A 57,671-nucleotide genomic window follows, 5' to 3' on the forward strand; every position below is an offset into this window, starting at 1 on the left:
GAATAAAATTTGTTGCGTCCCATTCGTCTAGTGGCCTAGGACACCGCCCTTTCACGGCGGTAACAGGGGTTCGAACCCCCTATGGGACGCCATTCCTATCTAACGTTCTGTTTCCCAATATTTTTCCTGATTCCTTGATCCAGGCGAAGCCTTTTTCAAAATTCTGAATTAAACTTAAACATGTCCTTTCGTGTTGTGGTTGCATCCGCAACAGGGCGCTTGTTCCTTTCCTTTAACCATCAGGGTGGATGTGCCGACTACAACAGTGGAAGTGTTTGGGTCATGAAATTTCTTCGCGTTCCGTTTCTCCTTTCGATCATGTTGCTGGCCAGTGTTTATGTGCACGCAGGCAGCGTGGTCGTGAACACCGGTGTGAACGAGATCTCCATCAGTCGTCAATTTTTGCTGTCCGCTTTTGCTATGCGTACAAAGCGCTGGTCTGATGGCACGCCGATTCAGGTGTTTGTTTTGCCGGATGAGAATCCTCACCACGTCCGGTTCGTTAAATCGTCTTTGCATATTTTTCCCTATCAGCTGAGAAATATCTGGGATCGGGCGGTGTTTTCCGGTTCTGGTCAGTCGCCACATGTCGTGCAAAGTGAAGAGGAGATGCTGGAGCGTATACGGACAGTGAAAGGAGCGGTAGGGTATACCTCAAAGGAATTGGAGGGTGAGCACGGTGTTAAACAGCTCAAAGTTTATTAAGTGGTTTGCGTTCCCGATGCTGTGGTTGCCGCATTGGGCTTCTGCGTCCGGGGCCGATAGCTGGGAAGTGAATGGATTTGCGACTCAGGGTTTCTTTTATTCTGACCACAACAATATTTATGGCCAGAGTGAAGATGGCAGTCTGGATTTCAGGGAGCTGGCGGTCAATGGCGTATGGCAAACAGATAATCTGTTTTTTGCCAGTCAGTTGATGTCACGCCGTGCAGGCGAAGCGCAGGATGGTAGCCCACAGGTAGACTATGCACTTTTTGATTATCGCTTTGCCGAAAGCATAGATGGCCGTGCGGGAATCCGGGTGGGTAGAATTAAAAATCCATTCGGCTTCTATAATGAAACTCGTGACGTTGCGTTCACGCGACCAAGTATTTTGTTGGCGCAAGCAGTTTATTTCGACAACGCACGTGATCTGCTGCTCTCTTCTGACGGTGTATCCCTCTACGGTTCCCGTTATATGGAGCATGGATGGCTGGATATGGATCTGTTGTTTGGTAAACCCAACACAGAAACTACCGTTGAATACGCTTATCTGAGCCGCGATTGGCCAGGAGAATTTAACGACAGTAATGGCTTCATGTGGCGTACTGTCTACAATACAAGTGATCAACGCTGGCGTTTGGGGTTCACAATGGGACGTTTCAATCTCGAGTACAACGCTGATGAAGCCGCATTGGCTGCGTTGCCACTGCCTACGCAGATGATTGCGCCGCAGGATGGGCATATTGATATCGATGCCTATTTGCTATCTGCGCAATTCAACCTTGAGCATTGGAGTTTTACTGCTGAACTGTCGCGCCAGAAAGTGAATTGGGGAACATTGGACGGTATTTTTGCCACCGATCCGGAAAACCGGTTTGAGTCCGGGTATCTGCAGGCAGAGTACCGCATCAGTCCGAACTGGACTCTGATGGCACGTTACGAAGAGCTGTATCTGGATATTGAAGATCGTGACGGCCGCCAGGCAGAAGCCATACTGGGCAAGCCTGCCCATACTCAATTTGCAAAAGATCTGATCCTGGGAGTGGGGTGGCAACCCGACCCGCAGTGGTCATTTCGCGCTGAATGGCACAAGGTACGTGGTACCGCATGGTTACCAGAGCAAGACAACCCTGATCAGAATGCATTGCGCAAAAACTGGAATTTATTCGCGTTACAGGCAACCTATAGGTTCTGAGGCAAATGGAAGATCAAGTCGGAAGTCTCGACAAGCAGAAACGGTTTTTCAGCTTACGCTGGAAGACCTTTCTCATGCTTGTGCTTGTGCTCTTCGTGGTGCACTGCACTTACTCTTTTATTGCCTACCAGCAGCAAGAACAGCAGTTCCAAATGGAGAGAGACCGACTTAATACGCGCGATGTGGCTGTGTTGGAAGGACTGGTTTCTTCTTCCTATCAGCGACTGCTGGAGCTTGGGGAGGTACTTTCCCTAATGGCGATTGATCAGTACTCTGAAGATGCTGATCCGTTGGTCGCGCTTAGCCAGACAATCAACCTCAATTTTGACCGTTTCTCGCTGAACGGCTCTATCGATTCTATCTACTTGTACGATGATCAGGCTCGCCTCATAGAGGGACGGGGTATGACGCTGGCGCTGCCCAAGTCTGTCGTACAGGAAGTCATCATCACTGAAAAACCCATTCGTAACATGTATTGCTCGGTGGACTGTTTGCGCTATGTGGCGCTGCCGATTCAGTTCCGCGGCGATAATATGGGGGTCATGGTGGTCGGCCGTACCCTGATTGATGTGGTTTTATCCTTTAACCGCCAGCGCGGGCGGGATATCGGCCTTGCGTTCCGTATGCCACGGCATAGCAGTGAACTGCCCGAGTGGGGCCTGAGTTTTAAGTATCTTACCCAGAAGGGGCTGAATATTCAGGTGTTACAGGCCTTGGTGGCCCAGTACCCATACTCCACCGCGGGAGGTATGTATCAGGTTGAACTGAACGACCGCACCTATGAAGTGGTGCTCAGGGTGCCTGAAGGGGTGGCCAATGATGTTGCCTTCTGGGTATTGGTGGAAGACCTGACCGACGACCGGCAAGTGCTGTATCGACAGTTCTTCTCCAGCCTGCTATTGGCTGCGGCAGGCTTGCTGGTGGCTGCGGTATTGCAACTGACCGTGTTGCGTAACCCGATGAATCACCTGTCGCGTATCGCCAAACAGTTGCCAAAACTGGCGGAAAGCTCCTACGACGAGGTTCGTGAAGAGCTGAAGGACACCACCCCGGCAAAAAGGCATTACTACGACGAGTTGGATGTGTTGTGTGACAGTACGCTGGATCTGACCAATCAACTGCAGCGACTGGAAGTGTCGATCCTCGAGCGCACCCAAAAATTGCAGGATCGATCCGATGCCCTGGAACGGGAACGTGATTTCGTTAATAACCTGCTGGATACGGCTCAGGCGATCATTCTGACACAGGATGTGGACGGGCGGATCATGACCCTTAACAGCTGTGGCCAGGATCTGTTGGGCATTACCGAAGAGCAGTTGGGCCAGATACGTTTTTCTGAGCTGGGGCATACCAAAGAGACCTGGCAGGAACACCAGCAGCAACTGGAGCGTATCGAGAAAGGGCATTGCTCCCAGGTGCAGGGTGAGACCCAGGTGCTGGATAAGTTTTCTGAGCGACGCGAAGTGGCCTGGATGCATTCCCGCCTCACTACGCTGTCGGAGAATGCGCCGGCCCTACTGACAGTCGGAATCGATATTACCGAACGTAAATTTGCCGAGCGTCAGCTTTACTGGCTGGCTAACCACGACGTTTTGACATCATTGCCGAACCGACTGCTGTTTAAGAGCCAGTTGGAAGAAAATATCCGTACAGCGCATCGCAACGGTAATTCTATCGCCGTGATGATTTGTGACATCGACGGCTTTAAAGATGTTAACGATTCCATGGGACATGTTGTGGGTGACGACCTGTTGCGCCAAGCAGCTGAACGCCTGAAGTTTCATGTTGGTGACAAAGACATGCTGTCCCGTTTGGGAGGGGATGAATTTGTCATCGTTAAGAGCGACATGATTGCAGACGAAAACGTTCAGCAGTTTGCAGAGCCGCTCTTACAGGCGTTCCGTGAGCCGTTTTATGTGGACGGGTTTGAGATTTATACCACTTTGAGTGTGGGCATCAGTATGTATCCGGAGCACGGTACGGACTTCACAGCGTTAACCAAAAACGCGGATGTTGCCCTGTTTCATGCCAAGGACTCGGGTAAAAACTGTTGCCGAATGTTCAGTGAGATGATGGGGGTAGCCCGTGATGAACGCTTCTCGCTGGTGAACGACCTACACAAAGCATTGGATCGCAACGAACTGCACCTGCACTATCAGCCACAGGTAGACGCAGCCACCGGTCGCCTGGTAGGTGTCGAGGCACTGATCCGTTGGGAACACCCCGTTGCAGGCACGATCTCTCCGGTTCGCTTTATACCGCTGGCTGAGGAACAGGGATTGATTGTGGAGATCGGTGAATGGGTATTGTACGAAGCCTGTCGTCAGATGAAGCACTGGCAGTCTCAGGGATTGCACGACGTGAAAGTTGGGGTCAACCTCGCCGGTCAACAGATGATGCACGAGAACTTGCTGGCGACCATCGATAATGCTCTGAGTATCAGTGGCCTTGATCCGCACTACCTGGATCTAGAGGTTACCGAGAACTTCCTGATCAAGCAGCCGGAATTGTTGGTGCCGAAACTGTTCAAGTTGCGTGAGAAGGGGATCTCTATCTCGATGGATGACTTCGGTACCGGTTTCTCTTCCCTGAGTTATCTGAAGAAACTACCGATCGATACGCTCAAGATCGACCGCAGCTTTATCCGCGATATCGGTAGCGATAAAGACGATGAGTCGATCGTTAAGGCGATCATTGTGATGTGCCACAGTCTTGGCATTGAGGTGCTGGCGGAAGGTGTGGAAACCGATCCGCAGTTGCAGTTCCTGCAGGATCACAATTGTACTCTGATTCAGGGCTATTACTTTAGTAAACCGCTGCCGCCGCAGGAGTTGCTGGCCTTTGCTCTGGACCGACAAAGCCAGCTTGAACAAGCGTAAGCACCTGTTTCAGCAAATTATAGAGCCTCCAATAGAGAGGCTTTTTTGTGGAGGTTGTCCCGTCCTGAATAACGCTGACACTTTTCGAACAGCAAACCGGACGGTGTCAGGAAGTCAGGAACGAAACCACCCGGCAGGGATATTCCGTCGCGTTTAAATTGTTGGCTGTCGTCCCGATAGAGGTGTGTGATCTAACGTATAAGCAAGCTCAGGACCGTTATGGTATTCAAGAGCGTAGCTCCATGATGTAACCCGCTCCCCGTACCGTATGCAACAAGGGAGGATGCCCACCCAAATCGACTTTTTTGCGCAGGCGGCTGATGTGCACATCGATCACGTTGGTTTGTGGATCAAAGTGGTGGCTCCAAACCCGCTCCAGCAGCATTGCACGGGTTATCATGCACCCAGGGTTGCTGATGAAATACTCCAGCATCTGAAACTCGCGGCCATTGAGTTCAATGGCTTCGTCGCCGCGGCTGGCTTTGCCCGACAGCAGGTCCAAGGTCAGGGTGTCGAGCTGACGCAGATGATCGCTATCGTTGGCTTGTAGCGGTGTTCGGCGTGCCAGTATCTCGGCACGGGCAAGCAGTTCGCTGAACGCAAACGGTTTGACGAGGTAATCGTCGCCGCCACTGCGCAAGCCTCGAACGCGTTCATCCATGTTGTCCAGAGCACTGACGATCATCACGGGCGTGCTATTGCCTGCAGCCCGCAGAACTTGGATGAATTGCATCCCATCCATACGGGGCATCATATGGTCGGTAATTATCAGGTCGTATTCGGTTTGCTGGGCGCAGAGCAGGCCTGCTTGTGTATCGCTAGCGATGTTGGTCTGGTGACCGGCGGCGTTGAGGCTCTGGCGGATAAACTCAGCCTGATCGGTGGTGTCCTCGATAATCAGTGCCTTCATGGCATCCCTTCTGTGTACTCGATGATGGGACAGCGTGCGGATAAATCTCGAGTCGCGTGCTGCACCGATATTAGTAATCGGCAGATTCTGAATAATCTGAGTACTCGATGGCGGCACGTGCCTCATTATCCATCTATTCGTCCAGGGTTTCCGTCGCGATAACGCATAGGGAATCGCTATCGAACCGGCTATGCAGGTAGCAGTCCGCGCTTCTCAACAATGACCGAATAAACCCCTTCATCGTCGGGTTCGCAGTCCAGCTAGGCTTCGATAACCTGACCTGCAAAGCGGTCTTCGACTGTGTTTACCGCATCGCTCAGTCTGTTTCGGGGGATGGATTCGGAGGGGGCGCCCTGGCCGGTTCTTGCGTTCAGGATGATGAAATGTTAGAGGCCTCCGATAAATGACCTAGACGTTGTCTGCTTTGCCCGTCTGCAACTCAATGTTGTTGTGGATTGCCAGCGCAATTTCGGAGGCAATACGCAAAGCTTCTTTTCTGTTGAAAAAGAATCGCAGCCGACGGCTGCGATTCTTAGGGGATGTAGTAAAGGAAAAGGGTCTCAGTTCGTGCCAAAGACATTGGAGCGAGCAGCGAGGTAATCGAAGTCTTTTCCTTCCTCTTCGGCTTCGAAACTCATCTCATCCAGACGCTGGAATTTTTCGATCTCCTCATCCGGCATGTTGTGCAGGCAACTGCCACCGAAGTACCACAATAGGTCTCGGGCGATCAGGTGTGCCAGGTCTGGATACATGCGGAATGCACGGTCAATCACCTCCTGACCTTCTGAACGAATGTCGCCAGTACCGGCTTCAAAGTCCTCGATCAGGTTCTTCAGGTCGTGGATGAACTGTTCATCATCGGTAGCCAGATCTTCACGCGTAAAAGGATCATTCTTAATGAAGTTGTTATAGGCAATTTTCAGGAAATTCAGGTGGTGAATTTGATAGGGGGTCATGCATTTCTCCGTGGATAATCAACTTCACTGTGTTGCTACAGGTAGAGATGGGGGCAAAAATCCCAATTACAACGGTGATGAAAAAAGCGGGCTTTATGCGCAAAAGTGTCACCCTGAAAGGTATAATGTGCGCCTCCTGCTGGTAGTGGTCAACCACTTCTAGAACGAGGGAAGGTGCGAACAAGTCCCGTAGGCGCTCTGGCTTTCGGGAAGGTTCACAATTAAGGAAGCGCTTTGCAGTAATGTCCAGACCTTGCAAAAAGTGCTGACGCTGAGTGTGGATCTTCCCGAAAGCCCCGAAGGGCGAGCCCTTAAGCCTGTATCTGCGGTGTTGTAGTTTTTGTTAAGGGCTACGGCCATTAGCTGCAAACTACGCCTTGCATCTACAGGCTTAAGGACTTGCAGAGCACTCACGGGACTTATTTGCATCTTCCCAGGCAACGCCAAATGGAAAACAGTGTTGCAGCCGTTGAATGAGGACCGTGTTGCCCACACTATGCTGACACCAGCCAATCAGGACCAATTCATGACCACTGCGTTATCAATAAACAATCTGCGAAAAGTATACGGCAACGGCTTTGAGGCGCTTAAAGGGATCTCATTGCAGGTTGAAGAGGGGGATTTCTTTGCCCTGCTCGGACCCAACGGAGCAGGTAAATCCACCACCCTAGGTATCGTATCCTCTCTGGTGAACAAAACCGAAGGTTCGGTTTCCGTATTCGGCCACGACCTTGAACGAGAACTTTCCAAGGCCAAGATGTGTCTGGGCGTTGTTCCCCAGGAGTTTAACTTCAACATGTTCGAGAAGGTGATCGATATCGTACTGACCCAAGCGGGTTACTACGGTATTCCACTGAAAGTGGCTCGCGAACGTGCCGAGTTTTACCTGCGTAAGTTGGGCCTGTGGGAGAAGCGGAACGAACGCGCCCGCATGCTCTCCGGGGGGATGAAGCGCCGTTTGATGATCGCCCGTGCGCTGATTCATAACCCGCGCTTGCTGATACTTGATGAGCCGACCGCCGGTGTGGATATCGAACTGCGTCGCTCCATGTGGGATTTCCTGCAGGAGATCAACGCTGCGGGCACCACAATTATCCTGACTACCCACTACCTGGAAGAGGCGGAAAGCCTCTGCCGCAATATCGCCATCATCGATCATGGCACCATCGTGCAGGATACCAGCATGCGTGAATTGCTGGCGCAACTGAACACCGAGACCTTCATCCTGGACATCACGCCAGCCCAGCAGCAGGCTCCGCAGCTGAAAGGATACCGCTCTGAATTGGTAGACGATCACACCCTGGTGGTGGAAGTGGAGCGTGAGCAGGGCATGAATGCGATCTTCCAGGCACTGGAAGCGCAGGATATTCAGGTATCCAGTATGCGCAACAAGGCGAACCGCCTGGAAGAACTGTTCGTTTCTCTGGTGGAACAAAATCTGGAGCAGGAAAAAGCATGACCTCATCACAACTGTTTGTAGCTTTCTGGACGATCGTCACAAAAGAGGTGCGTCGCTTTACCCGTATCTGGGGGCAAACCCTGCTGCCGCCAGCGATCACGATGACCCTCTATTTCATCATTTTCGGTAACCTGATCGGTTCCCGCATCGGTGAGATGGGCGGGTTCAATTACATGGAATACATCGTGCCGGGTCTGATCATGATGTCGGTGATCACCAACTCCTACGGTAACGTGGTGTCGTCGTTCTACAGCACCAAGTTCCAGCGCAATATCGAAGAGCTACTGGTATCACCGATTCCACACTGGGTCATTCTGTGTGGTTACGTGATCGGTGGGGTTTCCCGTGGTTTGGCGGTAGGGTTCATCGTAACGTTGTTGTCGCTGTTCTTTACCGATCTACAGATCAGCAACATTGCGATTACCGTGAGCATTGTGTTCCTGACGGCGGTACTGTTCTCGCTGGGTGGTTTTATCAACGCGGTATTTGCCAACTCGTTTGACGACATCTCCATCGTGCCGACCTTTATTCTGACACCGCTGACCTATCTGGGTGGGGTGTTCTACTCGATCTCACTGCTGCCTGATTTCTGGCAGGGGGTGTCGATGCTGAACCCGATCCTCTATATGGTGAACACCTTCAGATACGGTATTCTGGGGGTAAGCGACATCAACGTCGGTTTTGCGTACAGCATGATTTTACTGTTTATCGTGATACTGTTTAGCGTATCACTGCACCTGCTGAAAAGCGGAAAAGGTATTAGAAGTTAACAATGAAGCAAGATGAATTACTAACCAGTTCCCCGCTGGGTCAGGACACTCAGTATGTGAACAGCTACGATCCATTGTTGCTGTTTCCGATTCAACGTGACCTCAAGTGGGCAGAGCGTGACATTAACCGGGCTGATCTGCCCTTCAAGGGCGTGGATATCTGGAATGCCTACGAGATCTCCTGGTTGAACACCAAGGGCAGACCTAACGTTCGCCTGGCTGAGATCCGTATTCCGGCAGATTCCAAATGCATCATCGAATCCAAGTCGTTCAAGTTGTACCTGAATTCCTTCAACCTCAGCCGCTTTGAGGCTGAGTCGGAAGTGGTTGAACGTATGGAAGCGGACTTGAGTGAGGCTGCCGGTGGTCAGGTGCAGGTGATCCTGTATCACCCGGACAAGGCACCCGCGTTCGGTCAGTTCACCGGTTTCTGCCTGGACAATCAGGACGTTGAAATCGACAGCTACAGCCCGGATGCCAGCCTGCTGAGCAGCGACTACGATGTGGTGGAAGAGGTGCTGTACAGCCACCTGCTGAAATCCAACTGCCCGGTGACCGGTCAGCCGGACTGGGCCACCATTGGTATCAGCTATAGGGGTCAGGAGATCGACCGTGAAGGTCTGCTGAAATACCTGATCTCCTACCGTGAACATGGCGACTTCCACGAGCAGTGTGTTGAGAATATCTTTATGGATATCTGGCAACATTGTCAGCCGGAGAGTCTGAGTGTTTACGCACGCTATGTACGCCGCGGCGGACTGGATATCAACCCGTTCCGCAGCAGCGAGAGCGATGATATCGATAACCTGCGCCTTAGCCGTCAATAATAAGAATCTACTTCATCGGAGTTTTAACCGCCCATGGATGCTCTTGAGTTACTGCACAACCGTGTTTCCTGTCCGCTTTTGCTGGAACCTGCGCCTACTGCCGAGCAGATGGATAACCTCTTTAAAGCTGCATTGCGTGCACCGGATCATGCCGTCCTGCGTCCAAGCCGTTTTCTGGTGGTAGAGGGTGAGCAGCGTGAGGCACTGGGCGAACTCTACCTGAAAGCTGGCCTGGAGGATGATCCGGCGCTGAGCGACGCCAAGCAGACCAAACTGCGTAATGCGCCGTTACGTGCGCCAGTTGTTGTGGTGGCGGTTGCCCATAAAACAGAGCATCCGAAAGTGCCTTACAGCGAGCAACTGATTACCGTGGGGTGTGCCACCCATGCCATGTTGTATGCGGCGCACGCTCAGGGTGTAGGGGCTATGTGGCGTACCGGGCCAATGGCGTACCATCCGACTGTGATGGCAGGCCTGGGTCTGGCTGAGAATGAAGAGATTGTTGGCTTCCTGTATCTGGGTACGCCGAAGGTTGTGCGTCAGGCGCCGGAAGTGGATACCGCGCCGTATGTAACTCGCTGGGAGGCGTGAGATGAGTGACTATCAACAGACCGCCGATGAGTTTCTGGCCTGGCTGAAGGGGCAGATACCGTTGATCAACCATATGGGGTTTAAGCCGCTTAAATACGACGGTCAAAGCCTGGAGATGGGGGCGGAACTGGCACCCAACGTCAATGATAAAGGCACCGGATTTGGTGGCTCACTGGCGACGGTCGCCACCCTGTGTGGCTGGAGCATGGTGACCCTGCACCTGCGCGAGAACGGTCGTGATGATGATGTGGTCATTCGCGATAGCCATCTGGAATATCTGTTGCCAGTCACCGATGATTTTACGGCCCGTACAGCGTTGCCGGATGCAGAAACCGTTGCTGGCTTTGATGCCCGGATGGAAGAGAAGGGGCGTGCCCGCATGGATCTGGTGATCGAGATCTGTCAGGGCGACAAGGTAGCGATGCGTCTGTCTGGTAGTTATACCGCGCTGGAAAAGAAGCGTTAAACAGGGCGTTCTAAGAGTTGTGAATAAAGCGTAGGTTGGCCATCGCGGAGCGATGCCCAACACGTTGACGATGAAAAAAGCCGCTGCGGAATCAGATTCTGCAGCGGCTTTTTCTTGTCTGGAGCGGACGAAGTGTTTAGTGAGCCACGCGGTATGCCTTAATGATGATTACCGGCTTCTTAGGTACATCCTGATACATGCCCTGAGACGTGGTTGGCAGGCGGCTGATTTTCATCACCACATCCATGCCCTCTATAACTTTGCCAAACACCGCGTATCCGGCACCGCGGGCACCGTGGTTGAGAAAGCGGTTGTTCACCGTGTTGATAAAAAACTGTGCAGTGGCGCTGTCTGGATGCTGGGTGCGTGCCATAGCAATGGTGCCTGCTTCATTTTTTAATCCATTGTCGGCTTCATTCTTAATCGCTTCGTTGGTTGTTTTCTTATCCATCGATTCGTTGAAACCACCGCCCTGAATCATGAAACCGGCGATTACACGGTGGAAGATCGTGCCGTTGTAGAAACCGTCGTCCACATAGCTCAGAAAGTTATCAACGGTGATTGGCGCTTTGTCGCCATCCAGCTCCAGCAGGATTTCGCCCTGGTTGGTTTCCAGCATAACCTGGGTTGTAGCAGCCTGAAGCAGGCCTGAAAAAGAAAGTAGAAATGCACAGCAGAGGCTATAGAAAGTGCGGATGTGCATGATGTTCTCCTGAAAAGTGACGGATATTGATCTAAGCTGATTCAGAGCTAATCGCCAATAGGTTAGCTGCTCTTGGTGCATATTCCCAGCCGTTATTGAGTTGTACGTTTTCGGTAGTAAAGATTCGGCCAGGCAGGCCGTTAACTATCAATGTTTGTAGTGCAGTTTAGGCATAAATGAGGGGATGACCTTATGCCACAAGTTCCTTTTGAGTTTGTTGCACTCGATCATGTAGTACTGCGTGTGCAAGACATGGACAGCGCGTTGCATTTCTACTCGGAGATTTTGGGTTGTTCCGAAGAGCGTCGTGTCCCTTCCATTGGATTAGTGCAGCTTCGAGCCGGAAGCGCACTGATCGACCTCCTTCCGTCGGATAGTCCCGATCACCGTTCGCAGAATATGGATCATTTTTGCCTGAGAATCAGGCCCTTTGATCCAGCTCGTATTAAAAAATTCCTTCAGGCGTATGCTGTAGGGGATGTAGAGCAACGTTATGGCGCCCAGGGTATGGGACGTTCGCTCTACATTTCAGACCCCGACGGCAATGTCGTGGAACTGAAGGAAGAGCTGCAGGACTAGCAGCCGAAGACTACCAATTACTATTATTAAAAATGGCTACCGTACCTACGGTGGTCGGAGTGCAAGCATGGGTAAATTGACGCTGAGAAACAAGATCCTCCTGTTAACGCTGGTGCCGTTAATTTTGATCATCATCGTGGTGATGCTGGTCACGCGGATGCAGTTGCAAGACCTGGGAGCAAAGGAAATTGCCCAGACACGTGATCACATGCTGGAGAGTAAGCGTGTTGCATTGCGTGAATACATGGACCTGGCGGTGACGTCCGTGGAAGAGATCTATAACAAGGCGGGTCCGAATGATGCGGCGGCAAAAGAGGAAGCGCTGAATACGTTGCGCAGTCTGGCGTACGGTGAAAACAAGGACGGCTATGTCTTTGTGTATGACTATGATGGGACCGCATTAGCAATGCGTGCGAAGCGTTCCCTGGAAGGGAAGAATCTGATAGGCCTGAAAGACGCAAACGGTGTGACGCTGATCGCAGACCTTATTGGAGCGGCCAAAAACGGTGGCGGATATGTGTCTTACATCTGGGAGAAACCGTCCAAAAAGATGAAGGTGCCTAAGCTATCCTATGCGGTGGGTCTGCCGAAGTGGAACTGGATGTTGGGTACAGGGTTCTACATCGACGACATCGAGGATCGTCTTCTGGAGATGGAACGTCAGGTAGATGACGAGATTCAGACCACATTGCTCTTCATTGTTGGTAGTGGCGGTGTGTTGGTGCTGATCTTCGGTGTGGTTGCGTCTGTGTTTGCCACCAGTCTGACCCGTCCGCTGAGCCAGGTGAGCGAAGCCTTGCAGGACATGAGCAAAGGTGATGGTGACCTGACCCAGCGTCTTGAGGTGAAAACCAGCGATGAGGTGGGGGTTCTGGCCGCTGGCTTTAACGGTTTCCTGGACAAGATTCACAATCTGGTAGGTGATGTGAAGCAAGCAGTGAACGAACTTTCTGCGGCTGCTACGCATATGTCAGATGTGGTCGCCAGCACCCAGAAAGGTGTAAATGATCAGCATGCAGAAACTGAACAGGTTGCGGCGGCGATCCACGAAATGGCAACAGCGGTTCAGCAGGTTGCGCAAAGTGCAGGCAGTGCTGCCAGCTCGGCGGGCGAAGCGGATGCCGCGGCCAATGACGGCCTTAAACTGGTCTCCTCTACCATTGAGTCGATCTCTGAATTGTCGGACGGTGTGAACTCTTCTGCCGACGTCATTGAGAAACTGCACGCTGATGCTGATCAGATTGGTACCGTAGTCAATGTGATCAAGGACATTGCTGATCAGACCAACCTGTTGGCACTGAACGCCGCGATTGAAGCGGCGCGAGCAGGGGAGCAGGGGCGTGGTTTCTCCGTGGTGGCAGACGAAGTACGCTCTCTGGCAAACAGAACCCAGCAGAGCACCGAAGAGATTCAGTCGATGATTGAAAAACTTCAGGTGGGGGCACGCCAGGCGGTAAGCGTGATGAATACCAGCCGTGACAGCACCAACGAAACCATCCGTCGAGCACAGAGTGCGAGTGAATCCCTGGAATCGATCACCTACTCGGTAGGTACGATCAGTGAGATGAACACGCAGATCGCAACGGCGGCTGAGCAGCAAACGGGTGTGGCGGACGAGATCAGCCGCAGCGTGCACCACATCTCGGATATCGCCGAGAAGTCCAGTGGTGATGCCGATCAACTGGCGGTGACCAGTCGTGAACTGAGCGCCATTGAACAACGCTTGATGGGGCTGGTGCAGCAGTTCCGCATCTGATGCACAGCCTGGCCTAGTGAGTGGCCGGTATCTGCAACACCAGCTTTTCGGGTGGTAGGCAGATCCGGTCGCTGCAGGCCTGGAAAGCCACGCTCAACCGGGGCGGCAGCAGGCTATTCATCTCCTGCTGCCGTCCTCTTATTTTTATCTCACCGGAATACACCGCGATAGGGTGCGTGCTGAACTCAACACTCAGCGGATGGCTCTCGGGGTACCGAATCTCGTACAACCCGTCCCCGCTCACCGCTGTTGCGATCAGTCGCTGGTCTCCCGGATCATGGGCATTGATATGCCAGCCTTCTCGCAGAGTGATCTGCAACTCAAATCCTTCCTCTTTCGCTTTGACCTCAGCTCTGAGCGCACCCTGGGCGCCGAACTGAATGGCCTCCAGCGGCTGGTCTAAGGTTTGTCCGTAGTGGGCCAACAGGTAACTGAAGCTGGCGGGGTATTTGTTTATCCGTTTCGCCAGTTGCTGCATCAGTTCAGTCGCACGAGTTTGATAGAGGAGGTCGCCGGTCCGTTGGGCGAGCGCCTGCAGAAGGGCGTATCCTTGAGAGGTGGCAGAGGGCAGGGCACCGTCATCCAGCGCGCGACTGCGCAGAGGTGTCAGCGTGTTGGTTGTGGTGAGGAAGAAGCCACCGTGCTCATTGTCCCAGAACTGCTCCTGCATGCGATCGGTCAGCTGCTGTGCTCGTTCAAGCCAGAGTGTGTCGCCGCTGATGTCATAGAGCGCCAGCAGCGCACGGCCAAAGGCCGCATAATCTTCCTGGGTGGCCGCGGCGCCCGGCTGGCCGTTACGGGTATCACGCCACAGGTGACCGTTGCGGTCCCGATGCTGTTGCCAGAGGTACTCGGCGCTTTGCCAGGCGGCAGCCAGGTAACGGGGATTACGCAAGGCATGTCCCGCCAGAGCCAAGGATCGGATCATCAGACCGTTCCAGGCAGTGATCTTTTTATCGTCCAGCGCGGGGGCGATCCGGGTTTTGCGAACGTTGTAGAGTTGCTCGCGGATTCGGTCGGTCTGTGCGAGCAGGTCTGTGTATGGCATCCCCTGCTGGTCGGCAAAGTCTGGCAGGGATAGCTCCAGGTACAGGATGTTGCGTCCTTCGAAGTTGCCGGTTGCACTGGTGTTGAACAGTGCGTGTGCCAGAGCTTGGTCTTCATCGGCGAGAACAGTGTTGAGCTCCTCTTCGTCCCAGATAAAAAAGCGGCCCTCTTCGCCTTCGCTGTCGGCGTCGGTGGCGGAATAGAAACCACCGCCGTCGGCGTACAGCTCGCGCAGCACATAATCCAGTGTTTGTTCCAGAGTGCGCCGATAGAGAGGATTGTTGGTCAGTTGCCAGGCATGGAAGTAGACGTCGCTCAGCAGGGCCTGGTTATAGAGCATCTTTTCGAAGTGGGGGATCAGCCAGTCGGGATCGGTTGCGTAGCGGTGAAAGCCGCCACCGATCTGATCGTAGATGCCCCCCTGCTGCATGGCATCGAGGGTGTGAATCGTGGTTCCAAGCAGCTGTTCATCGCGTTGCTGTACTGCTTGTTCCAACAGCAGCAACAGCACGGTTTCCTGAGGAAACTTCGGTGCGTTGGAAAATCCGCCGTTGAACTCATCGTACTGTCCCAGAAAGTAGTCCAGGGCTGCCTGAATCTGCTCATGCCCTGGCAGTGTGCCTCGGCTATCCGGCGACAGGGTCGTCTCAATAGTGGTGTGAATCCGTGTGGCCTGTGACACAACTTTGGCGTGATCCTGTTGCCAGACCTGCCGGACTTCATCCATCAATATCAGGAAACGGTCGGCAGGGAAGTAGGTCGCCGCAAAGAAGGGTTTACCATCGGGTGTCAGAAAGGCATTCAAGGGCCAGCCGCCCTGACCGCTGATCAGCTGTGCTGCGATCATGTAGATATCGTCCAGATCGGGGCGCTGTTCCCGGTCGACTTTGATACTGATGAAGTGGTCATTAAGGAACTCGGCAATTGCGATGTTCTCAAAACTCTCCCGCTCCATGACATGGCACCAATGGCAGGTGGAGTAACCAATGGAGATGAAGATCGGCTTAGTATTGTCTTGGGCGGTGGCGAGCGCTTCCTCACCCCAGGGGTACCAGTTTACGGGATTATGGGCGTGTTGCAGCAGGTAGGGGGAGGATTCGAGAATCAGACGGTTGGTGAACAGAGGTTGCTTCTGTTTATCGAGATGATGTGTGCGTGGTTTATAGGCCTCGCCTTGCGCTTGCAACGCGGTGTTCAATGTTTGCTTCAGGGCATCATCAATCGGCAGGCTGTAGCGGGTCATGGGTTGTACCTCGCTGTGGTTTTGGCAGCTGCGTAATTTAAGTCGTGTATGACCGTCTGCAGAAGCATCGTGGCGATAAAACGACTGACGTCGCGTCCATATTATGAACGCCCTTTACTGCTGTATGCGTGCCTGTCCCTGTTATCTATCGCAGCGTGCATTCATCACAGCACTTACTTATCACCACACTTAGTCATCACAACAAGGCGCAGCGGCCTGTACCGGAGGACATGGCATCGTTGCATAGGAACAGTAGACGCAGCAATCTCCCTTTTTGGGTGTCACTAATGCCTGGCACCGCGGGCATTGCCAGTACCAGATGCACGCGTTGGTTGGCATCGTTTCCTGCAGCTGAACCCCGCAATGGGGGCAACGTATCTCGGTCTGGAGTGTTACCTCTGTAGCCATCGGGGTATCAGGCGTCCTTCAGCGTGAAATAATCCAGCCAGTGTTTCTGTACCAATATCGGCAGGTACCGTTGTACGTCGAGGTCCAGCTGGCACAGCTGCTCAAGCGTGTAGCCTTTCAGAATAGCGCCCAATAATTGGGCCAACGAGTCGTTCAGCGTTTCAACGGTTACTTTATCCTGTTGATTGAGATGTTCCTGGTAGATGCAGAGCCACTCTTCGCCACCCTCGCGTGACAGATGGCTCATATCGCCTTGCTGAAACGCTTGCCAGATAGCATGCAGGGGCCAGCGGCTGTACATCAACCGGATGCTGGGGCAGGCGTGGAAGCAGATCTGCGGCTGGGCTTCCACAGGCACCGTATCCAGTTGGGCGGCGTTCAACACATAAAGATCTTCCGACATCTCGGAGTCATGCATCAACCACTCCAGGCGAGCGACCTCTGGTAGGACCGCCAACTTGTCCAGCTCGGGATGTTCCATATAGTGCTTCAGCAATAGAAGGCCGAAACGATCGCCAAACTGTTCGGGTGAACTGTCTTCGTTGTAATGGTTAGCGTAGGTCTCGCTGAGGAGGTGAAAGTAGGTATCACCCACCAGTTCATGCACCATTGGATACAACGCTAGTAGCTGAGCTTCGTTGTTTGAACCAGGGAGTGGCTGGGATGAGTAATGATCCATAATCAGGCCTCACTTGGTTTGGCCGACCAGGATTCCTTTCTGCTGGTGGATTCTTGATTACAGGCATGCCGCTTCGCATGCCCTTGTGGTTATCTATAGTTCAGCATAGCCACGGTGGTTTTACTTGCAATGTCGCTACGGTGGTTGAAGAATGACCAGAGGGCGTTTGACGCAGGACTGTCACGCACGCGCAATAGTATGAAACGTATGGAAACACCCGGTGCAACACCAGGGCCGGCAGGAGTTCAGGAGAATCAGCATGTCCATGCAGTGGGATCGTTTGCTTACATCACAGCGCTACGGCCACGAAGCGCTTTCTGTGCAGGAACTCGGGCGCAGTCACTTCCATAAAGATCATGACCGTATCGTGTTTTCCAGTGCGTTCCGGCGCTTGGGACGCAAAACACAGGTGCATCCGCTCGCCCTGAACGACCATATCCACACTCGATTGACCCATTCCATCGAGGTGGGGAGCGTGGGGCGCAGCCTGGGTATTCGTGTAGGGGAGTTATTGAACGGCGAACTGCCGGAGTGGATCACCCCCCATGATATTGGCGTGATAGTGCAGGCCGCTTGTTTGGCTCACGATATCGGCAATCCACCCTTTGGTCACGCCGGGGAGTTTGCGATCCGAGACTGGTTCAAGCGTGATTGTAACCAGTACCTGCTGGCATCCCTGAGTGACCGTCAGCGACTGGATCTGCAAACGTTTGAAGGTAATGCGCAGGGCTTCCGCGTGGTGACCCGGATTGAGAACCACCTGTTTGACGGTGGCTTGCGTCTCACGTTTCCAACCCTCGGGACGCTGCTGAAATACCCCTGGGGTGTCGAGAACGCCTGCAACCGCGGTAAGTTCAGTAGTTTCCAGACCGAGCTTGAGATCCTCAACAAACTGGGCAAAGAGCTGGGGCTGGTTAAGCTGGACGAAAACCTCTGGTGCCGTCACCCACTGGCTTATCTGATGGAGGCGGCGGACGATATCTGCTATGCCATCCTGGATCTGGAGGATGCGATTGAACTCAATATTCTGAGCTTCGATCAGATCAAACCGATCCTGCTGGAGATGTGTGGTGTGTTGGACGTTGATGACGAGATCTTTAACACCGAAGCTTCGGCTCGGCGTAAGATCTCCGCATTGCGTGGCCGGGCGATGGAAAACATGGTCAACTCGGCCGTGAGCGCCTTTATGGAGCATTACCCGAAAATCATGGCGGGGGAGTACAAAGGGGAATTGGTTTCGGACGGTGATCCCGGTGTACGCGACGGCATTCAACGCGCTAAAACCCTGGCCCGTGACAAGGTATTTCCGGACACCCGCAAGACAGAGTTGGAAGTAGGGGCCTACCGCACCCTCGGGGCGCTGCTGGATGCCTTTTGCCGTGCCGTATACGACAACCACCAACAGCAGGGGCAGAACTTGAGCTACCAAACGGAGAAGATCCTCAGCCTGATGGGGATTCATGCGCCTTCCAAGGACAAACCGCTCTACCACTCCTATATGCGTGCGCTCGATTTCATCGGCGGAATGACGGACAATTACGCCTCTTATCTGGCCCGACAGATTGGCGGTTTGGTCTGATATCCGGTTTTAGAACGACTTTGGGAGTGTCTGATGTCCTCACTACGCGATCAGCTGCAGGGGCTGGTTTATTCCACTGAACATGGGGCAATGTGCCCGGATTGCGGCAAGCCACAAGACAGTTGTATCTGCGATGAGCTGGCGGACCAGCAGCGGATCGACAGTTTGGACGGCATTGTGCGTATCCGCCGTGAAACATCCGGCCGTAAAGGCAAGGGAGTGACCACGGTGTCTGGTGTGCCGCTGGCCGCAGATGAACTGAAGACTTTGGCAAAAAAACTGAAGAAGGTGTGTGGCACCGGTGGTGCGCTGAAAGATGGTGTGATCGAAATACAGGGCGATCATCGGGATAAGCTCAAAGCCGAGCTTGAGAAAGAAGGATTCAACGTTAAGTTGGCAGGTGGCTGATCGGTGCAGAACATCCCACCTAAAAAAACCAAAAAAGTGTGCCGTTTCTGCATGATGATGCGCTTCGGGCTGGCCTTTCTGGTGGTCGTGGCGATCTTCGTGTTTAACGGACTGAGCAATTTCTTCGGCTAAGTCCACGGAATACGTCATTCGGCGTATGCAATTGATGCTCTTTTCTGGCAGAATTCTGTTTGAATTGTGGCTGTAACGCTGCAGTGGTGGTGCTAATCACTAAGATCAGCGTTTAAATAAGATTACGGTAATAGCAGTGCGGAAGGCCAAAAGGGATGTGTGCTCATGCGTAGGTTTATTACTCTGTTGTGTTTAACTCTGTGTTGGCCCACCGCGCAGGCCAGAATCTATCACTACGAGAATGCAGAAGGGCGTAAGGTTTACGTCGACAGCATTCGTCGGGTCCCGCCAGAATTCCGCGACCAGATGCAGGTGCGAGAAGAACGCGCGCCTGCTGCTGGCAAGTCTTTAGTTAACCTTCCTGAAGCGCAGAAAAGCGAGAGCAACTTAGAAGCCGACTATAAATCGGTTTTGAAGCAGATCAAAAGTCTGGAGATGCCAGTCAGCATCGAAAACAATCTCGTGATTGCCCCGGTCAAACTGTTTGTTGGGCGCCGGTCCGTTGACCTGAAGTTACTGCTGGATACTGGAGCATCTTCCACGGTCATCAACAAGCATGCTCTACTGCCGCTACACACAAAATTCGAAAAGGCGGATCATATTAGGTTAGCAGATGGCAGTACGGTTCCTACCAAGCGCCTTAAGTTGGACCGTGTGAGCATTGGCCCCTATCAGGTAGAGAAGTTCAGTACACGCGTATTAGGTCAAAAAATAGGTGTTCCTAAAGCGCAAGGCTTGCTGGGGATGGATTTCCTGAGCGGGGCACCCTACGAGCTGGATCTGGAGCGCAAACGCATTATCTGGGAGCCTACGCTCTATTCGGAACTTCAGATCCTGAAAGCTGACCTGGAATCAGAGATTGAGCTGCAGAAGCGTCGCGTTGAACTGGGCGCACGCTAATCCTGAAAGGAAAAGAGACAACCGATATAAAAAAGCCCCGCACATAGGCGGGGCTGAGACCATCAGCGGAAGGGGTTGCTGAAAATCAGAGCTGTTTTTCGGCCAGACGCAGATCCATCGTGGCTTTCAGCAGCTTGTACAGACGGATCGATGCGTCGATCTCGTCCTTACGGTTTGTCAGGGACTCAATGTTCAGGCCCAACGGCAGATCCAGATCGATCACCGCATCCAGAATCTGTTCCAAGTTGCTGCGACAGATACGGATCGATTCCATCAGCGGGTTGGCGGAATCCAGAATGCGCCAGCGGCTGCCTTCTGGTACCGAGATACCCAACCACTCCATGAACTCCAGCGTTTTCGCACTACCGCAGGGCGTGAAGGTCAGGATGATACGTTTTGGCTCTTCACCACGGATACGGCATTCGCGGGCGTAGCTGGTTAGCATGTCGATCGTCGCCTGGGCGTTGTATACCGCCTGGGATACGAAAAATTCACAACCTTTTGCGGCCTTATCCAGCAGTCGCAGGTGCTCGTCACCTTTTTTGGCATGACGTTCAGCGATGGTCACGCCGCCCAACTGGTAGTCGCGAGCGTGATCACCCACCACTTCGTACGCATCATTCAATGACAGCTTGATCTCGCCATCTGCAGACGGGCTACCCACCATCACCATATCACGCACATCGTACTGATCCCACGCATCGTCCAGCCAGTTGCTGAAGTCTTCACGGTCGCGTTGCGAGACACTTTTATAGGTGATAACCGGATGTTCGGAGATCTCACGGACCAGTTTGGAATACATTCGAGGATCTAAGGTACGCATAAACGGGAATGGGCGCGGTACGTCGGTACGGCTGCTCTCATCCTGAATGTCGTATACAACCAGGCCGTCATAATCGATCTGACCCAGACGGGCCAGCAATTTGGTCGCTATCTCGCTTGCCTGCTCAGCTGAGGTGCCATCCTTAGGAGGGCAGGTGCCTACCAGGTACACGCCGCGATTCTTGTCTGCGAATTTTGCTCTTAGATCCTGTTTCATGATTTTTTCGTTTTGGGCTCTTTTTAAGTACGGACCATTCTAACAATTAATCTTTTTCATGTGTTTAGGTTATAAGATGAAAGTTTTTAGAACAAAGTTGAGTGAATTTAATGTGGCTTGCACGATATAGAAATAGGGAACCTGCGAATAAGTCTGAGACTTTCTCTGCGGGTGATAAAATAGCTTTATGTGCGAAAGGCAACGCAGTGGAATGACTGGTCCTTTCCAAGTTGCCTGACAAAGCAGAAAGCTATTTTAGCGACCGCCCTACGGGGCATTCAGTGGTCCGTCACACGGGCGATCCTATCTCTACGTTAGTGATTTACGCCCGGCAGGCGCCCCTGAGGCAACCAGCATGGCTGTAATCACTGTCTTGATCTAGAATCGCTCTGAATGCCAGAGTCGTTTCGGACTTGTTCGCAGGTTCCCTGGCATGAGAAGTATCAGATAACTGTATGTATAGCAGGAGTATGTGTGTGACCAAGAAGGGCTTTGATCTGACCGCCGCCAGCAAAGAGATTCAGGCACAGGGGGAGCAATTGCCACCACTGGAGAAATGGAATCCGGAGTTCTGCGGTGATATCGATATGCATATCAAGCGCGATGGCAGTTGGTTTTACAACGGCACACCGATCGGGCGCCCGGCGATGGTCAAACTCTTCTCCCGCGTGCTGTGGCAGGAAGAAGGAAAATACTTCCTGAAAACCCCGGTGGAGAAGGTGGGTATCGAAGTCGACGACGTACCGTTTCTGATGATCGCTGTGGAACAGCGTGAAGGGCAGCAGGGTACGGAGCTTGTGTTTACCAGCAAAACCGATGACGTCGTGGTAGCGGGGGCGGAACATCCGATCCGGGTAGAGCACTGTGCAGAAACCGGTGAACCAGCACCGTATATCGCCGTCCGCTTTGGCATGGAAGGCCTGATCGCCCGCAACGTGTTTTACGAGCTGGTGGAGCTGGCTGACGAGCGCGAGATTGACGGCGAAGCCCATCTGGTTATCGAGAGTCAGGGCGAGCTATTCTCACTGGGGTCGTTAACTGAATAGTTGTTTCGATTATTACCCGCTGTATCCGACAAATTCAGCCCACTTAGCGATCAACTCAGCAAAGTCCTCCAGCCCGCAACGGGCTGAGGATTCCGAGTCGTAGAAATCCATATCTTCTTCGAGGTCAAGGTCATCGCCGCTGGAGAGGGCGTGGGCGCGGACCATCGCGTCATCCCGACTCAATATCAGGTCGTATTCGAAACCTGTTATTTCAGCATCCCACGCAGTGCCTTGGGTAAGTTTATTCAACGCGTTGCTGATCTCGGTAAGCTTGTCTGTGCGTGCACCGATCTCCTGGGTCAGCCAGTAGCCAAAGGCTTCGTGACCCATCGAGAAGCGTGCTTCTGGGCCGGTGAAATCCTGACTGAATTCGTATTCCATGGTGCAAGAGTCTCGATGGGTACGTTGAAAAGGGCGCACACTATAACACCGTTTGGTCACTCAAAAAGAGGTATCATAGCGCCGTTCAGCGGGCGGACATGATTTGACGCGTATGCTTGAGCACTGTTGTTCACCCAGGATCGCTATTGAGTTGGCTGATCAGGGAGTAGGGTGACCTATTTAGGCAAGGGAATGCCGGTGTATGTTTGGAAACTCATATGCTGGTACGCACACTTCTGCTGCTGATTATCACGTTAAATGTCGCTCACGCTGCGCAACCCTCCTTCACTAAATCGAAACGCATCCTGGCTGAGATCTATGCGGAGCAACCGGTCAGTTTCTACTGCGGCTGCGACTATAAAAAGCAGGGCAAGAAACTGGTGCCGGACCTGGACAGCTGTGGCTACGATCCACGCAAGAATGCCCAGCGTGCGAAACGGATCGAGTGGGAGCACGTGATGCCGGCTTGGGCTTTTGGACATCAGTTGCAGTGTTGGCAGGACGGTGGACGTAAAAACTGCCGCAAGAACCCTGACTTCAAGCAGATGGAAGCGGATATGCACAACCTGGTGCCAGCCGTGGGTGAAGTGAACGGTGACCGTTCCAATTTCCGCTACGGCATGCTGGAAGGTGAGCATCGTGCTTACGGTGCATGTGATGTGGAGATCGACTTTAAGGCGCGTAAAGCGGAACCCGCCCCGGCGTTGCGTGGTGATATCGCACGCACTTACTTTTATATGGCAGATACCTACGGTGTTCGCCTGAGCAAACAGCAGCGCCGCTTGTTTGAAGCCTGGGCCAAGCAGGACCCGGTGGATGAGTGGGAGCGTAAACGTAACCGCTTGATTAAGGAACGTCAGGGCAACGCTAACCCGTATGTTGAGTAGCGCTGGCAAAACTGTATAAAAAGGGAGAGCATCTGCTCTCCCAACACCCTATCTACTGTTGAGTGCAGTCAACGGTTTTACGCGTTTGCCGCCAACCAGCCTTCCAGCTCATCCGCTCCACCCACGTGGCTGCCGTCGATGAAGAGCTGTGGTGTGGTGCCCTGGCCGGAGATTGCAGTCAGCGTGCTGTAGCTCACACCATTGGTGCCCAATTCGATCTCTTCAAACTTCAGACCGCGCGCGTTCAATGCGTTCTTGGCACGGGTGCAGTGTCCGCAACCTGGCTTGGTAATCATGGTGATTCGCTTTGGCTGCTCGGCGTTCGGGTTGATGTACTCCAGCATGGTGTCTGCGTCGGATACTTCAAACGGGTCGCCCGGCAGGTCTGGCTCGATGAACTGCTTCTCGATAACGCCATCTTTCACCAGCATGGAGTAGCGCCAGCTACGCTTGCCGAAGCCCAGGTCGTTTTTCTCAACCAGCATGCCCATGCCTTTGCTGAAGTCACCGTTGCCGTCTGGCAGGAAGGTGATGTTCTCGGCGTTCTGGTCTTCTGCCCATGCGTTCATCACGAAGGTATCGTTCACCGACAGACAGATAATGTCGTCAACGCCGTTCGCTTTAAATACCGCTGCCAGTTCGTTGTAACGTGGCAGGTGGGTGCTGGAACAGGTTGGGGTGAACGCACCTGGCAGCGCAAAAACGATCACTGTTTTGCCTTTGAACAGCTGCTCGGTGGTGAGGGTTTTCCAATCATTGCCTTCACGTACCGGGAAACTTACCTGTGGGACTGCCTGACCTTCGCGATTCTGGAACATGTTTTTGATCTCCGTGGTGTTGTTCGTTTCGATAGGGAAATACTAATGAAACATGGTGTTTTAATAAAATTAAACAAAAATATGTTTTTGATTGTTTTAAGCTATGGACCGGGCTGGCCTGATCGTTTAATGCATCAAAAGGTGCTGTGGGCTGGGCTATCGCGAAAGGCTATTTTTCACCGGCGCATCGAAACTCCTGCCGACTATCCTGAGTCTGGATAGTCCAGAGTTTGCGCAAGATCGTTCTAATTTGCCGAAATAGTTCTACTAGATTGAAAAGCATAACCGCACTTTAGGATTGGCGGTCAATGGCAATTGGAGTGGCTATGGATGCAAAGATAGATATTGATCCTTTGCTTGAGTGCCTGTTGGTCCTGAGCGCTTTTCACGGTGAGGATGTGAACCGTGAGTCTCTGATCTCAGGATTGCCTTTGGAGCAATCTCACCTTACCCCAGCACTGTTCGGGCGGGCCGCAGCGCGTGCCGGATTAGCCTCCAAGATTCTTAGTAAACCACTGAACCAGCTGCGTAAGCGGGCACTACCAGCCATTTTACTTCTGGACGGTGATGAAGCCTGTGTCCTGATGGGCTGGAGCAGGGATAAGCGCCACGCGCAGGTGGTCTTTCCAGAATTGTCAGAGACCGTCGAAGAGATTCCGCTCGAGCAATTGCAGGAGAGTTATAGCGGATTACTGATCTACGCGCGTCCACGCTTCAACTTTGATGGGCGCACGGATCAGGTTGGTACAGGAACCAAAGGGCATTGGTTCTGGAGTGCGATGGTTGAAAATCTTGGGCTCTACCGGGATGTGCTGGTGGCGGCATTTTTTATCAACGTCTTTGCTCTGGCTCTGCCGCTCTTTGCGATGAACGTGTACGACCGGGTTGTGCCTAATCGTGCTATCGAGACCTTGTGGATGTTGGCGATCGGTATCGGTATCGTGCTCTGTGCGGATCTTCTTTTGAGGACTATGCGCGGTTACTTCCTGGACCTCGCCGGCAAACGGGTTGATCTGTTGTTATCGGTGCGTCTGATGGAGCAGGTACTGGGCCTCAAGCTGGCACATAAACCCCAGTCCGTAGGTGCGTTTGCCGCCAACCTGCGCTCCTACGAATCGATTCGTGACTTCACCACCTCCGCATCGCTCACCGCATTAATTGACCTGCCGTTTACCGCGATTTTTGTACTCGTTATCGGTTGGGTGGCGCCCGTTATGGTGATCCCTTTGATGGTTGGCCTGGCGGTGGTGGTGCTGTATGCACTGACCACACAGCGCAAGATGCGCAAGCTGACAGAGAGTATGTACCGGGCCAGTTCAATGCGCAGTTCGGTGCTGATCGAAAGTCTGGTAGGTCTCGATACCCTGAAGTCCATGGGCGCCGAGGGGATGATGCAGCGACGCTGGGAGAAAGCTGCCGCTTTCCTGGACCGTATCGGCGTGCAACTGCGCCTGCTGGGCAACAGTAACCTAAACGTGGCGCTTTGGTGCCAGCAGTTGGTGAGCGTCAGCATCATCGTTCTGGGCGTGTACCTGATCGCGGAGGGCGAACTCACGCTGGGTGGGCTGATTGCCAGCACTATGCTGAGTAATCGTGCGATGGCGCCGGTCAGTCAGGTGGCCGGTTTGTTAACCCAGTATCACAATGCACGTACCGCCCTGACGGCGCTGAACGAAGTGATGGCCAAGCCGGTTGAGCGGCCGGCGGGGAAAAACTTCTCCAACCGTGAGGCGTTGCGGGGGGCGCTGGCGTTCAAGCATGTGTCTTTCTCCTATCCGGAGGCTGACGTGGCATCTTTGGATGACATCTGCTTTTCACTCGAGCCCGGCGAGCATGTTGCGGTTCTGGGGCGTGTGGGGTCAGGCAAGACCACGCTGAATCGATTGCTGATGGGGCTCTATGAACCGGCTGACGGTGCGGTAATGGTGGATAATATCGATATTCGCCAGATAGACCCGGCCCAGCTACGCCACCAGATCGGTTACGTGCCGCAGGACGCGACGCTGTTTTATGGCACCCTGCGCGAGAATCTCCTGTTAGGCAATCATCAGGTATCACAGGCGGATCTGGACCGTGCCGTTCAGATCGCGGATCTGAGTGAGTTTATTAACCGCCACCCCCAGGGCTTTGATATGAATGTTGGGGAGCGGGGGGAGTTTTTGTCAGGCGGTCAACGCAAAGCTGTTGCGCTGGCCCGTGCACTGATCCATGAGCCACAGATCCTGTTACTGGACGAAGCAACGGGTTCAATGGATCACACCTCTGAAGCGGCCATTCTGTCGCAGCTGCAGGCCTACTCGAAGGGAAAAACGTTGCTGTTGACCACCCACCGTACGTCGATGCTGCAGCTGGTGGATCGCATCATTGTGCTCGACCAGGGCTGTATCGTCGCTGATGGTCCACGCGACAACGTGATGGATGCGCTACGCAAGGGCCGCATCGGGAGGGCGTTATGAGTTATCAGCGGCCGTCGCATACTCATCGTAGCTTTGAGCAGAGCATCCCGGTTGATGATGCAGCCTGCCTGAATTGGTTGGAGGATGCCGAGCGCGGCATGCTTGAGCAGAATCCACTGCGGGCGCGACGCCTGTTGTATGTGGTGGCGCTGGTAGTGATAGCGCTGCTTGGTTGGGCCGCCTATGCCGAGATTGATGAGGTTACCCGTGGCGAAGGTAAGGTTATCCCGTCCAGGCAGGTCCAGATTATCCAGTCGCAGGATGGTGGTGTTGTGACTGAACTGGCAGTGGTTGAAGGCCAGAGGGTAGAAGCAGGCCAGTTGCTGGTGAAACTTGATCCTACCCGTTCTGTTGCCAGCTTTAGGGAAAACAAAGCTGAGCTGACCGCATTGCAGGTAAAGGCCGAGCGCTTGCGCGCCATCTCTGAAGAGCGCGCTTTCAACCCCAGTGATGCTTTACGCGCAAGTGCACCCAACGTCGTTACCCAGGAGATGGCACTGTATACGTCCAGCCTGGCTGAACTGGAAGCGGCCGAAAACATCGCCGACCGTCAGGTACGACAACGGGAAGAGGAGCGAAGGGAAACACAGGCGCTAAGGGCGCAGTTGGACCGGGATTACAATTTTGCCCTCGAAGAGCTGAATGCCAGCGAGCCTTTGCTTGAGTCCGGCGCGGTATCGCATATCGACCTGCTGAAACTACGCAGGGAAGTCTCCCGCCTGCGCGGAGAAAGGCAGCAGGCCCAGGCCAAGCTACAACGGCTCAATGCCGCCATTGCAGAAGCGACCAATAAGCAGGATGAAGTGGCGCTTGAGTTCAAGAACAAGGTGCGGGAGGAGCTTTCTCGTACAACAGCACGGATCAATACCCTGACCGAGACTGGGCGTGGCTTGTCCGATCGTGTCGAGCAAACGGCGATCCGGTCACCGGTAAAAGGCACGGTTAAACGTCTCTACTACAACACCATTGGTGGTGTGGTGTTACCTGGGCGCGAGATCGTGGAGATTGTTCCATTGGATGACGCACTGTTGTTGGAAGCGAAGGTCAGTCCTCGGGATATCGCTTTCCTGCGACCAGGCCAGAATGCCTTGGTGAAGTTTACCGCCTATGACTTCATTGTTTACGGCGGATTGGACGCCCAGCTTGAGCATATCAGTGCGGATACAGTGCTCGACGATCAGGGCAATCCGTTTTATCTCGTTCGGGTGCGCACCCTGAAGCCGGATTTGGGGGAAGGTAAACCCATCATTCCCGGCATGGTGGCACAGGTGGATATCCTGACCGGGAAGAAAAGTATTCTGAATTATCTTCTGAAACCGGTACTGCGTGCGAAAGAGTATGCGTTGACGGAGCGATAAACGATGCATGTATTTGTGAGTCAGAAAACACTGTCACCGGTGCGCTGGCATGAAGCGTTTCCGGATTCCATTACCGTGCGATCTCCCCAAGACATCAGGGACCTCGCCAAAGGTAGGGGCTGCGTATGGCTTGATTTTACAAGTCTCACACCGGCAGACCGTCAGCTGTGGCTTGCCCAGTGCAAGGTTCTGAAGAACCCGATCATCGTGCTATCCAATGTGCCCAATGACGACGAAGCGATCCGGGTATTTAGCTCCGGCGCCAGCGGTTACTGCCATGTTCTGGCAGCGGTCAACCAACTGCGGGAGATTGCGTTGGTCGTGGAGCACGGTGGGTATTGGGTAGGGGCGTCGTTTATCGAGAAGGTTCTGCAGCTGAGTGCGCATCATTTTTCCCATGTGCCCGGTCACGATGAATTTCCTTTTGCCGATCGCTTGACCGAACGAGAAATGATGGTTGCCCACGAAGTCGCCCATGGAGCGACAAACCGCGAGATCGCAAGCTCGCTGGATATCACCGAACGCACGGTTAAAGCGCACTTAGCATCAATTTTTAGCAAAACCGGTGCCCGCGATCGTATTCAGCTGGTGTTGATGTTGAATCAGATTGAGTCGACTGTTGCTTGAAAATTGTTCATATTGTACCTGGGGTACAGTATCTAAAAATTCCACTCTTTTAAGCTGAAAAAACCTGATAACGCGAATGGAAGTAACAGTACGTAAGGGAGTCCAGGTAGCGGAGGCGTTCTCCTGACTGGAGAACTGACGGGGAAAATCAGCTGTATCGATTCATCTATGTTGAGCGAAACTCCGCTCTGGCGCGCTAGACGTGTCATCAGGCCATTGATTGATTTATCAGGCCTCGTAGGGAGAGCTACAACATGTCCAACCATACCCCCATTGCGACTGTAAAAGCTGTTACCGGTGAAGTTTTTGTACGTAACGCTGAGGGACAGTCCCGACTACTGAAAGTGGGCGATCAGCTAAAAGCCGGGGATGTGATACTTCCATCCGCCGGGCGGGCTGATCTCGAAATGGTGGATGGCACCGAGATGACATTCAGTGAACCGGTAGAGGTCACCTTGTCGCCAGAGATGCTGTCCGATCAAACGGCCCTTGCAGAAGAGGAAAGCATTACCGACCCAACGGTGGCTGCCCTGTTAAGTGCATTGGAAGCGGGCGAGGATCCGACTCAGGTGCTGCCCGCACCAGCCGCAGGTCCTGGTGCAGCAGGTGGCGAGGGTCACAGCTTCGTGCGTCTTGCGCGGATAGTCGAAAATGTCGAAGGGTTGGGTTTTGGTGGTCAAGGGTTTACCCAGTTCCTTTTTGACTTCGACACTCCGGATCTCATCAATCTCGAAGAGGGCCAACCCCCGGTTGCAGCACCCGACAGTGCTTCGGTGGATGAAGATGGCAGCGTTCTGATTGATGTTTTGGGGAACGATACCGATGCTGATGGAGACCTTGATCCATCCACCGTGACCATCACCTCCCTGCCATCCAACGGCACCGTAGTTGTCGATTCTGTAACGGGAGCGGTGACCTACACGCCAAATGACAACTATAACGGTCCGGATAGCTTCCAATATACCGTTCAGGATGCAGACGGTAACACCTCCAATCCTGCCACAGTGACCATTGAGGTTACCCCGGTAGCAGAACCTCCGGTTGCCGTGAATGATCAGGTGAGCACCGACGAAGACTCCCCGATTGATATCGATGTGCTGGCGAATGACGAAGATCCAGATGGGGAGATCGATCCAACAACCGTCACTATTGTGACCCAACCGGACCATGGCACAGCCTCTGTTGATCCTGATACCGGAGTAGTTACCTATACACCGGATGAAAATTACAACGGCCCGGACAGTTTCCAGTACACCGTACAGGATGATGAAGGGAATACCTCCTCACCTGCCACCGTCAACATCACTGTCGACCCGGTTGCTGACAATCCGGTGGCGGCCGATGACAACGTGACCACCGATGAAGACGTAGCGGTCACCATCGACGTACTGGCGAACGATACCGATCTTGAAAACGATATCGATCCAACTACCGTGGTGATCCAGTCCGGCCCGAGCAACGGTTCCGTGGCCGTGGACCTCGTGACCGGCGAAGTGACCTACACGCCGGATGGCGACTACAACGGTCCGGACAGCTTCACCTACACCGTGAAGGATGCCACCGGCCTCGAGTCCAACGTGGCGACCGTCAATATCACTGTCGACCCGGTCGCCGATAAACCGGTGGCGACCGATGATAACGTGACCACCGATGAAGACGTGGCGGTCACCATCGACGTGCTGGCGAACGATACCGATCCGGAAAACGATATCGACCCAACCACGGTAATGATCCAGTCCGGCCCGAGCAACGGTTCCGTGGCGGTGGACCCCGTAACCGGCGAAGTAACCTACACGCCGGATGGCGACTACAACGGCCCGGACAGCTTCACCTACACCGTGAAGGATGCCACCGGCCTCGAGTCCAACGTGGCGACCGTCAATATCACTGTAGACCCGGTCGCCGATAAACCGGTAACGACCGATGACAACGTGACCACCGATGAAGACGTGGCGGTCACCATCGACGTGCTGGCGAACGATACCGATCCGGAAAACGATATCGATCCAACCACGGTGGTGATCCAGTCCGGCCCGAGCAACGGTTCCGTGGCCGTGGACCCCGTGACCGGCGAAGTGACCTACACGCCGGATGGCGACTACAACGGTCCGGACAGCTTCACCTACACCGTGAAGGATGCCACCGGCCTTGAGTCCAATGTGGCGACCGTCAATATCACCGTGGAGCCGGTCGCCGATAAACCGGTGGCGGCCGATGATAACGTGACCACCGATGAAGATGTGGCGGTCACCATCGACGTGCTGGCGAACGATACCGATCCGGAAAACGATATCGACCCAACCACTGTGATGATCCAGTCCGGCCCTAGCAACGGTTCCGTGGCGGTGGACCCCGTAACCGGCGAAGTGACCTACACGCCGGATGGCGACTACAACGGTCCGGACAGCTTCACCTATACCGTGAAGGATGCCACCGGTCTTGAGTCCAATGTGGCGACCGTCAATATCACGGTAGATCCGGTAGCGGATCCACCGTTGGCAGCGGATGACAGCACCAGCGTTAAGGAGAACAGCTTTGTCGAAATCGATGTGTTGAATAATGACACCGATCCGGAAAACGATATCGATCCGACCACCGTGGTTATCCAGTCTGGACCGGCTAATGGTTCTGTCAGTGTGGATCCAGTTACCGGTGAAGTGACCTACACGCCGGATGCCGACTACTTTGGCGCAGACAGTTTCACCTACACCGTGAAAGACGCCACCGGTCTGGAATCCAACGCTGCGACAGTGACCATCGATGTGGAAGAGGATTACGGCGTTACCATCGACTTCACCGGTAGCAACGGCCTTGCGGTGTATGATGTTGGCTTGCTCTCCGTTGCTGACAGCAGCGAAACCGCAAACGGCAGCTTTAAGGTGACCGCCCAGGATGGTTTGGCTTCAGTCACCATTGCCGGTGTGACGTTCACGGCGGTACAGCTAGCTACAGCGTCAGCGATTTCACCGCTGACTGTTGTCAGTAACGCAGACGAAGAGTTGGTAATTACCGGTTATAACGCTGGTACCGGGGATATCTCCTACAGCTACACGCTGCTTAACCCGGTTGATCATGATCCCGGTAGTGATATCGACAGTGTCTCCTTCATCGTGACAGCGACAGATAGCGACGGTGACAGCTCTGCACCCGGTTCGCTGACAATCAGCCAGATCGACGATAAACCGGAGATCCTTTCTGTCTCTGATGGCTCTGGTATAAACGGAGCGGGGCAGATCGTAGGGGCAATCAGTGTGGACTCCTCGGCCGACAGTCCGGAAAGTTTCAGCTGGGGCACCGTAAGTACCAGTGTTGAACTGTACGCCAATGATGAACCGGTAATCATTACCACCGACAACGAGACGCAAACTATCACCGGTAAGCTTGCCGACGATACTACCGTCTTCACGCTGACGCTGAACGACGATCTGTCTACATACACCTATCACCAATACATGGCTGTTCAGACGGTTGCATCTGAAATCGGAATTGCGTCGAATCTGTCCGGCGGTAACTCCGATAGCTTCAGGCTCTCCTCCAACGGTGCCCTGGAAGATCCGATCCAGACCCTGTTCTACGGCTATGAGTTTGATGATGATACCAATGAATATGTGCTCAATACGGTCAATACGACGGCCAATACAATGGGGGTAGGCACAGGACAGGATGTTGACTCCGATGCAGGTCAGGAAGACCAATTGTTGATGCACTTCGACAAAAACGTCACCAGCATGAGCCTTCAGGTTGATATTACCGGGAATAACACGGCAGAGCTGCGTTACACCATCTACAGTGTTAAGCCGTCTGAGTTTGATAACCTGGGTGTAGATGGCTTTACCTACGATGACCTGCCTGCGGGAGGCATCAGCAACGTGGTGACAGTGTCCAACGGCGATACGGTGGTAATTAACGCCTCTGATCTGGGGTTGGATGAATTCACCTTCATTGTCTTCGAAGCCGACGACGGCGAATACAAGCTGGTGCCAAATGAGTTGACCGTAAACTATCTGACTGAGGCACAGGACTTCAGTATCAGCAGCGACTTTAACGTAACGGACAGTGATCAGGATACTGCCACCGACACCATCAATATCAACGTAAGTGGTACTGCGGACGACCTGACCGGTGACGGCGATAATAACGCGCTGGGTGGTAACGAAGAGGCGAACGTACTCACCGGTCTGGCAGGTGATGATCAGCTTTCCGGTAATGATGGGGACGATACGCTGATTGGTGGTGCAGGCAACGACACACTGATTGGAGGACTGGGTTCGGATACCTTTGTCTGGACACTCAATGATGGTGGCGCGGCAGGCGCGCCAGCCAACGATGTGATCGCTGATTTCGACGCCAGTTTGCCTGCCAGTGGCGGTGATGTGCTTGATATCAGTACGCTGCTGGTTGGCGAGGACGGTGGTGACTTGACCCACTTCCTGCATTTCGAGCTGAATGGCGAGGGCGATACCGAACTGCATATCAGCACGGACGGTGATTTTGCCGGTGGCTACAATGCGAGTGACGTGGAGCAGGTGATCGTGATGGAAAACGTGGACCTGGTCAGTGCCTACACTGTGAACAACGTTGTTGACCAATCATCACTGATTCAGGATCTGGTGACTAACGGTACGTTGATCACCGATGTGTAACAAAGATGGTTGAGTGAGTGCAAAAAACCAATGACGGCATGTGTATTACATGCCGTCATTGTGCATTCGATTCAGCACGTCACGCCAGCGACTGAGCTGTACAGATGGCTTTACACTGGTTTTTTCACCATCTACCCACATCGCGCTGTCATTAAAACTGAATACAGGTTTTAGTTCGGGGCGTTTTGATGCCGGTAAAATTTGTCCCTGCAGATTATCCAGATACAACGGCTCGGATTGTTCATCGGGATAATAAGCCAAAACCATATGTGCTTGTTTTTTACTGCTATCTCCGATAACCGGATACAGGTTTACGTAGGTTAGCTTGAGTTTATCTTCCGGAATATCGAGTAAACGCAGGGATATATATTTGGCGATTGAATAGTCTTCGCAATCTCCCCGTGCCTGTACCAAGGTTTCCAGGGGCGTTGCCCAATAGTCCGACTTTTGCCAAATACGTTTATCTTCATCGTAATACACGTGAAGATTGAAGAACTGGTTGATACGCTTGAGTTTTTCCTGCTCAGGAAGGTCGGAGCTGGCATTCAACAGACTGCGCCAGCGATTTACAGAAGCCGCTGCCGACAGGCCGTAGCGATTTACTGCAATTTCTTGTAGATGCAAAAGATGGCTTGATGCACCGTGAGTTTGCGTAGCAAATAAAGGTCCACTCGCACAGAGTCCTAGCAGCGGAATAAACAGAACCGCGGCCCATCGTCCGATTTTCTGACGCACAAATACTACCCCTGACTTAAATTCCTTCAGCAAGCTGAAACAGTCGAAATTGTGGTACTGACTACAAAACCGGATGTACTAACGTTTAAAAAGTAAACGGTTGTTTTGTGTTTTTAAACAATCAGAGCACGGCCTTGGTGTAACTGCTGTTCATTTATCGGCCGATTCTAGCGTTTCTTGAATAAATAATCCTCAATTATTTGTGTGTAAAGCTGTCTTTACACTCAGCTGTCGTCTACCTTGAAATATACGGTCATCTGTTCAATTGATGAACAGTTGTTGGGGAGTATTTACTTAAAGGCAGGTTGGAAAATGAACTATCGTCTCTTTCTGGCTGCATTGGTTGTCTTCGCAGCCCCAGTACGGGCAGAACCCATCGGATCTCTCAACGATGCTGTCCAGCGTTCGGTTGAAAGTAACCCCGAGGTGAAAGCCAGCTGGTATAACTTTGAAGCATCAAAAGAAGAAAAACGCGTCGGCAAGGGCGGCTACTACCCTAGCGTCGACCTGGAAGGGCAGATCGGGCATGAACGATTGGACCGGGATGATCAGCCTGCTTTTTCTTACGATCCATGGAACGTTCGCTTGAGCTTAACCCAGATGTTGTTTGATGGGTTTGCCACCAAAAATGAAGTGGATCGACTGGACCACCTCAGTAAGGTCCGCTACTACGAATTCCGAAAAACATCTGAAGACGTAGCACTGGAAACCACCCGTGCGTATCTCGATGTGCTGCGCTACCAGAAGTTGGTGGAGTTGGCGAAACAAAACTACGTCGAACATCGGGATGTCTATGACGACATCAAGCGCCGTACCGATGCAGGTATCGGACGTCGTGTCGATTTTGAGCAAGCCACCGCTCGTTTGGCACTGGCAGAGTCAAATCTGCTGACGGAAGCAACCAACCTGCACGACGTGAGTGCCCGTTTTCAGCGGGTTATCGGTGTGCTGCCGATGGAGCAACTGGAAGATCCTGCGTTTAATCTGGAGCTGATTCCTGCCTCTCGCATCGATGCGCTGAACACTGCTTATGTGATGCACCCGGATATCAGTGCGGCTGAGGAAAATATGCTTGCCGCCCACGCCGCGCGTAAAAACAAAGATGCGGCCATGCTGCCACGGTTAGACCTTCGCTTGCGTAAAGAGATTGAGGATTACACTGACGGCGTTGATGTTGAGCGTGACGAAGAAGCGATTGAACTGGTTATGCGTTACAACCTATACAACGGTGGCTCAGACAGCGCCCGTCAACGCCAGTATGATCGTTTGATCGATTCCGCCTTTCACCAGCGTCGCAAGGTATGCCGCGATGTGCGTCAGCAGGTTGTCATTGCGCACAATGATATTCGCTCCCTGACTGAGCAAGAGAAATATTTGAACCGCAACCAAGCGTCGATCGCCAAGGCGCGGACTGCATACCGCAAGCAGTTTGATATCGGCCAGCGTACCTTGTTGGATTTGCTGGATACCGAAAATGAATACTTCGAAGTTCAGCGTACCTACGTTAATACCGTACACAACCTGAAGCTGGCGCAGGCACGTACCCTGGCTGCTATGGGCCAGTTGGTTTCATCCTTTGATGTGTCTGGTACAGACGGCGCCAGTGTGATGATGGAACGTGATCCCGAAGCGGATGCCTTTGGTCGCTGCCCGCCGGAAGTGCCGGTGCAGCAAACGATCGATAAGGATGCTCTGATCGCCGGCCTGTTGGAGAAAGATGCCCGCTTCCGCGAGGTGGAGGGCAATAAACTCGCCTTCCGCATGGATGTGAAGTTTGAGCTGAACTCTTCGAAACTGGTCAATACCTATGACAAAGATATCAAAGATGCCGCTCAGTACCTGGCAGATAACCCATCAACCGATGCGGTCATTGCAGGCCATACCGACTCTACAGGTACCGATGAATACAACCAGTGGCTGTCGGAGCGCCGTGCCAAGGCGGTGTATGACCGTCTGGTTAACGACCACGGCGTGGATCCAAAACGGTTGAAGGTGGTTGGTTATGGTGAAAGTCAGCCAATGGCGACCAATAAAACCGCCGATGGCAGACGACTCAACCGCCGCGTAGATATGGTGGTAGATAAACCCAAATAGCGTGAGGGACGTTGACTCTCCTCCTGCCCGTCTTGATATCAAGGCGGGCTTTTTTCTGTCTGTCAGCGGTGTGTTCGCTGTGCATGTTGTCTGTTAATACGGGGAATGTAACCTTACCCTGATCTGCTCGATCAACTGGTTGGGAAGCTGGCGATAGTCAGGGTAGGGGACCAGTACAATGCGGTCCTTTATGTAAATTCGCCCATTCTCATCCAGCGGCTGCATGTCATGCGGCTGGTCCATGTCGTCGGTAAACCCCAAGCGTTGCCAACTGGCCTTACCTGCTACCAGGTGCCAACCCTGTCGATCCTCAAGCGCGTCCCCAAAATTTATCTGTTCAGCATGCTTTAGCAATTGCTGATCGCGGTACTCCCGCCAGTTGTCGTTGGGGGCAGCAAGCTTGGCCAGGATGGTGAAGATCTTGCGCCAGTGGTTTCCGTTCAGTTCGGTCAGTTGGGCGATGTCGGGGCGGGTCAGGTCCATCCCCGGCGGGATCTCCGTGGGTGGATTGGGTAGGTACAAGGTGAATGAAGCGCTGGCCGCGCCCATGGTTTTGATCACGTGCCTTTCTCTCCCGACGCGTTTCTAGTTGGCGAGTATGGTAGCGGTCTGAGTGTTTGGGGTGCAATGGGGTACGGGGTTATCTCTTTTCGGCTCAGCTAAGGACTGCGAAGAGATCCTAATCGCATAATAGATGCGTAGGTTGGCCATCGCAAAGCAATGCCCAACATATCGACTCAAACTAGCTCATTAAGTGTTGGGCATCGCTGCGCGATAGCCAACCTACAATGGAGTCGATTTATTGGTACTACGCTATCTGACAATAAAGCAAAAAAAAGCCGTCAGAAGACGGCCGTAAAAAATGGGGGACATTGCTTGTAGTTATTTAGGCGTTCATGATTTCCACATGTTCGCCATTCAAGCGCACTGGGAAGGTGCGCAGTGAGAGGGACTCGTCTTCCAGGCACTCGCCGCTCTTCAGGGCGTAATGCTGCTTGTACAGGGGGGAGGCCACCACCGGTTCGCCGTTCAGGTCGCCGATGATGCCACGTGCGATGACGTTGGCGTTGCTGACCGGGTCATGGTTGCACACCGCAAACAGGCTCTTCTCCTGGCCAGGCAGGTAGAAGAGGGCGATCTGGGCATCGCCCATCTTGGCTGCGACACCGGAGAACGGTACCAGATCGCTTAGGGAGCAGAGGGTTTTCCAATCGATATGAGTTGCACTGTTCATCTGAAATCTCCTTCTATAGTTTGCTCAGTCCGGATCAGGCCGGACGGATCTGATCACGTTCGATGATGTTGATGATTTGCGGGTCGCCGCCCTCTTCGTTGACGAAGGTGCGGAAACGCTTCAGTTTCTCTTCGTCGCTGATGGTGGCTTTCCATTCACACTCGTAGGTTTCGACGACGTGGGCCATCTGGTTTTCCAGCTCTTCGGCCAGACCCAGGGAGTCGTTGATCACCACATCACGCAGGTAATCCAGGCCACCTTCCATGTTGTCCATCCAGACGGAGGTACGCTGCAGGCGGTCACCGGTTTTGATGTAGAACATCAGCACACGGTCTATGTACTTGATCAGGGTTTCGTCATCCAGGTCGGTGGCGAACAGGTCGGCGTGACGCGGTTTCATACCGCCGTTACCACACACGTAGAGGTTCCAGCCGTTCTCGGTGGCGATGACGCCGATGTCCTTACTCTGGGCTTCGGCACACTCACGGGTACAGCCGGAGACAGCGAACTTCAGTTTGTGTGGGGAACGCAGGCCCTTGTAACGGTTCTCGATGTTGATCGCCATGCCTACGCTGTCCTTCACGCCGTAGCGGCACCAGGTGCTGCCGACACAGGATTTAACGGTACGGACGGACTTACCGTAGGCGTGCCCGGTTTCAAAGCCGGCTGCGATCAGCTCTTCCCAGATCAGCGGCAGTTCGTGTAGCTGTGCGCCGAACAGGTCGACACGCTGACCACCGGTGATCTTGGTGTAGAGGTTGTATTTCTTCGCCACTTCACCCAGTACAATCAGCTTGTCCGGAGTGATCTCGCCACCGGCGATACGTGGCACGATGGAGTAGGTGCCGTTCTTCTGCATGTTCGCCATGAAGGTATCGTTGGTGTCCTGCAGGTGAACATGCTCTTCTTTGGTGATCAGTTCGTTCCAGCAGGAGGCCAGCATGTTGCCGACGGCAGGCTTGCAGATGTCGCAACCCAGGCCTTTACCGTGTTTCTCCAGCAACTCCTGGAAACTGCGAATCCCTTCCACACGGATGATGTGGTAGATCTCCTCGCGGGTATGCGGGAAGTGCTCACAGATGTCGGTGCTGACTTCGACGCCGCGTTTCTCCAGCTCGTTATCCACCACACTTTTCAACAGGGCGGCACAACCACCACAACCGGACGCCGCCTTGGTGGCTCCCTTCACCATGCCGACGTCGGTCGCGCCTTCATCGATGGAGCAGCAGATCTGGCCCTTGGTCACGTTCAGGCACGAACAGATAGTCGCAGTCTCAGGCAGCGCATCCGGGCCCAGAGCCGGAGCAGCGGCACCGTCCAGTGACGGCAGGATCAGGCTTTCCGGGTGGGATGGCAGCTCGATGCCGTTCAGCGCGTACTGCAGCAGGGTGTCGTATTCGCTGCAATCGCCGACCAGTACCGCACCCAGCAGGTGTTTCTTGTCTTCGGAGACGATAATGCGTTTGTAGGATTCGGCCGCATCGTCGGAGTATTTGTAGCTGATCGCGCCTGGCGTCATGCCATGGGCATCACCAATGGAGCCTACGTCCACGCCCAGCAGTTTCAGCTTGGTGCTCATATCGGCACCGGTGAATTCCTCAGTGCCGCCCAGCATATGGGAGACAGCTACCTTGGCCATGGAATAGCCCGGCGCAACAAGACCGAAGATTCGATTATTCCACAGGGCGCACTCGCCGATGGCGTAGATGCTTTCATCGGAGGTCTGGCAGTGATTATTCACTACGATACCGCCACGCTCGCCTATCTCGAGTCCACTCTGACGGGCAAGTTCGTCCTGGGGGCGAATACCGGCGGAGAACAGGATCAGATCCGTCTCCAGCTTTTCACCGTCCGCGAAATTCATACGGTGCATTGCGGATTCGCCATCATCGATCAGCTGGGTGTTTTTATTGGTATGTACTTTTACACCCAGGCCTTCGATCTTGCTGCGCAGAAGCTGACCACCGTCTTCATCCAGCTGTACAGCCATCAGACGGGGGGCAAACTCCACTACGTGGGTTTCCATTCCCAGATCACGCAAGGCTTTTGCCGCTTCCAGGCCAAGCAAACCGCCACCGACTACTACGCCCACTTTGGATCCCTTGGCAGCGGCTTCAATAGCCTCTAAATCCTCGATGGTGCGGTAGACAAGGCAGTTTTCCCGATCATGGCCAGGAACCGGTGGGACAAACGGGTAAGATCCGGTGGACAGTACCAGTTTGTCGTAACTCAGCAGGTCACCGTTGGCGGCGGTGACGGTTTTGTTATCGCGGTCGATTGCGACAGCTTTTTCGCCAACGCGTACGTTCAGGCCCCAGCTCTCGTACTGGGCTGGCGTACCCATCGCCAGATCGTCAGCACTGGAGCCGTCAAAGTAGGCGCTCAGGTGCACACGGTCGTAGGCGAGACGGGGTTCTTCACAGAACACGGTGATTTCGTACTGCTCGGCGAAACCAGACTCCACCAGGTTTTCCAGATAGTGGTGGCCCACCATCCCGTTACCGATTACAACTAATTTCTGTTTGCTCATAGGTGAGGTCCTCTTAAGAAGCTGCCGCAATGGTTGTGCGCTCGGTTTCGGTGCCTGCGTCGGCACTCTTTTTCTCGCAGAAAGCGCGGCCAAAAATGATATGTGGGCGGATCGCCCGGATAGTCTGTTGTTCCTGGATCAGGTCGAAGTACCAGTTGCCGTCCTGTACATCGCCGTACATCACCGCGCCAACCAGGCGGTCCTTGCGGAACAGGAGTTTTTTGTAGCTCCCGTTGAAGCGGTCCTTGAAGACCACTGCATCGGTGTCTTCGCTGTCCAGATACTCCCCGGCAGAGTAAAGATCGATGCCGGAGATCTTGAGTTTGGTGGCGGTTGGGTTGACCGCAAAACGGTGGCTGCCGTCGTCGCAGAGCAGGTTGCTCAATACACGCACCTGATCCCAGATTGGCGCCACCAGGCCGAAGGTGTCATCGCCGTACTGGCAGCATTCACCCAGGGCAAAGATCAGGGGATCGCTGGTTTGCATACGGTTATTCACGTGCACACCCCGCTGGCAATCTAGCCCCGCAGCTTCTGCCAGCTCGGCGTGTGGCACGATGCCGATTGCGATGACCACCTGCTGAACCTGCAGCTCGCTGCCGTCAGACAGCAGTACTGAGGAGACATGGCCTTCACCCTTAAATGCCAATGCCTCCTTATCGAGAAGCACGTGGATGCCACGTCTTTTCAGCTCGGCCTGCAGTAACTTGCCTGCCGCTTCGTCTAACTGACGGTTCAACAACCACTCACCCCGGTGCAGCACCGTCACGTCAATGCCCTGCTTACGCAGACCGTACGCCGCTTCAAGGCCCAGCAGTCCACCGCCAATCACCAGCGCGTGTTCGCTGCTGTTGGCCTGCTCTTTGATGCGTTTTACATCGCGCATATTGCGGAAACTGAGGATGCCCTCAAGTTCGCAGTCGCGTACCGCAGCGGGCAGGGCCGGTTCTGACCCTGTTGCGATCACCAGCTTGTCGTAATAGGCCACCTCTCCTCGCTGGCTTGTCACGCACTGGTTGTCGCGGTCGATGCTGATCACCGGATCGTCTGTATGCAGCGTGATGTTATTGCGTGCAAACCAAGCGGTAGGGTGGATCACGATCTCCTTGGCCGTCATCTCCTCGGCGAGAACAGGCGAGAGCATGATCCGGTTATAGCTACCGTGTGGTTCCTGATCGAACACGGTAATGGCGTAACGGTCTGCATCCAGCGCAGTAATTTCGCTGAGCAGTCGCCCGGTCGCCATGCCGTTGCCGATGATCACCAGATGCTCTTTCTTCATGGTCTTTCTCAAACCTTCCTTTCTTCAGGCCAAAAAAAAGGCGTTCATCAACCCCAGTCGGGAAAGCTGGGGTGGATGAACGCCGTTGTTCATGAGTGAGTGAGATTTTATTTTTATTTTTGGCTTAAGGGTCAGCGGGAGTAGCGCTAACGGTCTTAACCGGGTTTTCTTGTTTTTATTTTTGCTTAGGTAGTTAGCATGAGTGGTGCCAACTTTTTTAAGTTATTGAAATTAAATAAAAATTTAATTTTTCATGTGTTTTTGGATGGGTTTTAGCCCGTGAGCAAAGAGTGGAGTGAACTAAAACCGTGCACTGCTATGGATGGGGTGCACCAGATTGTGCGAGGGTAGTGGGGGGGGGGGGCGATGATAGCGTCCGCTTACGGTACAAAGCCATCGCGGGGTCAGGTGCTCATTAGGTGGCTCTTAGCCATATGAAAATGAAAACCAGCTGTTCCCTGGGGGGGGAGCAGCTGGTTGCAATAGACTATTCTGATTGCCTCGAAAAATAGTTAGTAGTTTTTATCCCGCTTCATTCCAAGCGGCCAGCTCCTTCTCCTTTGGCCCGCCTACCAGCAGGCTTACCACTATCATGGAAAGAGAGCCGGAGAGCATGCCATACATGATCGGCTCAAGCGCGGAAACGCCGGTCAAGAAGATCGATATCGTGACCACGATGGCGCTGACGATTATGGAGGAAAGCGCGCCCTGCCAGGAGGCTTTTGGCCAGAAGAAGGCGGCCATTACCGGGACGAAAATACAGCCGGATAGATAAGCGTAAGCGGTATCCAATGCAGTCCATACATCACCGACCCAGACCCCCAGCGCGATCACGACCAGGCTGATAACACCCGTGGCGTAACGGGAAGCCTTCATCTCGGCTTCGTCATCCAGATTGAAAATCGGCCGTAGCAGGTCGTTGGTAACCAAGGTCGCAGCCCCCAGCACAGTGGAGTCCACGGTCGACATCAGTGCCGACATCAACGCCGCCAGGACGATGCCGCTGACGCCCACAGGTAGGACCTCCATCACCAACTGAGGCAAGGCTTCGGAGCTGTTTTCCAGCCCTGGCACCAGGACATAAGCAAGGATGCCGCAGATACCCATGGAGAGTCCCCAGAAGATGGAGAAGCCCCCAGCCGCCAAAGCGCCCTTTTGCGCGATATCTTCGGTTTTGGCGGTGAACATCCGCTGCCAGATCTCCTGGCCGATCATGATGCCGAGGAACAGCAACAGGACGTAAGCCAGCATCCGCTCACCACTGACGTTGGTCATGGAAAAGAATTCCGGCGGAACCTGCGCCACCAGTTCCTCCCAGCCGCCCACTTTATCAACCCCGGTGGGAATCAGAATCAGTATGCCGATAGTCATCAGCACAAACTGAACGACGTCAGTCACGGTGATGGCGATCATACCGCCCATCATGGTGTAAACCATGGTGATCAGTCCGCCGACCACGATGGCGGTATTCATATCCCAGCCAAGCAGGGCTTTCAGGACCGTACCCAGGGCGACGATCTGCACCACCGCGATCATCACAGTATAGAAGGAACTGACCACGGCGCTTACGTAGCGTGTTCCATGGGCATAGCGGCGCTCTAGCATCTCACTTAGCGTATATACCCGAAGACGCGCCAGCTTGCGTGCTAGGAAAAGGCCGATGGCCACAACCCCTAAACCGAACATCAAAGTCGGCCAGGCGCCGGAGAGACCATATTGGTAGGCTTTGGATGCGGATCCGAAGGTGGAGCCTCCACCCAGAATGACGGCCGCGAGGCAGGGAAAGAACACCCAGAACGGCAAGCTACGACCGGCAACCAGGTATTGGGACGTGCTACCACTGGCCCGTTTCATACTAATAAATCCACAGAGGATCATCAGCGCCAGATACGCCAACACGATGATGACGTCGATACTCATAAGCAGCTCCTTAGTTATTTTTATCGAGCGAAGTTGAATTAATACGTAATGAGCCACGAGCCTGACATCAGTGTCCCTTATGTAGACCCCTTTGTCAGTTGGGCCAAGACAGTATCAAATGAGTACTCTGTTTCAATAAATACACAATACCTCATGCTAAGTTTTCAAATACGGAAACATAAGGGTGGTGCCCATTGGATCCGAATCCCGATCAGGCTGATTTAGACGGCGACAGTATTGGTGATGTTCGTGATGATGACCGGGATGGTGATGGTCTGAAAAATAAATGTGATAAATGTCCTGATGACAGTGCTGAGCCATTAGATCGTAAGGGCTGCCCTGTCATTCCATAAGAAGCCAATTAGTTCCTACCAAACGTAAAAGCCTTACCTACTCAAGAAGACTTTTGCCTTTTCAGTCAAAACATCGCCTCAAATGTACCACCTGGCATCAATCGCCAGCTCTTGACGATACATCACTTGATGTCGCCTTTGGGTTGTGGATTCGGTGGATCGTTGCAACGCACTGCAAAGGGCGCTTAACGTAATGGCCGACAACTACGGTATTGATGCCAAAGGTTCAGTTCATAATGGCTTGCTTCAAATGAGACTGGATGTAGTGTGTGGCTCAGCGTTTCCGTGTCCGTATCTGTCTGGCCTTTGTTAACGGTGTGAGGTTGTCTGATGGCATCAAACTAACCTTCAATAACAATGCGGCGCAGGCGCTGAGCCCTAACCCGCTCCATCGCGCAGGAATAGCTGCACCAGATTGAGCAGCAGTAAAATCGCGGCGATGCCCTGCCAGACCTGGGTCGGGTTTTTCTCCAGCAGCGGCTGGTGGCGTACTTTGGCTTCCAGCTGTGAGTTGGGGACAGTCAGATCCTGTATAAACTCCGACAGGGCGTCGTAGCGATTGGCAGGATTGGGTTGCAGGGCTTTACGCAGGCAACCTTCCATCCACAGCGGTAGATCGCGCCGGTGTTGAATCGCCGGGGTGTAGCTGAATTCCGAGTAGTGACTGATCTGTACCTGCTTCACGCTGCGTTCGGCAAACGGCAGTTTGCCGGTCAGCATCTCGTAGACGATCACCGCCAGCGAGAACAGGTCTGCACGAAAGGTACCGGATTCGCCCATCAGGTATTCGGGCGCCACGTAGTTGACCGATCCCTGTGGCACCGACTTATCCAGCGGCGAATTCATCTCTTCGATGCCGGCGATTCGCACGGTGCCAAAATCGAGAATCTTCACCCGACCGTCGCCGTCGATCATGATATTTTCCGGCTTCAGGTCCTGGTGGATCATGTCGGCACGCTGGAAGGCGCGCAGCCCCCGGATGATTTGTGTGGCTAGGCGGCGCACTTCGTCCAGGCCCGGTTCGGGGTGGTCGTTGATCCAGTCGCGCAGGCTCATCCCTTCGATATGTTCACCCAGGTAGTAGAGAAAACGTTTCACCCGTGTAGGACAGAAGGTTTTCATCACATTGGGGTGGTCAATCTTCTGGCCGACCCACTCCTCACGGATAAAGCCGTCCAGATAGAGCGTATCTTCACTGAAGTTCATGGAGGGGGCTTTCAGCACATAGTGCTCACCGGTTTCCAGATCCTTCACCTGATACATATGGCTGCGGGTGCCACTGAAGATTACATCCAGTACTTCGTAGCCGTCGATCTTGTTGCCCACCTCCAGTACCGGTGGGATCGGCAGCTGGGTGAGGCGGTTGTGGCTCTCGTCCAGGGTTTCCTGCGGCAGTTGATCCACGGACAGCAACAGGGCGGTGAGGTTATCATCGCTGCCGTTGTCCATCGCCATCTGCACCAGATCGGCGGCCGTTCTTTCCAAATCACAGCTTTCCAGGTCACCGCCTTGCGACAGGCGCTGGCTGATCTGGGAAGACTTCAGGAATTCATGCACGCCGTCGGTTGTGAGTAGCAACTGGGTGCCGGGTTCCAGCACCATGGAGTTGTAATCCACTTCCAGATGCTGATCGCCACCCATGGCGCGGGCCAGGTAGTTGCGGCCCGCTTCACGGCGGGTGTGGTCCTTGGTGAGCAGTTCCAGTTCACCGTTCTGAAAACGGTAGATACGGGAGTCGCCCACATGGAACCAGTGCACGGTGTTGGATTTGATGATCAGCGCGGAGAAGGTGCAGAGCATGCTGTCCTTCTCCCGGCTCGCCTGGCTGTTTTCCTGATGCAGCCAGTTGTTCAGGCCGGTGAGGACACGGGACACCGAGTGTTTAACACTCCAGCTGTGTGGCGTACTGAAATAATCCTGGATAAAGCCGGTGACACAGGTCTGGCTGGCGATATGGGATTCGGCACAGCTGCTGACACCGTCGGCGATGGCGGCGGCCACGCCCTTAAACTCCAGGTCGATCCCATCAGGCTGCTGCGCGGCAAAGGCGTCCTGGTTGATCGCCTTTACACCGGCGATCGACTTGCCGCCGAAGCGGACGCTGAGTTTCGTGCGGGGTGGCTGCTGGCTGGTCATCATCGTGCTCTTTTATTCTTGGTGTTGGGCATCGCGTTGCGATGGCCAACCTACATTGTGCGTAGGTTGGTCATCACGCAGTGATGCCCAACGATTCAGATCAGGTTATGAAACCTCGATCAGTTCGACGGTGCCGTCTTCTTTCACTTCCGCCATGTGGCCTTTAGGTTCTTCCAGGAACAGCAGGGCGATAAAGCCCAGTACCGCCGTACAGGCGATCACGCTGAAGAAGATCTCGTAGCTCACCATGGACAGCACGGTCAGGTAGAACACCGCTCCCACGTTACCGTAGGCACCGGTCATACCGGCGATCTGGCCGGTCAGACGACGTTTGATCAGCGGTACTACGGCGAATACCGCCCCTTCACCTGCCTGTACGAAGAAGGAGCAGGCCATCGCGGCACCTACGGCCAGAAACAGTGGCCAGGAGCTATCGATCATCGACATGGTGGCGTAACCGACTGCCAGACCCGCTGTCAGGATCAGCAGGGTTTTCTTACGGCCAAAGCGGTCACTTATCCAGCCGCCACCCGGACGGGACATCAAGTTCATGAATGCATAAGCGGATGCCAGCAGGCCTGCATAGACCATATCCAACTCGAACACGTCGGCGAAGAACAGTGGCAGCATGGAAACCACCGCCAGCTCGGAGCCGAAGGTGGCAAAGTAGAGTACGTTCAGTACCGCAACCTGCTTGAATTTGTACTGGTGGACTTCCGGTACCGGCTTTTCGAAGATCTCGCGGTTTACGCTGTAGGCGCTGTAGCAGTCATAAATGAAGATCAGGCTCAGGGTCAGGTAGATGCCCAGCGCGACCGCGTCAGACAGCATGGAGACACCGGCTGGCGACAGTTTCCAGGTCAGCAGCGCCAGTGCAGCGTACATCGGGATCTTCATGATCAGCAGGAATGCAAAGTCAGACTTGCTGGTCACTTCCAATCCACCGATCTTCTTCGGTTTGAAGTAGGTGGAACCTTTTGGCGTATCGGATACGTTTTTGTACCAGATAAAGCTGAAGATCAGGCTGAATGCACCGCTCAGGCCCACGGCGTAACGCCAGCCGTCTTCGCCACCAAACAACAGCGCCAGTGTTGGCAGGGTCATCGCGCCTGCTGCGGAACCGAAGTTACCCCAGCCACCGTAGATGCCTTCTGCGGTGCCTAGCTCGTTGGCCGGGAACCACTCACTTACCATACGGATACCGATCACGAAACCGGCACCGATGAAGCCCAGCAGGAAGCGGGAGATTGCGGCCTGTATAAAGCTGTCGGAGAGGGCGAACATGAAACACGGAATGCTGGCGAGGAACAGCAGCGCAGCATACGTGATGCGTGGACCGAATTTGTCGGTTAGCATGCCGATGATGATACGGGCCGGGATGGTCAGCGCCACGTTCAGGATCAGCAGGGTTTTTACTTCGGACTTGGTCAGGCCGAGGGATTCGGCGATGGAACCCAGCAGGGGGGCGTGGTTAAACCAGACGAAGAAGGTGATAAAGAATGCGATCCAACTGAAGTGCAGGATCTTCATCTTTCCCGTGAAGGAAAGCAGGTTAAGTTTTCCGCTGTCATGCATAAATGTGCCCTCTATAAAAACGCAAAAAGGCGTTCAGCCCGCTCCCTTTGCAGGGGGCGGGGCATGAACGCCTTTGTTCAAAATTGTGCGGCAGAAGCGGTAAATGCGCCTTGGTGGTGCACCATTGCACCGGGCTGGATTGGGAGGCCGCTTTGCCTGACTTAAGCTGTATCCCCAATATTTATGGGGTTTAGGGCTTAAGCCGCTTTAACTTTGTCGTTACCGGTGGTTGTTTCAGCCGTTGAAACAGCGCCGGTTGTTTCTTCTGTAGTATCGTTTTGCAGGTTGCGTGCCAGCTTTTCTTTTTTGGCCGGTTTTGCAGCTGCGTCGCTCTCTTCCGGCTTACGCTGTTTCTCGTACAGGAAGCTCAACACAGCGGCACGGTAGTGGTTGTACTGGGGATCGTCCGCCAGCTCGATACGGTTGCGCGGGCGGGGCAGGTCGATCTCCAGAATCTCACCGACGGTTGCTTCCGGGCCATTGGTCATCATTACGATGCGATCAGACAGCAGCACCGCTTCATCGACATCATGGGTGATCATGATCACGGTATTGTTCAGCTCGTTCTGGATCTCCATCAGGGAGTCCTGCAGGTGGGCACGGGTCAGGGCATCCAGTGCACCAAACGGCTCGTCCATCAGCAATACCTTCGGCTCCATCGCCAGCGCACGGGCTATACCCACACGCTGCTTCATACCACCGGAGATCTCATCCGGGCGTTTGTGCATGGCGTGGGTCATGTGCACCAGTTCAAGGTTGTGCTCGATCCACTCTTTCATTTCCGCCTTGCTTTTTTTGCCCTTGAAGACCTGCTTCACGGCCAGCTCGACGTTTTCATAGGCGGTAAGCCACGGCAGCAGGGAGTGGTTCTGGAATACCACCGCGCGCTCCGGCCCCGGCTCGTTGACTTCTTTGCCGTCCAGCAGGACGCCACCTTTGGTTGCCTGGTAGAGACCGGCGACGATGTTCAGTACGGTGGATTTACCACAACCGGAGTGACCGATCAGGGATATGTACTCGCCCTTTTTGATCTTTAAATTAACGTTGTCCAGGGCCTTAAACGACCCTTTCGGGGTTGGGAATTCAATATCAACCCCGGTCAGTTCGAGATGTGTCGTAGTCATGATTCGTCTCCTTGTGAGGTTGAATTAGCGAAGTACCGCAGTCTTATCCCAGGACACCTTTTTCTGAATCTGCAGCATGACGCGGTCGAGCATGAAGCCAATCAGACCGATCACCAGCACCGCCACCATAATGCGACCGAGGGAGTTGGAGCTGCCGTTCTGGAACTCGTCCCAAACGAATTTACCGAGGCCCGGGTTCTGCGCCAGCATCTCCGCGGCGATCAGTACCATCCAGGCGATACCCAGCGAGAGGCGCAGACCGGTAAACATCATCGGGATGGAGGATGGCAGGACGATCTTCACCACATGGGTCATGAAAGAGAGGCGAAGTACCTGCGATACGTTCTGCAAATCCTTACTGATACCGGAGACACCCACGGCGGTGTTCAGCAGCGTAGGCCACAGGCAGCAGAGGGATACGGTTACCAGCGAGGTGACAAAGGATTTGGCGAACATCGGGTCTTTACTGACATACAGTGCGCTGACCACCATGGTCACCAGTGGCAGCCATGCCAGCGGCGACACCGGTTTAAACAGCTGAATGAGTGGGTTCAGCGCAGAGTAGAGTGGCTGGTTCAGGCCGATCATGATGCCTGCCGGTATGGCGATCAGGGAGGCCAGTACAAAACCGGACAATACGGTTATCAGGCTGGTGCCAATCTGATCGAAGAACGTCGGTTTGCCGGTGTATGGACGGATCTTTACCTTCGCATCCGGGTTCTTGGCCAGCTTCTTGGCGTTACGTTGTTCCTGACGCTCGTAGAAAGCCTGTTCCTTCTGACGTTCAGCCTGGTGTTCGTCGATCAGGCCGAGGGTTTGTTCGTAAACCTGTACAGGCCCGGGAAAGGTACCCAGAGAGGTGTGGATGTTTTTTGCACCGATGTCCCAGATCAGCAGAAATACCAGGATCCCGATCACCGGCATAATCAGCTGCTTGAAAAAGCCCAGCAGTGACGCACCTGGATTCTCGCTCTGGAAGATCGCCAGTACAGGACTAAATAGGTTGGTAGATGATTGACTCATAATGGATACTCCCGCGCTTACTCTCTCGCTCTAAGGCGCCCCCGGACGATGCCCGGCCCGGAGGCGCAGAGGATCAGATCTTCTGATCGTCTTTCAGACCGATTTCAAACTTCTTCAGGTACTCGTTCGGCTTGGTGCCGTCATAGGTGATACCGTCGATGAAGTGGGTCTGAGGCTTCTTGAAGCCGGATTCAGATGCAAAATCCGGGAACTCGTCTGCCGCAATTACACCGTCTGCAATCAGCTCTTCAGCCGCTTTGCGGTAGATGTCAGGACGGTAAACCTTCTTGGCAATGTCCATGTACCAGCTGTCCGGTTTCTGCTCGGAGATCTGACCCCAACGGCGCATCTGGGTCAGGTACCAGATTGCATCGGAGTAGTACGGGTAGGTTGCGTTGTAACGGAAGAATACGTTGAAGTCCGGCACTTCACGTTTGTCGCCTTTCTCGTATTCGAAGGTGCCGGTCATGGAGTTGGCGATTACATTGTAGTCTGCACCCACGTACTGGGACTGGGACAGGATCTTCACCGCTTCCGGACGGTTGGCGTTGTTGTTCTCATCCAGCCATTTGGCTGCACGGATCATCGCTTTCACCACGCGGATATGGGTGTTTGGGTACTCTTCCGCCCAGTGCTTGGATACACCGAATACTTTCTCCGGGTTGTCTTTCCAGATCTCGTAGTCGGTTACAACCGGTACGCCGATGCCTTTGAACACCGCCTGCTGGTTCCATGGCTCACCGACGCAGTAACCGTAGATCGTGCCCGCTTCCATGGTGGCCGGCATCTGCGGAGGAGGGGTTACGGACAGCAGCGCATCAGCGTCGATCTGACCGGAGGTGTCGCCTTTGTGAGGCGCGTAGTAACCCGGGTGGATACCGCCCGCGGCCAGCCAGTAGCGCAGCTCGTAGTTATGGGTAGATACCGGGAATACCATACCCATGTTGAACGGCTTACCTTCCTCCTTATACTTTTCCACAACCGGTTTCAGGGCGTCTGCCTTGATCGGGTGTACCGGTTTGCCGTCCGGACCATTCGGTACGTGCTGCTTCATCTGGCTCCAGATGTCGTTGGAGACGGTGATGCCGTTACCGTTCAGGTCCATGCTGAACGCGGTGATGATATCGGCCTTAGTACCGAAACCGATGGTGGCGCCGAGTGGCTGACCCGCCAGCATATGTGCGCCGTCGAGCTGTCCATCAATCACACGGTCCAACAGGACCTTCCAGTTTGCTTGTGCTTCCAGCTGTACGTAGAGGCCTTCATCCTCGAAGTAACCTTTTTCGTAGGCGATCGCCAGTGGCGCCATATCGGTCAGCTTGATAAAGCCAAACTTCAGATCTTCCTTTTCTGGTTCGCCCAGTTCAGCCATGGCAGGCAGTGAAGCCAGGCTGGCAGCCAATACTGCGGTGCGAATAGCACGACTTAGCAGGGAGTGTGATTTCTTAGACATAGCCATCTCCGTTGATAACCCAAAAATAAAAAAGGCGTCGTTCTCCCGGCCCTTAAAGCTGGGTGAACAGACGCCTTTGCCTGATTCGGTTCAGTGGTTTATCTCGCACCGTCATTGGTGCATATGATGCTCTGGATATAGCAGAGGGCGTGCCAGTTTTTGTAAGTTTAATAAAAACAATGGGTTATGTATTTTTTGCTCCTGGCTGGTGCAGGTTTATTGATTTTGCTGCGCTGCATCATAGGGCGATTGGTTATAATAGAGCATCGTTTTGGCGCAGGTTAAAAGGTCCAAAAAGGAGCAGGGCTGAGTAGATATGTGAAATCTCATATGTGTTGTTTTCCACATTCGCTGTCATGAGATCAGGTTTTCAGTGAGGTTTGCGCGTCAGGGGGAAGGGTAAATAGGGGGATTTTTGAAGGTTCTCTCTCTGTTTGGTTGGCCTACCGAGCGACGCTCGGCAACAGGGGGAGTAGAAGTTCCTGGAATGCTGTTGCTGGTGGTCCTTGTGAACCGCAGCCGTCATGGGTTTGTGGTGAAGCAAACTGTATAAGCATCAGATGTCACAAAACGGAGCCGGTCCGGCTCCGATTTTTCACGATCCTAATCAAGGCTTAAGGAGCCAAGATACTCTTTAACCTCGGGGTACGAGGATTTAAAGGCAATTCCCAAACGTACGCCGTAGGGCTGGGCCAGAACGGAGATCAGATCCCCTTTAAACAGGTAATAGCTATTTTCATTGGGGAAGCGGATCTCAAATGCCATACACAAGCCTGACTGCTGCAGGCTTTTAAACGCTTCCAGCTGGTCGCTTTGTGGAACGCGTATCTGGCAGCCGCTCTGGCTGATATCTTTGATTACGCCTTCAAACAGTTGCTTGCGGCAGTACACCCGTGAAAGCAGAGTGCAAGGGTAGCGGGGCTCTCGTCGCAGATCCTGCAGGAAAATCCGTTCCGGATAGTTCAGCATTAACAGGCGATTCTTGTGTCCTGCGACTTCCATCACGGATGTCTCAAAGGCATACACCACACCCCTATCAACGAGTCGAATAACCAGGTTCTCTTTTACCCTGAAGAAGGCTTCGTACCACTGTAAGGGCATCTGGATTTTGCAGTGGCCCACTTCCAGCTCTTCGGTGGTGGGGAGATGGGCGACAATCACGTTAGTGCCATCAATGCCGACCAGCGAGGTTATGAAGCGTAGTTTCCCGTCCTGGGATGAGATCTGAATGCGGGTTCCTGCCCTGAAGTTCGGTAACTGCTCCACGGGTGTAATGTTCAGTTTTTGCATCCGCTCGTTCCCCTTCAATCCGTTCGTTTTGTTTAAACGGACGTTTGTTGTGTTGTTTTATTTTCTTAAGTTGTAGTCACAAACGGTTGTATACATTGGGATTATTTTGCGGATTCTCTGGTATTTTTTATTGCGGCAGTTGGCGGAGGGAGCGTGGAGGTAGCGAAGCGTGTGATGGCGTTTGCTTTTGGAAAGGGGAATCAGGCGCCGTGGAAAGGGGAGAATTAGCGCCTGATTTGGGACGGCTTATGCTTCAGAATCTTGTCCGGATTTATCCGCCGGCTGCTGTTCGTCGGCACTGGTGTTTGCAGCCTGCTCCTGCTGCTTAACTTCGTCGGTATCCTGTCCACCGCATACACCACAACATGAACTCATATGACCTCCTTATGGCTGTTTAGGCGTGTTTGTTTAATCGTTGTTGAGAGCGATTAGGATAGTAACCAAGTAAATCGGTCGGGAACTTGACCAATGTTAGTTTCCCGACCTGATTTGTTTTTAAGCGTGTTGCGAGAAACGCTCCAGCCCCAGCGCTTTGGAATAGATGTCGTGTCGGTAGACCTGCCGCGCGATCTGGTCACGATCGCCACCGTGCCACTGACCCCAGCGCTCCATCTGCTCAAGCATCAGGTGTGCATGGCTGAGGGATGGGCAGTTCACCCCAGGCCCAAAGAACGACTGCATAATCGGCAGCACAGTGTCTGACTGGCCCAATGGGATGGCACTTTGATCCAGATACGGTGGCAGCCTGAGCAGCTCGAGAGCTTCTGCATGGTTGTCGTTGTGGCTGAGCCACTCGCAGGCGTTTACCAGCGCCCGAATCAGTGCTTCATGAGTATTCGGGTGGGCATCGGCCCAGTGTTGGGTAACACCAAATACTTTCTCGATCGAATCGGGCCAGATTTGATAGCCGGTGAGTGCGACGGTGCCTTCTCCGCATTGCTGTGCCAGGCTGTTCCAGGGCTCCCCGGCGCAATAACCATCGATCATACGGTCATGCATGGTGCTGATCATCTGGGTTGGCGGCACTGCAATCAGGGTGACATCGGTATCGGGGTTGATACCGCTGGCGGTGAGCCAGTAGCGCAGCTGATAGTGCTGGCAGGAGTAGGGATACACGGTAGCAAACACCGGTTTGGTGCGCAGTGTGCTGATCCATTGTTTCAGGGCATTACCCACTTCGGCCGGGTTGGGCCGGTCGCGCAGCTGTGGGCTCAGTGCCCGATACAGCTCGGCAGAAAGGGTTACGGCGTTGCCGTTCATGCTCAGGGCGAGCCCGGTTACCATCGGTGTGGGGCGTGATCCAAGGCCCAGTGTGGCGGCCAGCGGCATCGGTGAAAGCATCTGGGCACCGTCCAGCAGGCCAAAGCTGACCTTGTCGCGAATGTTGGCCCAGTTGGATTCACGTGACAGAACAACGTTAAGCCCTTCTGTTGCAAAAAAACCTTTTTCACGTGCGATAACCAGTGGCGCACAATCCAGCAGCGGCACGAAGCCTAGTTTTAAGGCTGTTTTTTCAGGTGTTGCAATACTCATACTTCGTGGTTCCTCGTACTTACCGCTTGCCTGCGTTCGGCAGGGTAGTGAGCTCCAGGATATCGATCACGCTCTGGGCCACCTCCACCAGTTTCTGGCTGCGATCCATCGCCAGCTTGCGCAGGGTTTTATACGCCTGCTCTTCATCACATCCCTGATGTTTCATCAGCATCCCCTTGGCCTTTTCAACCACCTTACGTTCCGACAGCTGGGATTTGGTCTTCTCCAGCTCGGTGCGCAGGGAGTGGAAGGCATCAAACTGGGCGATGGCGGTGTCCATGATCGCTTTCACCCGGTCAGTTTGCAGACCGTCGGCGACATAGGCGCTGACACCGGCACTGATTGCAGCGGAGATACTTTCGCTGTCGTCGGCCTTTTCGGCGAAGAAAACGATGGGGCGTGGATTGCTGCGGCTCATGGCCGCCATGCTTTCGAGCGTGTCTCGATTGGGAGAGTCCATATCGATAATCACCATATCCGGGCTGAGTTCGCTGACCTGATCACAGAGTCGGTGCGAATCGGACAGGTGACACACCACCTTATGACCAAGCGCATTCAGGGCATCAAACAGCGCATCGGCACGGGTGGGTTCGTCATCGATAATCAATACATCGAGTGAACGGGAGTCTTTCATCTACTACCTAACCTATTTGGAGCGAGATAGAGACTCTGCAAAAAATGTGCCTTTATGTTTTTCGAATGTTGGCACGAGCATTGCTAAACCTGTGTATGGAGTTTGGAGTTAACTGAGCTTCATTTTGCGTTAACTAAGACGTTTATAGTTGCTGGGCAATGTCGCCCGATACCGGTCTCTCCTGGCCTGGTATCGGGCTTTTTTTTTGGAGGTTTCACATGAATTCTAAAACAACCTGTCCTTACTGTGGTGTGGGCTGTGGTGTAGAAATCATGCGGGATGCAGGGCAGGTAAGCGGGGTTCGTGGTGATAAGAATCATCCAGCCAACATTGGCCGACTGTGTGTGAAAGGTTCCAGTTTGCACGAGACGTTAGACAGTCATGGCCGCCTGTTAAAGCCTTATGTGGATGGCCTGCCAATGCACTGGGATGATGCCCTGAATGAGGTCGCTGAACGCTTTGTCCGCACTATTGAGGAGCACGGCCCTGACTCTGTTGCACTGTATCTGTCGGGTCAGCTGCTGACCGAAGACTATTACGTTGCCAATAAACTGATGAAAGGATTTATTGGTACTGCAAACATCGACACCAACTCCCGCCTGTGTATGGCATCCACGGTGGTTGGCCATAAACGCGCCTTTGGTAGCGACACCGTGCCGGGCTGCTATGACGATATAGAAAAAGCCGATCTGATTGTGCTGGTCGGCTCCAACACTGCCTGGAACCACCCGATCCTGTTCCAGCGTATGGTTCAGGCGAAAAAGACCAATCCAAACCTGAAAGTGGTGGTGATCGATCCGCGTGAAACAGCCACGTGCCGTCTGGCGGACCTGCACCTGGCATTGAAACCAGGCAGTGATACCCGCCTGTTTAATGGCCTGCTTAGCTGGCTGGCGGGTAACGACTATCTGGATCAGGACTATATCAACCGTCACACCGATGGCTTTCAGTATGCGTTGGACGCGGCGGTAAACAGTGCCGGTGATCCGCGCCAACTGGCCGAAGATTGTGATTTGCCGGTGGAATCATTGCTCACCTTCTTTAACTGGTTTGGTGCCACGGAAAAGACGATCACCTTCTTTTCTCAGGGCTCCAACCAGTCCGCCAGCGGTGTGGATAATGTCAATGCAATTACCAACTGCCACCTGGCAACCGGCCGTGTCGGCCATCCGGGACAGGGGCCGTTCTCTCTGACCGGCCAGCCCAATGCGATGGGCGGTCGCGAAGTGGGTGGCCTGGCCAACCAGCTGGCGGCGCACATGGACTTTGACGAGGTCTCTATCGATCGGCTGAGACGTTTCTGGCAGGCGCCGAATATGGCCACTCAGCCGGGTCTGAAAGCGGTGGAGCTGTTTCAGGCGATTGAGCGCGGCGAGGTGAAAGCGGTCTGGATCATGGCCACTAACCCGGTCGTGAGTCTGCCGGATGCGGACCAGATCAAGCGGGCGCTGGATAAGTGTGAAACCGTGGTGGTGTCGGAGTGTGTCAGCGGCAGCGATACCGCCAAGTACGCGGATATCCTGTTGCCAGCGACCGGCTGGAGTGAAAAAGACGGCACGGTGACCAACTCCGAGCGCCGTATATCCCGCCAGCGAGGTCTGATCCCAGCCACCGGAGAAGCCCGTCACGATTGGTGGACGCTGTGTGAAGTCGCGAAACGCCTGGGTTACGCGGAGGCCTTCAATTACAGCCATCCCCACGAGATTTTTGCCGAGCACGCGGCACTGTCCGGTTTCGAGAACGATGGCAGTCGCGATTTCGATATCAGTTACTTTGCCGGGATCGACCGCTTTACTTATGACAACCTGAAACCGGTACAGTGGCCGGTTACCACGGACACACCGGAAGGTACTTCGCGCCTGTTTGGCGATGGCCGGTTCTTTACGCCATCCGGACGTGCCCGTTTTGTGGAGATCATTCCGCGGGCACCGGTGCAGAAGCCAACCGACCGTACGCCGCTGGTGATGAATACCGGCCGTATTCGCGATCAGTGGCACACCATGACCCGCACCGGTACCGCACCACGCCTGTTCAATCACCGCGAGGAGCCCTTTGTAGAGGTGCATCCACGGGATGCGGCGATCCGCAATATCAGCAACGGCACCTTGGTGAAAGTGACCAACAGCCAGGCCAGCTACTTTGCCCGTGCCCGGATCGAAGAGGGGCAGCGTAAAGGTGAGATCTTCGTGCCGATGCACTGGAACGAAGCCTTTACCTCACAGGGGCGGATGGGCGCGCTGGTGGCCCCGGTAACCGATCCGCTTTCGGGGCAACCGGAATCCAAGCACGCTGCTGTGCAGATGGAACCGCTGAATGAGAAATGGGAAGGCTGGCTGCTCACCGCCAAGTCGATCTCGGTACCCGAGGTGGATTACTGGGCACGTATCCCGAAGACCAACTGTGACGCCTACCACATTGCGGGGCTGGATAGAGTGGACAGCTGGGAGCATTGGTGTATCGACCATCTGGGTGAAGCTGACCTGTGGATTGAGGATCCGGCCCGTCGTTCATTTCGGGCGGCCGGGTTGTTGCACGGACGCCTGAATTGGGTGCTGTTGATCACGCCATACAACAGTTTTCCATCCACCGACTGGATCGATCAGCTGTTTACCCAGCCATCCCTGGACAGCCAGCAGTACCGCTATCTGTTGAGCGCCACCAACGTGGAGATGGAAGATCCGGGCACTATTATCTGCAGCTGTTACCAAGTGGGCACCACTGCCATCGACAAAGCGATCAAACAGGGCTGCGGATCGGCTGCAGCACTGGGTGAAAAACTCAAATGTGGTACCAATTGTGGTTCCTGCATCCCTGAGTTGGAAGGCTTTTTCACCAAGGCTGGATAGGCTGTACAGAGCGGTTCTGACACTGTTTAACAACGCCGTTTTTGATGGGGGAATGTGGAGAGGTTTTCCCGTCGTAAACGGCGTTTTTTATGCGCCGGAATAATTGTTGATGCCGGTCAATGCCGCACTCTGCGGGGAGGAGGAGACTGAACTCAAGGAACGAGAACTAGACTGAAGGGGAACCTTAATGAGCATCGAACACCACGACCTGGTACATGACTTCCCAGAACTGCGTGAGCGTATCCACGAGAAGAAAATGACTGACGCACACTTTGCTCGCCTGTTTAACGAATATCATGATTTGACCAAAGACGTGGAACGTATGGAAACCGAAATCGAGCCTGTGACCACGCAGACCGAGGAGGAGCACAAACTGAAGCGTGTACAGCTCAAAGACAAACTGTATCAGATGCTGATTAACTGATACGGCTTCACAACCGGAAAATACCCGCCACTGAGCGGGTA

Annotated in this window: 49 protein-coding genes and 1 tRNA gene; 26 read left to right on the forward strand and 24 right to left on the reverse strand. The window is 53.8% G+C overall.

Annotated elements, in window-relative coordinates; all coding sequences use genetic code 11:
- The first annotated feature begins 16 nt into the window (after positions 1 to 16).
- The 4 genes from QKW35_RS13585 (at position 17) to QKW35_RS13600 (ending at position 4,776) form a co-directional block, all read left to right on the forward strand.
- Positions 17 to 92: transfer RNA gene (locus QKW35_RS13585), tRNA-Glu, on the forward strand.
- A gap of 190 nt (positions 93 to 282) precedes the next feature.
- The gene (locus tag QKW35_RS13590; protein ID WP_282353878.1) at positions 283 to 705 is read left to right on the forward strand and encodes a hypothetical protein; all 423 of its coding nucleotides are present in this window, start codon (positions 283 to 285) and stop codon (positions 703 to 705) included.
- The gene (locus tag QKW35_RS13595) at positions 671 to 1,897 is read left to right on the forward strand and encodes a porin (RefSeq protein ID WP_282353880.1); all 1,227 of its coding nucleotides are present in this window, start codon (positions 671 to 673) and stop codon (positions 1,895 to 1,897) included. The genes QKW35_RS13590 and QKW35_RS13595 overlap by 35 nt, the downstream gene beginning before the upstream one ends.
- A 5-nt stretch (positions 1,898 to 1,902) precedes the next feature.
- Complete coding sequence (locus QKW35_RS13600) at positions 1,903 to 4,776, forward strand: bifunctional diguanylate cyclase/phosphodiesterase (protein ID WP_282353883.1); 2,874 nt, start codon at positions 1,903 to 1,905, stop codon at positions 4,774 to 4,776.
- A gap of 226 nt (positions 4,777 to 5,002) precedes the next feature.
- Here the strand turns inward: QKW35_RS13600 and QKW35_RS13605 are convergent, their stop codons facing one another.
- Together QKW35_RS13605 and QKW35_RS13610 are read right to left on the reverse strand one after the other, a co-directional pair.
- Complete coding sequence (locus QKW35_RS13605) at positions 5,003 to 5,686, reverse strand: response regulator transcription factor (RefSeq protein WP_282353885.1); 684 nt, start codon at positions 5,684 to 5,686, stop codon at positions 5,003 to 5,005.
- Positions 5,687 to 6,246: 560 nt separating this feature from the next.
- Positions 6,247 to 6,642: a PA2817 family protein gene (locus tag QKW35_RS13610; RefSeq protein WP_282353888.1), complete on the reverse strand. Its 396-nt coding sequence runs from the start codon at positions 6,640 to 6,642 to the stop codon at positions 6,247 to 6,249.
- A gap of 526 nt (positions 6,643 to 7,168) precedes the next feature.
- Here QKW35_RS13610 and QKW35_RS13615 point away from each other — a divergent pair.
- Genes QKW35_RS13615 through QKW35_RS13635 form a run of 5 tightly spaced genes read left to right on the forward strand, consistent with a single transcriptional unit; the run spans position 7,169 to position 10,755 of the window.
- Positions 7,169 to 8,101 carry an ABC transporter ATP-binding protein gene (locus QKW35_RS13615; RefSeq protein WP_282354035.1) on the forward strand — a complete coding sequence of 311 codons (933 nt, stop codon included), beginning with the start codon at positions 7,169 to 7,171 and terminating at the stop codon, positions 8,099 to 8,101.
- A complete protein-coding gene (locus tag QKW35_RS13620; protein ID WP_282353889.1) occupies positions 8,098 to 8,871 on the forward strand; it encodes an ABC transporter permease in 774 nt (257 codons plus the stop codon). Before QKW35_RS13615 ends, QKW35_RS13620 begins: the two co-directional genes overlap by 4 nt.
- Before the next feature lie 2 nt (positions 8,872 to 8,873).
- Entirely contained in the window at positions 8,874 to 9,698 is an 825-nt protein-coding gene (gene queF / locus QKW35_RS13625) for an NADPH-dependent 7-cyano-7-deazaguanine reductase QueF (RefSeq protein ID WP_282353891.1), read from the forward strand.
- Positions 9,699 to 9,731: 33 nt separating this feature from the next.
- A complete protein-coding gene (locus QKW35_RS13630; protein WP_282353892.1) occupies positions 9,732 to 10,289 on the forward strand; it encodes a nitroreductase family protein in 558 nt (185 codons plus the stop codon).
- A 1-nt stretch (position 10,290) separates the two neighbouring features.
- Positions 10,291 to 10,755 (forward strand): YiiD C-terminal domain-containing protein, encoded by a 465-nt coding sequence (locus QKW35_RS13635; protein WP_282353895.1) that lies wholly within the window; start codon positions 10,291 to 10,293, stop codon positions 10,753 to 10,755.
- 136 nt (positions 10,756 to 10,891) lie between these two features.
- Here QKW35_RS13635 and QKW35_RS13640 read toward each other — a convergent pair whose 3' ends face one another.
- A complete protein-coding gene (locus tag QKW35_RS13640; protein WP_425608006.1) occupies positions 10,892 to 11,458 on the reverse strand; it encodes a peptidylprolyl isomerase in 567 nt (188 codons plus the stop codon).
- 192 nt (positions 11,459 to 11,650) lie between these two features.
- Here QKW35_RS13640 and QKW35_RS13645 point away from each other — a divergent pair, with 192 nt between their 5' ends.
- The gene (locus QKW35_RS13645; RefSeq protein ID WP_282353897.1) at positions 11,651 to 12,037 is read left to right on the forward strand and encodes a VOC family protein; all 387 of its coding nucleotides are present in this window, start codon (positions 11,651 to 11,653) and stop codon (positions 12,035 to 12,037) included.
- Between the two features lie 67 nt (positions 12,038 to 12,104).
- Positions 12,105 to 13,793 carry a methyl-accepting chemotaxis protein gene (locus QKW35_RS13650; protein WP_282353899.1) on the forward strand — a complete coding sequence of 563 codons (1,689 nt, stop codon included), beginning with the start codon at positions 12,105 to 12,107 and terminating at the stop codon, positions 13,791 to 13,793.
- A 13-nt stretch (positions 13,794 to 13,806) separates the two neighbouring features.
- On the opposite strand, the gene QKW35_RS13655 is transcribed toward QKW35_RS13650, so the two are convergent.
- The 3 genes from QKW35_RS13655 to QKW35_RS13665 form a co-directional block, all read right to left on the reverse strand.
- Entirely contained in the window at positions 13,807 to 16,083 is a 2,277-nt protein-coding gene (locus QKW35_RS13655) for a thioredoxin domain-containing protein (protein WP_282353901.1), read from the reverse strand.
- Positions 16,084 to 16,272: 189 nt separating this feature from the next.
- On the reverse strand, positions 16,273 to 16,491 hold the full coding sequence (locus QKW35_RS13660; RefSeq protein ID WP_282353904.1) for a GDCCVxC domain-containing (seleno)protein: 219 nt from the start codon (positions 16,489 to 16,491) through the stop codon (positions 16,273 to 16,275).
- 7 nt (positions 16,492 to 16,498) lie between these two features.
- On the reverse strand, positions 16,499 to 17,170 hold the full coding sequence (locus tag QKW35_RS13665; RefSeq protein WP_282353906.1) for a hypothetical protein: 672 nt from the start codon (positions 17,168 to 17,170) through the stop codon (positions 16,499 to 16,501).
- 259 nt (positions 17,171 to 17,429) lie between these two features.
- On the opposite strand from QKW35_RS13665, the gene QKW35_RS13670 reads away from it, so the two are divergent.
- The 4 genes from QKW35_RS13670 (at position 17,430) to QKW35_RS13685 (ending at position 20,189) form a co-directional block, all read left to right on the forward strand.
- A complete protein-coding gene (locus QKW35_RS13670) occupies positions 17,430 to 18,749 on the forward strand; it encodes a deoxyguanosinetriphosphate triphosphohydrolase (protein WP_282353909.1) in 1,320 nt (439 codons plus the stop codon).
- A gap of 33 nt (positions 18,750 to 18,782) precedes the next feature.
- Positions 18,783 to 19,157, forward strand: coding sequence for a translation initiation factor Sui1 (locus QKW35_RS13675; RefSeq protein WP_282353911.1), 375 nt, complete (start codon positions 18,783 to 18,785; stop codon positions 19,155 to 19,157).
- A 3-nt stretch (positions 19,158 to 19,160) separates the two neighbouring features.
- On the forward strand, positions 19,161 to 19,289 hold the full coding sequence (locus tag QKW35_RS13680; protein ID WP_282353913.1) for a hypothetical protein: 129 nt from the start codon (positions 19,161 to 19,163) through the stop codon (positions 19,287 to 19,289).
- Between the two features lie 165 nt (positions 19,290 to 19,454).
- On the forward strand, positions 19,455 to 20,189 hold the full coding sequence (locus QKW35_RS13685; protein ID WP_282353916.1) for a retropepsin-like aspartic protease: 735 nt from the start codon (positions 19,455 to 19,457) through the stop codon (positions 20,187 to 20,189).
- Positions 20,190 to 20,274: 85 nt separating this feature from the next.
- On the opposite strand, the gene QKW35_RS13690 is transcribed toward QKW35_RS13685, so the two are convergent.
- Positions 20,275 to 21,228 carry a methylenetetrahydrofolate reductase gene (locus QKW35_RS13690; RefSeq protein ID WP_282353919.1) on the reverse strand — a complete coding sequence of 318 codons (954 nt, stop codon included), beginning with the start codon at positions 21,226 to 21,228 and terminating at the stop codon, positions 20,275 to 20,277.
- A 476-nt stretch (positions 21,229 to 21,704) separates the two neighbouring features.
- On the opposite strand from QKW35_RS13690, the gene QKW35_RS13695 reads away from it, so the two are divergent.
- Complete coding sequence (locus tag QKW35_RS13695) at positions 21,705 to 22,274, forward strand: DUF1285 domain-containing protein (RefSeq protein ID WP_282353921.1); 570 nt, start codon at positions 21,705 to 21,707, stop codon at positions 22,272 to 22,274.
- A gap of 12 nt (positions 22,275 to 22,286) precedes the next feature.
- On the opposite strand, the gene QKW35_RS13700 is transcribed toward QKW35_RS13695, so the two are convergent.
- Positions 22,287 to 22,655, reverse strand: a complete 369-nt coding sequence (locus QKW35_RS13700; protein ID WP_282353924.1) for a YacL family protein — start codon at positions 22,653 to 22,655, stop codon at positions 22,287 to 22,289.
- Between the two features lie 218 nt (positions 22,656 to 22,873).
- Here QKW35_RS13700 and QKW35_RS13705 point away from each other — a divergent pair, with 218 nt between their 5' ends.
- Complete coding sequence (locus tag QKW35_RS13705) at positions 22,874 to 23,542, forward strand: endonuclease (protein WP_282353926.1); 669 nt, start codon at positions 22,874 to 22,876, stop codon at positions 23,540 to 23,542.
- Positions 23,543 to 23,619: 77 nt separating this feature from the next.
- On the opposite strand, the gene QKW35_RS13710 is transcribed toward QKW35_RS13705, so the two are convergent.
- Positions 23,620 to 24,360 carry a glutathione peroxidase gene (locus QKW35_RS13710; RefSeq protein ID WP_282353928.1) on the reverse strand — a complete coding sequence of 247 codons (741 nt, stop codon included), beginning with the start codon at positions 24,358 to 24,360 and terminating at the stop codon, positions 23,620 to 23,622.
- Positions 24,361 to 24,405: 45 nt separating this feature from the next.
- On the opposite strand from QKW35_RS13710, the gene QKW35_RS13715 reads away from it, so the two are divergent.
- From QKW35_RS13715 to QKW35_RS13735, 5 genes are all read left to right on the forward strand, one after another.
- Positions 24,406 to 24,582, forward strand: coding sequence for a hypothetical protein (locus tag QKW35_RS13715; protein ID WP_282353929.1), 177 nt, complete (start codon positions 24,406 to 24,408; stop codon positions 24,580 to 24,582).
- A gap of 104 nt (positions 24,583 to 24,686) precedes the next feature.
- Positions 24,687 to 26,816, forward strand: coding sequence for a type I secretion system permease/ATPase (locus QKW35_RS13720; protein ID WP_282353930.1), 2,130 nt, complete (start codon positions 24,687 to 24,689; stop codon positions 26,814 to 26,816).
- On the forward strand, positions 26,813 to 28,174 hold the full coding sequence (locus tag QKW35_RS13725; protein ID WP_282353931.1) for an HlyD family type I secretion periplasmic adaptor subunit: 1,362 nt from the start codon (positions 26,813 to 26,815) through the stop codon (positions 28,172 to 28,174). The genes QKW35_RS13720 and QKW35_RS13725 overlap by 4 nt, the downstream gene beginning before the upstream one ends.
- A gap of 3 nt (positions 28,175 to 28,177) precedes the next feature.
- Entirely contained in the window at positions 28,178 to 28,801 is a 624-nt protein-coding gene (locus tag QKW35_RS13730) for a response regulator transcription factor (RefSeq protein ID WP_282353933.1), read from the forward strand.
- A gap of 254 nt (positions 28,802 to 29,055) precedes the next feature.
- The gene (locus tag QKW35_RS13735) at positions 29,056 to 33,444 is read left to right on the forward strand and encodes a retention module-containing protein (RefSeq protein WP_282353935.1); all 4,389 of its coding nucleotides are present in this window, start codon (positions 29,056 to 29,058) and stop codon (positions 33,442 to 33,444) included.
- Positions 33,445 to 33,489: 45 nt separating this feature from the next.
- Here QKW35_RS13735 and QKW35_RS13740 read toward each other — a convergent pair whose 3' ends face one another.
- On the reverse strand, positions 33,490 to 34,179 hold the full coding sequence (locus QKW35_RS13740; RefSeq protein WP_282353939.1) for a transglutaminase-like cysteine peptidase: 690 nt from the start codon (positions 34,177 to 34,179) through the stop codon (positions 33,490 to 33,492).
- 312 nt (positions 34,180 to 34,491) lie between these two features.
- Between QKW35_RS13740 and QKW35_RS13745 the strand changes: the two genes are divergently transcribed.
- Entirely contained in the window at positions 34,492 to 36,273 is a 1,782-nt protein-coding gene (locus QKW35_RS13745; RefSeq protein ID WP_282353942.1) for a TolC family outer membrane protein, read from the forward strand.
- A 93-nt stretch (positions 36,274 to 36,366) separates the two neighbouring features.
- On the opposite strand, the gene QKW35_RS13750 is transcribed toward QKW35_RS13745, so the two are convergent.
- From QKW35_RS13750 to QKW35_RS13770, 5 genes are all read right to left on the reverse strand, one after another.
- Positions 36,367 to 36,834 carry a DUF6942 family protein gene (locus tag QKW35_RS13750; RefSeq protein ID WP_282353943.1) on the reverse strand — a complete coding sequence of 156 codons (468 nt, stop codon included), beginning with the start codon at positions 36,832 to 36,834 and terminating at the stop codon, positions 36,367 to 36,369.
- Between the two features lie 325 nt (positions 36,835 to 37,159).
- Positions 37,160 to 37,507 (reverse strand): nitrite reductase small subunit NirD, encoded by a 348-nt coding sequence (gene nirD / locus QKW35_RS13755; RefSeq protein ID WP_282353944.1) that lies wholly within the window; start codon positions 37,505 to 37,507, stop codon positions 37,160 to 37,162.
- A 34-nt stretch (positions 37,508 to 37,541) separates the two neighbouring features.
- Positions 37,542 to 40,037, reverse strand: coding sequence for a nitrite reductase large subunit NirB (gene nirB / locus QKW35_RS13760; protein ID WP_282353945.1), 2,496 nt, complete (start codon positions 40,035 to 40,037; stop codon positions 37,542 to 37,544).
- A gap of 13 nt (positions 40,038 to 40,050) precedes the next feature.
- The gene (locus QKW35_RS13765; protein WP_282353947.1) at positions 40,051 to 41,319 is read right to left on the reverse strand and encodes an NAD(P)/FAD-dependent oxidoreductase; all 1,269 of its coding nucleotides are present in this window, start codon (positions 41,317 to 41,319) and stop codon (positions 40,051 to 40,053) included.
- Between the two features lie 522 nt (positions 41,320 to 41,841).
- A complete protein-coding gene (locus tag QKW35_RS13770) occupies positions 41,842 to 43,239 on the reverse strand; it encodes a sodium:solute symporter family transporter (RefSeq protein ID WP_282353948.1) in 1,398 nt (465 codons plus the stop codon).
- Between the two features lie 194 nt (positions 43,240 to 43,433).
- Here QKW35_RS13770 and QKW35_RS13775 point away from each other — a divergent pair, with 194 nt between their 5' ends.
- A complete protein-coding gene (locus tag QKW35_RS13775; RefSeq protein ID WP_282353950.1) occupies positions 43,434 to 43,592 on the forward strand; it encodes a thrombospondin type 3 repeat-containing protein in 159 nt (52 codons plus the stop codon).
- A 378-nt stretch (positions 43,593 to 43,970) separates the two neighbouring features.
- Here the strand turns inward: QKW35_RS13775 and QKW35_RS13780 are convergent, their stop codons facing one another.
- The 9 genes from QKW35_RS13780 to QKW35_RS13820 all read right to left on the reverse strand — a co-directional run bounded on the left by QKW35_RS13780 (position 43,971) and on the right by QKW35_RS13820 (position 54,360).
- Entirely contained in the window at positions 43,971 to 45,728 is a 1,758-nt protein-coding gene (locus QKW35_RS13780) for a bifunctional protein-serine/threonine kinase/phosphatase (RefSeq protein WP_282353952.1), read from the reverse strand.
- 105 nt (positions 45,729 to 45,833) lie between these two features.
- On the reverse strand, positions 45,834 to 47,303 hold the full coding sequence (locus tag QKW35_RS13785; RefSeq protein ID WP_282353954.1) for a NarK family nitrate/nitrite MFS transporter: 1,470 nt from the start codon (positions 47,301 to 47,303) through the stop codon (positions 45,834 to 45,836).
- A 197-nt stretch (positions 47,304 to 47,500) separates the two neighbouring features.
- Entirely contained in the window at positions 47,501 to 48,427 is a 927-nt protein-coding gene (locus QKW35_RS13790; RefSeq protein WP_282353957.1) for an ABC transporter ATP-binding protein, read from the reverse strand.
- A gap of 24 nt (positions 48,428 to 48,451) precedes the next feature.
- Positions 48,452 to 49,450 (reverse strand): ABC transporter permease, encoded by a 999-nt coding sequence (locus QKW35_RS13795; protein WP_282353959.1) that lies wholly within the window; start codon positions 49,448 to 49,450, stop codon positions 48,452 to 48,454.
- Between the two features lie 73 nt (positions 49,451 to 49,523).
- Positions 49,524 to 50,903 (reverse strand): CmpA/NrtA family ABC transporter substrate-binding protein, encoded by a 1,380-nt coding sequence (locus QKW35_RS13800; RefSeq protein ID WP_282353961.1) that lies wholly within the window; start codon positions 50,901 to 50,903, stop codon positions 49,524 to 49,526.
- A gap of 603 nt (positions 50,904 to 51,506) precedes the next feature.
- Positions 51,507 to 52,193: a flagellar brake domain-containing protein gene (locus QKW35_RS13805; protein ID WP_282353963.1), complete on the reverse strand. Its 687-nt coding sequence runs from the start codon at positions 52,191 to 52,193 to the stop codon at positions 51,507 to 51,509.
- Between the two features lie 246 nt (positions 52,194 to 52,439).
- On the reverse strand, positions 52,440 to 52,568 hold the full coding sequence (locus QKW35_RS13810) for a hypothetical protein (RefSeq protein WP_282353966.1): 129 nt from the start codon (positions 52,566 to 52,568) through the stop codon (positions 52,440 to 52,442).
- A gap of 120 nt (positions 52,569 to 52,688) precedes the next feature.
- Positions 52,689 to 53,726 carry a CmpA/NrtA family ABC transporter substrate-binding protein gene (locus QKW35_RS13815; protein ID WP_282353967.1) on the reverse strand — a complete coding sequence of 346 codons (1,038 nt, stop codon included), beginning with the start codon at positions 53,724 to 53,726 and terminating at the stop codon, positions 52,689 to 52,691.
- Between the two features lie 19 nt (positions 53,727 to 53,745).
- On the reverse strand, positions 53,746 to 54,360 hold the full coding sequence (locus QKW35_RS13820) for an ANTAR domain-containing response regulator (RefSeq protein WP_282353969.1): 615 nt from the start codon (positions 54,358 to 54,360) through the stop codon (positions 53,746 to 53,748).
- 218 nt (positions 54,361 to 54,578) lie between these two features.
- Here QKW35_RS13820 and QKW35_RS13825 point away from each other — a divergent pair, with 218 nt between their 5' ends.
- Positions 54,579 to 57,206, forward strand: coding sequence for a nitrate reductase (locus QKW35_RS13825; protein ID WP_282353970.1), 2,628 nt, complete (start codon positions 54,579 to 54,581; stop codon positions 57,204 to 57,206).
- Between the two features lie 187 nt (positions 57,207 to 57,393).
- The gene (locus QKW35_RS13830) at positions 57,394 to 57,630 is read left to right on the forward strand and encodes an HP1242/YdcH family protein (RefSeq protein WP_282353971.1); all 237 of its coding nucleotides are present in this window, start codon (positions 57,394 to 57,396) and stop codon (positions 57,628 to 57,630) included.
- Positions 57,631 to 57,671 lie beyond the last annotated feature (41 nt).

It is taken from the genome of Pontibacterium granulatum (genome assembly GCF_029961155.1).
Classification (GTDB): Bacteria; Pseudomonadota; Gammaproteobacteria; order Pseudomonadales; family Balneatricaceae; genus Pontibacterium; species Pontibacterium granulatum.

Bases quoted from the DNA above. Each gene is read 5' to 3' on its own strand.
- QKW35_RS13590 (WP_282353878.1), top strand. From the start codon at position 283: ATGAAATTTCTTCGCGTTCCGTTTCTCCTTTCGATCATGTTGCTGGCC.
- QKW35_RS13600 (WP_282353883.1), top strand. From the start codon at position 1,903: ATGGAAGATCAAGTCGGAAGTCTCGACAAGCAGAAACGGTTTTTCAGC.
- QKW35_RS13605 (WP_282353885.1), bottom strand. From the start codon at position 5,686: ATGAAGGCACTGATTATCGAGGACACCACCGATCAGGCTGAGTTTATC.
- QKW35_RS13610 (WP_282353888.1), bottom strand. From the start codon at position 6,642: ATGACCCCCTATCAAATTCACCACCTGAATTTCCTGAAAATTGCCTAT.
- QKW35_RS13615 (WP_282354035.1), top strand. From the start codon at position 7,169: ATGACCACTGCGTTATCAATAAACAATCTGCGAAAAGTATACGGCAAC.
- QKW35_RS13620 (WP_282353889.1), top strand. From the start codon at position 8,098: ATGACCTCATCACAACTGTTTGTAGCTTTCTGGACGATCGTCACAAAA.
- queF (WP_282353891.1), top strand. From the start codon at position 8,874: ATGAAGCAAGATGAATTACTAACCAGTTCCCCGCTGGGTCAGGACACT.
- QKW35_RS13630 (WP_282353892.1), top strand. From the start codon at position 9,732: ATGGATGCTCTTGAGTTACTGCACAACCGTGTTTCCTGTCCGCTTTTG.
- QKW35_RS13635 (WP_282353895.1), top strand. From the start codon at position 10,291: ATGAGTGACTATCAACAGACCGCCGATGAGTTTCTGGCCTGGCTGAAG.
- QKW35_RS13640 (WP_425608006.1), bottom strand. From the start codon at position 11,458: ATGCACATCCGCACTTTCTATAGCCTCTGCTGTGCATTTCTACTTTCT.
- QKW35_RS13645 (WP_282353897.1), top strand. From the start codon at position 11,651: ATGCCACAAGTTCCTTTTGAGTTTGTTGCACTCGATCATGTAGTACTG.
- QKW35_RS13650 (WP_282353899.1), top strand. From the start codon at position 12,105: ATGGGTAAATTGACGCTGAGAAACAAGATCCTCCTGTTAACGCTGGTG.
- QKW35_RS13655 (WP_282353901.1), bottom strand. From the start codon at position 16,083: ATGACCCGCTACAGCCTGCCGATTGATGATGCCCTGAAGCAAACATTG.
- QKW35_RS13660 (WP_282353904.1), bottom strand. From the start codon at position 16,491: ATGGCTACAGAGGTAACACTCCAGACCGAGATACGTTGCCCCCATTGC.
- QKW35_RS13665 (WP_282353906.1), bottom strand. From the start codon at position 17,170: ATGGATCATTACTCATCCCAGCCACTCCCTGGTTCAAACAACGAAGCT.
- QKW35_RS13670 (WP_282353909.1), top strand. From the start codon at position 17,430: ATGTCCATGCAGTGGGATCGTTTGCTTACATCACAGCGCTACGGCCAC.
- QKW35_RS13675 (WP_282353911.1), top strand. From the start codon at position 18,783: ATGTCCTCACTACGCGATCAGCTGCAGGGGCTGGTTTATTCCACTGAA.
- QKW35_RS13685 (WP_282353916.1), top strand. From the start codon at position 19,455: ATGCGTAGGTTTATTACTCTGTTGTGTTTAACTCTGTGTTGGCCCACC.
- QKW35_RS13690 (WP_282353919.1), bottom strand. From the start codon at position 21,228: ATGAAACAGGATCTAAGAGCAAAATTCGCAGACAAGAATCGCGGCGTG.
- QKW35_RS13700 (WP_282353924.1), bottom strand. From the start codon at position 22,655: ATGGAATACGAATTCAGTCAGGATTTCACCGGCCCAGAAGCACGCTTC.
- QKW35_RS13705 (WP_282353926.1), top strand. From the start codon at position 22,874: ATGCTGGTACGCACACTTCTGCTGCTGATTATCACGTTAAATGTCGCT.
- QKW35_RS13710 (WP_282353928.1), bottom strand. From the start codon at position 24,360: ATGTTCCAGAATCGCGAAGGTCAGGCAGTCCCACAGGTAAGTTTCCCG.
- QKW35_RS13715 (WP_282353929.1), top strand. From the start codon at position 24,406: ATGAAACATGGTGTTTTAATAAAATTAAACAAAAATATGTTTTTGATT.
- QKW35_RS13720 (WP_282353930.1), top strand. From the start codon at position 24,687: ATGGATGCAAAGATAGATATTGATCCTTTGCTTGAGTGCCTGTTGGTC.
- QKW35_RS13725 (WP_282353931.1), top strand. From the start codon at position 26,813: ATGAGTTATCAGCGGCCGTCGCATACTCATCGTAGCTTTGAGCAGAGC.
- QKW35_RS13730 (WP_282353933.1), top strand. From the start codon at position 28,178: ATGCATGTATTTGTGAGTCAGAAAACACTGTCACCGGTGCGCTGGCAT.
- QKW35_RS13735 (WP_282353935.1), top strand. From the start codon at position 29,056: ATGTCCAACCATACCCCCATTGCGACTGTAAAAGCTGTTACCGGTGAA.
- QKW35_RS13745 (WP_282353942.1), top strand. From the start codon at position 34,492: ATGAACTATCGTCTCTTTCTGGCTGCATTGGTTGTCTTCGCAGCCCCA.
- nirD (WP_282353944.1), bottom strand. From the start codon at position 37,507: ATGAACAGTGCAACTCATATCGATTGGAAAACCCTCTGCTCCCTAAGC.
- nirB (WP_282353945.1), bottom strand. From the start codon at position 40,037: ATGAGCAAACAGAAATTAGTTGTAATCGGTAACGGGATGGTGGGCCAC.
- QKW35_RS13765 (WP_282353947.1), bottom strand. From the start codon at position 41,319: ATGAAGAAAGAGCATCTGGTGATCATCGGCAACGGCATGGCGACCGGG.
- QKW35_RS13770 (WP_282353948.1), bottom strand. From the start codon at position 43,239: ATGAGTATCGACGTCATCATCGTGTTGGCGTATCTGGCGCTGATGATC.
- QKW35_RS13780 (WP_282353952.1), bottom strand. From the start codon at position 45,728: ATGACCAGCCAGCAGCCACCCCGCACGAAACTCAGCGTCCGCTTCGGC.
- QKW35_RS13785 (WP_282353954.1), bottom strand. From the start codon at position 47,303: ATGCATGACAGCGGAAAACTTAACCTGCTTTCCTTCACGGGAAAGATG.
- QKW35_RS13790 (WP_282353957.1), bottom strand. From the start codon at position 48,427: ATGACTACGACACATCTCGAACTGACCGGGGTTGATATTGAATTCCCA.
- QKW35_RS13795 (WP_282353959.1), bottom strand. From the start codon at position 49,450: ATGAGTCAATCATCTACCAACCTATTTAGTCCTGTACTGGCGATCTTC.
- QKW35_RS13800 (WP_282353961.1), bottom strand. From the start codon at position 50,903: ATGTCTAAGAAATCACACTCCCTGCTAAGTCGTGCTATTCGCACCGCA.
- QKW35_RS13805 (WP_282353963.1), bottom strand. From the start codon at position 52,193: ATGCAAAAACTGAACATTACACCCGTGGAGCAGTTACCGAACTTCAGG.
- QKW35_RS13810 (WP_282353966.1), bottom strand. From the start codon at position 52,568: ATGAGTTCATGTTGTGGTGTATGCGGTGGACAGGATACCGACGAAGTT.
- QKW35_RS13815 (WP_282353967.1), bottom strand. From the start codon at position 53,726: ATGAGTATTGCAACACCTGAAAAAACAGCCTTAAAACTAGGCTTCGTG.
- QKW35_RS13820 (WP_282353969.1), bottom strand. From the start codon at position 54,360: ATGAAAGACTCCCGTTCACTCGATGTATTGATTATCGATGACGAACCC.
- QKW35_RS13825 (WP_282353970.1), top strand. From the start codon at position 54,579: ATGAATTCTAAAACAACCTGTCCTTACTGTGGTGTGGGCTGTGGTGTA.
- QKW35_RS13830 (WP_282353971.1), top strand. From the start codon at position 57,394: ATGAGCATCGAACACCACGACCTGGTACATGACTTCCCAGAACTGCGT.